The organism is Streptomyces sp. NPDC051207 (genome assembly GCF_040682395.1).
Classification (GTDB): domain Bacteria; phylum Actinomycetota; class Actinomycetes; order Streptomycetales; family Streptomycetaceae; genus Streptomyces.
On sequence record NZ_JBFBAX010000028.1, the window covers coordinates 1 to 57671 of the forward strand.

General features: G+C 71.7%; 47 protein-coding genes, 1 tRNA gene and 1 rRNA gene (1 of these 49 running past the window's edge). 30 read left to right on the forward strand and 19 right to left on the reverse strand.

All coding sequences use genetic code 11. The features are described 5' to 3' along the window. The 3 genes from rrf to AB0M97_RS24105 all read left to right on the forward strand — a co-directional run. A 5S ribosomal RNA gene (gene rrf, locus AB0M97_RS24095) occupies window positions 1–87 on the forward strand; the annotation flags it as partial. A 113-nt stretch (window positions 88–200) separates the two neighbouring features. Continuing rightward, entirely contained in the window at window positions 201–863 is a 663-nt protein-coding gene (locus AB0M97_RS24100) for a DegT/DnrJ/EryC1/StrS family aminotransferase (RefSeq protein ID WP_365963096.1), read from the forward strand. A gap of 83 nt (window positions 864–946) precedes the next feature. After that, window positions 947–1022 (forward strand) — tRNA-Thr (locus AB0M97_RS24105). 56 nt (window positions 1023–1078) lie between these two features. Here AB0M97_RS24105 and AB0M97_RS24110 read toward each other — a convergent pair. Then, on the reverse strand, window positions 1079–3835 hold the full coding sequence (locus AB0M97_RS24110; RefSeq protein ID WP_365963033.1) for a SpoIIE family protein phosphatase: 2757 nt from the start codon (window positions 3833–3835) through the stop codon (window positions 1079–1081). A gap of 402 nt (window positions 3836–4237) precedes the next feature. Between AB0M97_RS24110 and AB0M97_RS24115 the strand changes: the two genes are divergently transcribed. The 10 genes from AB0M97_RS24115 (at window position 4238) to AB0M97_RS24160 (ending at window position 19210) form a co-directional block, all read left to right on the forward strand. Continuing rightward, entirely contained in the window at window positions 4238–9715 is a 5478-nt protein-coding gene (locus tag AB0M97_RS24115; RefSeq protein WP_365963034.1) for a HAMP domain-containing protein, read from the forward strand. Between the two features lie 275 nt (window positions 9716–9990). Beyond that, a complete protein-coding gene (locus AB0M97_RS24120; RefSeq protein WP_365963035.1) occupies window positions 9991–10671 on the forward strand; it encodes a response regulator in 681 nt (226 codons plus the stop codon). 153 nt (window positions 10672–10824) lie between these two features. Further along, a complete protein-coding gene (locus tag AB0M97_RS24125; RefSeq protein WP_365963036.1) occupies window positions 10825–13563 on the forward strand; it encodes a DNA translocase FtsK in 2739 nt (912 codons plus the stop codon). A 270-nt stretch (window positions 13564–13833) separates the two neighbouring features. Further along, a complete protein-coding gene (locus AB0M97_RS24130) occupies window positions 13834–14673 on the forward strand; it encodes a RodZ domain-containing protein (RefSeq protein ID WP_365963037.1) in 840 nt (279 codons plus the stop codon). Between the two features lie 101 nt (window positions 14674–14774). Then, window positions 14775–16235 carry a 30S ribosomal protein S12 methylthiotransferase RimO gene (gene rimO / locus AB0M97_RS24135; protein WP_365963038.1) on the forward strand — a complete coding sequence of 487 codons (1461 nt, stop codon included), beginning with the start codon at window positions 14775–14777 and terminating at the stop codon, window positions 16233–16235. Continuing rightward, entirely contained in the window at window positions 16232–17011 is a 780-nt protein-coding gene (gene pgsA, locus AB0M97_RS24140) for a CDP-diacylglycerol--glycerol-3-phosphate 3-phosphatidyltransferase (RefSeq protein ID WP_365963039.1), read from the forward strand. The genes rimO and pgsA overlap by 4 nt, the downstream gene beginning before the upstream one ends. Continuing rightward, on the forward strand, window positions 17008–17553 hold the full coding sequence (locus AB0M97_RS24145; RefSeq protein WP_365963040.1) for a CinA family protein: 546 nt from the start codon (window positions 17008–17010) through the stop codon (window positions 17551–17553). The genes pgsA and AB0M97_RS24145 overlap by 4 nt, the downstream gene beginning before the upstream one ends. 109 nt (window positions 17554–17662) lie before the next feature. Continuing rightward, window positions 17663–18043 (forward strand): helix-turn-helix transcriptional regulator, encoded by a 381-nt coding sequence (locus AB0M97_RS24150; RefSeq protein ID WP_030616674.1) that lies wholly within the window; start codon window positions 17663–17665, stop codon window positions 18041–18043. Window positions 18044–18256: 213 nt separating this feature from the next. After that, entirely contained in the window at window positions 18257–18727 is a 471-nt protein-coding gene (locus AB0M97_RS24155) for a DNA starvation/stationary phase protection protein (protein WP_365963041.1), read from the forward strand. A gap of 183 nt (window positions 18728–18910) precedes the next feature. Further along, a complete protein-coding gene (locus AB0M97_RS24160) occupies window positions 18911–19210 on the forward strand; it encodes a hypothetical protein (protein ID WP_365963042.1) in 300 nt (99 codons plus the stop codon). A 178-nt stretch (window positions 19211–19388) separates the two neighbouring features. Here the strand turns inward: AB0M97_RS24160 and AB0M97_RS24165 are convergent, their stop codons facing one another. Then, the gene (locus AB0M97_RS24165; protein ID WP_365963043.1) at window positions 19389–20231 is read right to left on the reverse strand and encodes a DNA-formamidopyrimidine glycosylase family protein; all 843 of its coding nucleotides are present in this window, start codon (window positions 20229–20231) and stop codon (window positions 19389–19391) included. Window positions 20232–20314: 83 nt separating this feature from the next. After that, window positions 20315–25375, reverse strand: a complete 5061-nt coding sequence (locus AB0M97_RS24170) for an ATP-dependent helicase (RefSeq protein ID WP_365963044.1) — start codon at window positions 25373–25375, stop codon at window positions 20315–20317. 246 nt (window positions 25376–25621) lie between these two features. Between AB0M97_RS24170 and AB0M97_RS24175 the strand changes: the two genes are divergently transcribed. The 3 genes from AB0M97_RS24175 to AB0M97_RS24185 are packed head-to-tail and all read left to right on the forward strand — an operon-like array spanning window position 25622 to window position 27695. Further along, complete coding sequence (locus AB0M97_RS24175) at window positions 25622–26524, forward strand: AraC family transcriptional regulator (protein ID WP_365963045.1); 903 nt, start codon at window positions 25622–25624, stop codon at window positions 26522–26524. Next, the gene (locus tag AB0M97_RS24180) at window positions 26503–27390 is read left to right on the forward strand and encodes an AzlC family ABC transporter permease (protein ID WP_365963046.1); all 888 of its coding nucleotides are present in this window, start codon (window positions 26503–26505) and stop codon (window positions 27388–27390) included. The genes AB0M97_RS24175 and AB0M97_RS24180 overlap by 22 nt, the downstream gene beginning before the upstream one ends. Further along, entirely contained in the window at window positions 27387–27695 is a 309-nt protein-coding gene (locus tag AB0M97_RS24185; protein ID WP_365963047.1) for an AzlD domain-containing protein, read from the forward strand. The genes AB0M97_RS24180 and AB0M97_RS24185 overlap by 4 nt, the downstream gene beginning before the upstream one ends. A 76-nt stretch (window positions 27696–27771) precedes the next feature. Here the strand turns inward: AB0M97_RS24185 and AB0M97_RS24190 are convergent, their stop codons facing one another. Next, entirely contained in the window at window positions 27772–27966 is a 195-nt protein-coding gene (locus AB0M97_RS24190) for a hypothetical protein (RefSeq protein ID WP_365963100.1), read from the reverse strand. A gap of 78 nt (window positions 27967–28044) precedes the next feature. Here AB0M97_RS24190 and AB0M97_RS24195 point away from each other — a divergent pair, with 78 nt between their 5' ends. Beyond that, the gene (locus AB0M97_RS24195; protein WP_365963048.1) at window positions 28045–28239 is read left to right on the forward strand and encodes a DUF3046 domain-containing protein; all 195 of its coding nucleotides are present in this window, start codon (window positions 28045–28047) and stop codon (window positions 28237–28239) included. Between the two features lie 105 nt (window positions 28240–28344). Continuing rightward, a complete protein-coding gene (locus tag AB0M97_RS24200; protein ID WP_365963049.1) occupies window positions 28345–29634 on the forward strand; it encodes an AI-2E family transporter in 1290 nt (429 codons plus the stop codon). Window positions 29635–29701: 67 nt separating this feature from the next. Here AB0M97_RS24200 and AB0M97_RS24205 read toward each other — a convergent pair whose 3' ends face one another. The 4 genes from AB0M97_RS24205 to AB0M97_RS24220 are packed head-to-tail and all read right to left on the reverse strand — an operon-like array spanning window position 29702 to window position 34240. Next, window positions 29702–30388 (reverse strand): hypothetical protein, encoded by a 687-nt coding sequence (locus tag AB0M97_RS24205; RefSeq protein WP_365963050.1) that lies wholly within the window; start codon window positions 30386–30388, stop codon window positions 29702–29704. After that, complete coding sequence (locus AB0M97_RS24210; RefSeq protein ID WP_365963051.1) at window positions 30385–31440, reverse strand: TniB family NTP-binding protein; 1056 nt, start codon at window positions 31438–31440, stop codon at window positions 30385–30387. Before AB0M97_RS24210 ends, AB0M97_RS24205 begins: the two co-directional genes overlap by 4 nt. Further along, entirely contained in the window at window positions 31425–33488 is a 2064-nt protein-coding gene (locus tag AB0M97_RS24215; protein WP_365963097.1) for a Mu transposase C-terminal domain-containing protein, read from the reverse strand. The genes AB0M97_RS24210 and AB0M97_RS24215 overlap by 16 nt, the downstream gene beginning before the upstream one ends. Then, window positions 33488–34240, reverse strand: coding sequence for a TnsA-like heteromeric transposase endonuclease subunit (locus AB0M97_RS24220; RefSeq protein ID WP_365963098.1), 753 nt, complete (start codon window positions 34238–34240; stop codon window positions 33488–33490). The genes AB0M97_RS24215 and AB0M97_RS24220 overlap by 1 nt, the downstream gene beginning before the upstream one ends. 326 nt (window positions 34241–34566) lie before the next feature. Between AB0M97_RS24220 and recA the strand changes: the two genes are divergently transcribed. Further along, window positions 34567–35691 (forward strand): recombinase RecA, encoded by a 1125-nt coding sequence (recA, locus tag AB0M97_RS24225; protein ID WP_365963053.1) that lies wholly within the window; start codon window positions 34567–34569, stop codon window positions 35689–35691. A 3-nt stretch (window positions 35692–35694) separates the two neighbouring features. Beyond that, window positions 35695–36528: a recombination regulator RecX gene (gene recX / locus AB0M97_RS24230; RefSeq protein ID WP_365963054.1), complete on the forward strand. Its 834-nt coding sequence runs from the start codon at window positions 35695–35697 to the stop codon at window positions 36526–36528. Window positions 36529–36584: 56 nt separating this feature from the next. Here recX and AB0M97_RS24235 read toward each other — a convergent pair whose 3' ends face one another. The 8 genes from AB0M97_RS24235 to AB0M97_RS24270 all read right to left on the reverse strand — a co-directional run bounded on the left by AB0M97_RS24235 (window position 36585) and on the right by AB0M97_RS24270 (window position 42995). Further along, window positions 36585–37019 carry a rhodanese-like domain-containing protein gene (locus AB0M97_RS24235; protein ID WP_365963056.1) on the reverse strand — a complete coding sequence of 145 codons (435 nt, stop codon included), beginning with the start codon at window positions 37017–37019 and terminating at the stop codon, window positions 36585–36587. Between the two features lie 20 nt (window positions 37020–37039). Continuing rightward, on the reverse strand, window positions 37040–37573 hold the full coding sequence (locus tag AB0M97_RS24240) for a cysteine dioxygenase (protein WP_365963057.1): 534 nt from the start codon (window positions 37571–37573) through the stop codon (window positions 37040–37042). Between the two features lie 76 nt (window positions 37574–37649). After that, on the reverse strand, window positions 37650–37811 hold the full coding sequence (locus tag AB0M97_RS24245) for a putative leader peptide (protein ID WP_365963058.1): 162 nt from the start codon (window positions 37809–37811) through the stop codon (window positions 37650–37652). 7 nt (window positions 37812–37818) lie between these two features. Continuing rightward, the gene (locus AB0M97_RS24250) at window positions 37819–39429 is read right to left on the reverse strand and encodes an FAD-dependent monooxygenase (RefSeq protein ID WP_365963059.1); all 1611 of its coding nucleotides are present in this window, start codon (window positions 39427–39429) and stop codon (window positions 37819–37821) included. Between the two features lie 175 nt (window positions 39430–39604). Continuing rightward, the gene (locus AB0M97_RS24255) at window positions 39605–40513 is read right to left on the reverse strand and encodes an amino acid ABC transporter permease (protein WP_365963060.1); all 909 of its coding nucleotides are present in this window, start codon (window positions 40511–40513) and stop codon (window positions 39605–39607) included. Next, window positions 40510–41178, reverse strand: coding sequence for an amino acid ABC transporter permease (locus tag AB0M97_RS24260; RefSeq protein WP_365963061.1), 669 nt, complete (start codon window positions 41176–41178; stop codon window positions 40510–40512). The genes AB0M97_RS24255 and AB0M97_RS24260 overlap by 4 nt, the downstream gene beginning before the upstream one ends. A 133-nt stretch (window positions 41179–41311) precedes the next feature. Beyond that, window positions 41312–42157 (reverse strand): glutamate ABC transporter substrate-binding protein, encoded by an 846-nt coding sequence (locus tag AB0M97_RS24265; protein WP_365963062.1) that lies wholly within the window; start codon window positions 42155–42157, stop codon window positions 41312–41314. Between the two features lie 61 nt (window positions 42158–42218). Beyond that, complete coding sequence (locus AB0M97_RS24270; RefSeq protein ID WP_365963063.1) at window positions 42219–42995, reverse strand: amino acid ABC transporter ATP-binding protein; 777 nt, start codon at window positions 42993–42995, stop codon at window positions 42219–42221. Between the two features lie 290 nt (window positions 42996–43285). Here AB0M97_RS24270 and AB0M97_RS24275 point away from each other — a divergent pair, with 290 nt between their 5' ends. Continuing rightward, on the forward strand, window positions 43286–43972 hold the full coding sequence (locus tag AB0M97_RS24275; RefSeq protein WP_365963064.1) for a response regulator transcription factor: 687 nt from the start codon (window positions 43286–43288) through the stop codon (window positions 43970–43972). 9 nt (window positions 43973–43981) lie between these two features. Then, window positions 43982–45379, forward strand: coding sequence for a HAMP domain-containing sensor histidine kinase (locus AB0M97_RS24280; protein ID WP_365963065.1), 1398 nt, complete (start codon window positions 43982–43984; stop codon window positions 45377–45379). Window positions 45380–45389: 10 nt separating this feature from the next. Here AB0M97_RS24280 and AB0M97_RS24285 read toward each other — a convergent pair whose 3' ends face one another. Then, window positions 45390–46385 carry a TAXI family TRAP transporter solute-binding subunit gene (locus tag AB0M97_RS24285; protein ID WP_365963067.1) on the reverse strand — a complete coding sequence of 332 codons (996 nt, stop codon included), beginning with the start codon at window positions 46383–46385 and terminating at the stop codon, window positions 45390–45392. Between the two features lie 152 nt (window positions 46386–46537). On the opposite strand from AB0M97_RS24285, the gene miaB reads away from it, so the two are divergent. Both miaB and AB0M97_RS24295 read left to right on the forward strand, forming a co-directional pair. Further along, window positions 46538–48058 carry a tRNA (N6-isopentenyl adenosine(37)-C2)-methylthiotransferase MiaB gene (miaB, locus tag AB0M97_RS24290; RefSeq protein ID WP_365963068.1) on the forward strand — a complete coding sequence of 507 codons (1521 nt, stop codon included), beginning with the start codon at window positions 46538–46540 and terminating at the stop codon, window positions 48056–48058. Between the two features lie 81 nt (window positions 48059–48139). Further along, window positions 48140–48856 carry a class III extradiol dioxygenase subunit B-like domain-containing protein gene (locus AB0M97_RS24295; protein ID WP_365963069.1) on the forward strand — a complete coding sequence of 239 codons (717 nt, stop codon included), beginning with the start codon at window positions 48140–48142 and terminating at the stop codon, window positions 48854–48856. 77 nt (window positions 48857–48933) lie between these two features. Here the strand turns inward: AB0M97_RS24295 and AB0M97_RS24300 are convergent, their stop codons facing one another. Continuing rightward, a complete protein-coding gene (locus AB0M97_RS24300) occupies window positions 48934–49233 on the reverse strand; it encodes an antitoxin (RefSeq protein WP_365963070.1) in 300 nt (99 codons plus the stop codon). 138 nt (window positions 49234–49371) lie between these two features. Between AB0M97_RS24300 and miaA the strand changes: the two genes are divergently transcribed. The 6 genes from miaA (at window position 49372) to hflX (ending at window position 57541) form a co-directional block, all read left to right on the forward strand. Continuing rightward, the gene (gene miaA / locus AB0M97_RS24305) at window positions 49372–50310 is read left to right on the forward strand and encodes a tRNA (adenosine(37)-N6)-dimethylallyltransferase MiaA (RefSeq protein ID WP_365963071.1); all 939 of its coding nucleotides are present in this window, start codon (window positions 49372–49374) and stop codon (window positions 50308–50310) included. Window positions 50311–50417: 107 nt separating this feature from the next. Next, window positions 50418–50921 (forward strand): hypothetical protein, encoded by a 504-nt coding sequence (locus AB0M97_RS24310; RefSeq protein WP_365963072.1) that lies wholly within the window; start codon window positions 50418–50420, stop codon window positions 50919–50921. A 68-nt stretch (window positions 50922–50989) separates the two neighbouring features. Continuing rightward, window positions 50990–51868 carry a diaminopimelate epimerase gene (gene dapF / locus AB0M97_RS24315; protein ID WP_365963073.1) on the forward strand — a complete coding sequence of 293 codons (879 nt, stop codon included), beginning with the start codon at window positions 50990–50992 and terminating at the stop codon, window positions 51866–51868. Between the two features lie 240 nt (window positions 51869–52108). Then, window positions 52109–54280, forward strand: coding sequence for an HD domain-containing protein (locus tag AB0M97_RS24320; RefSeq protein ID WP_365963074.1), 2172 nt, complete (start codon window positions 52109–52111; stop codon window positions 54278–54280). Window positions 54281–54395: 115 nt separating this feature from the next. After that, window positions 54396–55874, forward strand: a complete 1479-nt coding sequence (locus tag AB0M97_RS24325) for a M1 family metallopeptidase (protein WP_365963075.1) — start codon at window positions 54396–54398, stop codon at window positions 55872–55874. 173 nt (window positions 55875–56047) lie between these two features. Beyond that, window positions 56048–57541 carry a GTPase HflX gene (gene hflX / locus AB0M97_RS24330; RefSeq protein WP_365963076.1) on the forward strand — a complete coding sequence of 498 codons (1494 nt, stop codon included), beginning with the start codon at window positions 56048–56050 and terminating at the stop codon, window positions 57539–57541. Window positions 57542–57639: 98 nt separating this feature from the next. Here hflX and AB0M97_RS24335 read toward each other — a convergent pair whose 3' ends face one another. After that, window positions 57640–57671: the end of a hypothetical protein gene (locus AB0M97_RS24335; RefSeq protein ID WP_365963078.1), read on the reverse strand. The gene runs 1174 nt beyond the window's last position; 32 of the gene's 1206 nt are visible here — the last part of the coding sequence; its start codon lies beyond the right edge, outside the window; it ends in the stop codon at window positions 57640–57642.

Sequence of the window (57671 nt, forward strand, 5' to 3'; positions counted from 1 at the left end):
GGTTACATTCCGAACCCGGAAGCTAAGCCTTACAGCGCCGATGGTACTGCAGGGGGGACCCTGTGGGAGAGTAGGACACCGCCGAACAATCATTGAAGGGTTGGACCCTGAACTTCGGTTCGGGGTCCAACCCTTTTTTGTTGTGCGTCACGTGGAGTTCACGTTGCACGCCCACCATCCGCTGTATGGGTACTGCTGCAATGCTCAGGGCCGCCGGTGTCGGTGTCGGTGACGAGGTCATCGTGCCGGCGTTCGGGAACGTCGAGGTTGCCGGGGCCGTGGCCCTGGCGGGCGCGCTGCCGGTGTTCGCCGACATAGATCCCGTGACGTATTGCCTGGATCCGGTCGCGGTGGAGGCCGCCGTCACCCCGCGCACGGCAGCTGTCGTCGCCGTGCACCGCTTCGGTCGGCCCGCGGACATGGCCCGGCTGCACGGAGTTGGGCAGCGGCACGGGCTTCTCGTGTTGCAGGAGGGGGAGTCGGAGGCGCCGTACGACGAGATAGCCCAGCGTCGGCAGCGCGCCGCGTTCCTCGATGCGAAGCTGCGGGGTGTGCGGACGCCGGACGGGGGCGACGGGCACACCTACCAGCAGTACGTCGTGCGTGTGCCGGGGAACGGCCGGCCGGACCGGGACGCCTTCGCACGGGCCGTGCGGGGCAAGGGAGTTGACTGCCGGGTGCCGGTGAAGACGCCCGTGCACCGGCTGCCCGAATTCCGGCGCTGCGTGTCCCTGCCGGAGACCGAACGGGCCGCCGACGAGACGCTCGCGCTGCCCGTCGACGCCGCGCTGACCAAGCGGGACATGCAGCGGATCGTGTCCGCGTGCAACGCGCTCGGAGGGCTGCTCCAGCAGGCGTTCTGAATGGCCGGCCGAGGTTGGGAGCAGAGGTCTGTTCGGGGTATGATCTCCTTCGTTGCCGCGAGGAAAACCCTCGAAAGTGACAAGCCCCTATAGCTCAGTCGGTAGAGCGTCTCCATGGTAAGGAGAAGGTCAACGGTTCGATTCCGTTTGGGGGCTCCAGCAGAAAAGGCCCCCCGCCCTTCCGGGCGGGGGGCCTTTTTCGTGTCCGCGCGTGCTCAGTCCTTGTGGTGGCCCGGGACGCGCATCGCCAGGATGGCCATGTCGTCCGACGGAGCGTCCGACGCGAAGCGTTCCACCGCGCGCATGATGCGTGCCGCGACCGCGCCCGCCGTGAGGCCCGTACAGGTCGTCAGAACGTCCGCGAGGCCGTCGTCGCCCAGCATGCGAGAGCCCTCGCGGCGTTCGGTGACGCCGTCCGTGACGCAGAGGAGGACGTCGCCCGGGTCGAGCGTGACCGTCTGCTCGTAGAGTTCCAGGTCATCCATCACGCCGAGGAGCGGCTGCGGTTCGGCGGCCGGCTCGACCGTGCCGTCCTGGCGCAGGCGCAGCGGCAGGGGATGGCCCGCGCAGACCACCTTCAGGACCGCGCTGCCGTCCTCCTGCGGCCACAGCTCCCCGTACAGCAGTGTCAGGAAGCGGCTGCGGGCGCCCTCGTCGAGGATCGCGGAGTTCAGGCGCTCCAGGACCGCCGGGCCGCCGAAGCCCTCGCGGGCCAGCAGTCGCAGCGCGTGCCGGGCGAGGCCGGTCACCGCTGCCGCCTCCGGGCCCGTACCGCACACGTCACCGATGGCGAAGCCGTAGGCGTTGTCGCGGATCGGGAAGACGTCGTAGAAGTCGCCGCCGACCTCGTTGCCCTCGCCGGCCGCGCGGTAGATGACCTCGACCTCGACACCCTCGATCTGGGGGACGTCCGGGGGCAGGAGGCTGCGCTGGAGGGACTGGCTGATGGCCGTGCGCTCCGAGTAGAGGCGGGCGTTGTCCAGGGCCAGGGCGGCACGGCGGGAGAGGTCCTCGGCGAGTTCCAGGATCTCCTGGCGGAAGTGCTCGTCGGTGGGCTTGCCGAGCGTGAGCATGCCGATGACGCGGTTGCGGGCGACCAGCGGCAGGACCACCGTCTCGCCGCCCACGGCCGCGGCCGTGGTGAGGGTCGGGCCGATGCCCGGGGTGACCTGGCGGGTCGTGCCGCCGCTCAGGCCGAGGCTGCGCATGGAGCTGCGCAGGGCCGCCTGGTGGGCGACCTCGGCCGGTGCCGTCCAGACGCGGGCGCCGGGCGTCGGTACCGGGTCCGGCGGCGGGATCTTCGACAGGAGTGACTTGATTCCGTCGATGAGCTCCTCGTCCTCGTGGAGGACGTACGACAGATAGGGCTCCGAGGCCTGGTCGGCGATCGTGTAGACGGCGCACCAGGTGGCCAGGGTCGGCACCGTCATCTGTGCCATGAGGGCCAGCGTCTGGTCGCGGTCCAGGGTGCCGGCCAGCAGGTCGGACGCCTCGACGAGGAAGCTGAGCGAGCCGCGGCGCAGGCGTTCCAGCTCGCCCAGGCGGGCCGACTCGACGGCCAGGGCGATGCGGTCCGCGGCGAACTGCAGGCGCAGCGCCTCCTCGTTGGAGTACCGGCCGGGGGCCTCCGCGGCGACGCCGAGGGAGCCGGTGAGGCGCCCCTCGACCTTCAGCGGGACCGTGACGACCGAGCGCATGCCGGTGCCGTTGAGCAGCGGGACGGCGCCCGGTACGGCGGCGAGGTCGTCGTGGACGGCGGGCATGCGGGCCGAGCCGTAGCGGCCGGGGCCCGCCTCGACGGGGACGCGGGCGAAGCGCTGGCGGGCGGAGGGCAGGCCCGTGGAGGCGCGGACTTCCAGTTCCGTCTCGTCGTCGGTTGCCAGGAGCAGGAAGGCGGAGTCGGCGTCGAGCATGTCGCGGGCGCGTTCCACCGTGCGCTGCAGGAGGCCGTCGAGGTCGTCCGGGGCGGGTGAGCCGATGAACACCTCGAACGGGTCGGTGCTCTGGCCGCCTTCGCCGGAGCTTCCGGAGTCGGACGACGGCATGCGCTGCGGCGTCTGCAGCACGGCCCGTTCGTGGTCGCGGACCAGGAGGCAGACCGTGGAGGGTTCGCCGCTGGTGTCGCGGACGCGCAGGTGGGAGGCGTAGACGGGCGTGACGCGGCCGTTGGCGTCCCTTATGCCGTAGCTGCCCTCCCAGCGGGAGAGCTGGAGGGCCTCCACGATGCCGGTGCCGGTGCCGGGGGTGTGGGGCCAGGCGGCGAGGTCGGTGAGCGGCTTTCCGGTGACCTGTTCGGCCGGGTAGCCGAAGAGTTCCTCGGCGTCCTCGTTCCAGGACGTGATGGCGCCCGTGCGGTCGATCTGGACGACGGCGACGCGGACCCGGCCGTCGGCGAGCGGCAGCAGGGCGGCGGGGAGGGCGGGGCCTGCCGTGCGGGTGCCGACGGCGCGCTCCGGCAGGTCGAGCCGGAACCAGACGTTCTTGTGGGTGGACGTGTACTCGACGCCCCAGCGGGCGGCCAGCGCCGCGCACAGCTGCAGGCCGCGGCCGCCTTCTCGGTCGGGGCTGCCCATGGTGGCGGGGGAGCCCTGGAGGGGGACCTCGCGCTCCGGGTAGCGGTCGGCGACCTCGATGCGTACGCCGTCGTCGCAGCGCAGGCAGAGCACGTCGGCGGCGGTGCCGGCGTGGACGACGGCGTTGGTCACCAGTTCGCTGGTGAGGACGACGGCGTCGTCGACGATGTCGGCGAAGCCCCAGCCCTGGAGGGTGTCGCGGACGAAGGAGCGGGCGCTAGCGACCGATCGCCCTACGGGCTCGAAGCTGGCGGCCGCGCGCGCGGTGATCACAGAACTCCTCGACCGGTCGTCGACGTGCAGGACTCCATGGCCGACCGGCTCGCGCCGCTGCTGCGGCAGGCCGCCCGTCGGCCGCGGGTCCGGGGGCTGGTCCCCCGGGATCAGTCCGGTGGTCATGTGTGCGGCCGCCCTCCGATGCCCGCTCGTACTCGTGCCACCGCCCAGGCCGGTCGGACCGGTGTGGCTGGACAGCCGCATGCAAGGTTACTTACCTTCGCGGTCCATGCGGATGCCGGTCTGCAGTGTTTCCGCCCGGAGGGTGTGCGGACGATGTGCGAAGCTGCCGAACTGTTATGGCCTGGTTCGGCCGGGGTGAAACACTGGGCAAGCTGGTTGTGAACGTCCGGGCAGGCCGGGTGGCACCCGCGCAGTGCGGGCAGCGGCCCTGGGACGGGCCCGGTGTTCCGGGCAGGCATACACACTGGTCGCAAGAGTGCGCGGCAAGAGCGGTAGTACTGGTACGCCGAGCGGCGGTACCCGAGCACAGCAGTAACGGTCGACCCCTGCGGGAGGGACACAGTGGAGTCTGGCGCAGCGACGCGGGGCACGAAGACGCGCGCGAAAGGCGGACAGTCCCTGAGTAACCAGCGCAAACCGCGCAATGGGACCACCGTGGTGGACACCGCCGCGCTGAACCGGCTGCTGGCAGCCCTCGTGTCCATGCGGGACGGGAATTTCCGGAAACGCCTCACGGTGTCCGGCGACGGCGTGATGTCGGAAATCGCGGCGGTCTTCAACGAGGTGGCCGACCGCAATCTGCACCTCACGGGTGAGCTGGCCCGGGTGCGGCGCATGGTGGGCCGTGAGGGAAAACTCACGGAGCGGCTGGAGACGGGCGCCTGCGAGGGTTCCTGGTCGGCGGCGATCGACAACTCCAACGCCCTGGTGGACGACCTCGTGCGGCCCGTCTCCGAGGTCGGCCGGGTGCTGTCCGCGGTCGCCGAGGGTGATCTGTCGCCGCGCATGGAGCTGCGCACGCAGGGGGCGGACGGGCCGGGGCAGCCGCTGCGCGGGGAGTTCCTGAAAGTCGGGCGGACCGTCAACAACCTGGTCGACCAGCTGTCGACGTTCACCGACGAGGTCACGCGCGTGGCCAGTGAGGTCGGCACCGAGGGCAAGCTGGGCGGCCAGGCCCGGGTGCGCGGCATGTCCGGCTCCTGGAAGGACCTCACCGAGTCCGTCAACACGATGGCGTACCGGCTGACGGCGCAGGTGCGGGACATCGCGCTGGTGACGACCGCGGTGGCCAAGGGCGATCTGTCGCGCAAGGTCACGGTGCACGTGGCCGGCGAGATGCTGGAGCTGAAGAACACCGTCAACACGATGGTGGACCAGCTCTCGGCGTTCTCCTCCGAGGTGACCCGGGTCGCGCGGGAGGTGGGCACGGAGGGAGCCCTGGGCGGGCAGGCGCAGGTGCCCGGGGTGGCCGGCGTGTGGAAGGAGCTCACCGACTCGGTGAACACCATGGCCGGGAACCTGACGGCCCAGGTGCGCGGGATCTCCGAGGTGACGACGGCGGTCGCCAACGGTGATCTGTCGCGGAAGGTGACGGTCCCGGCGCGCGGTGAGGTCGCGCAGCTCGCCGAGACGATCAACCAGATGACCGAGACGCTGCGGATCTTCGCCAACGAGGTCACGCGCGTGGCGAACGAGGTCGGTGCGGAGGGCCGGCTGGGCGGTCAGGCGAACGTGCCGGGCGCGGCCGGCACCTGGAAGGACCTGACGGACTCCGTCAACACGGTCTTCAGGAACCTCACGACTCAGGTGCGGGACATCGCGGCCGTGACGACGGCCGTGGCCAACGGTGACCTGTCGCAGAAGGTGACCGTCGACGTCGCGGGCGAGATGCTGGAGCTGAAGAACACCGTGAACACCATGGTCGACCAGCTCTCCGCCTTCGGCGCCGAGGTCACGCGCGTGGCCAACGAGGTCGGCGCGGAGGGCCGGCTGGGCGGTCAGGCGAACGTGCCGGGCGCCGCCGGTGCCTGGAAGGACCTGACGGACTCCGTCAACACGGCGTTCCGCAACCTCACCGGGCAGGTGAGGAACATCGCCGAGGTGACGACCGCGGTGGCCAACGGCGACCTCACGCAGAAGGTCACGGTCGACGTCGCGGGCGAGATGCTGGAGCTGAAGAACACCATCAACACGATGGTGGACCAGCTGTCGTCGTTCGCCGATCAGGTGACGCGGGTGGCCCGTGAGGTGGGCACCGAGGGGCGGCTGGGCGGTCAGGCGCGGGTGGACGGCGTGTCGGGCACCTGGAAGGAGCTGACCGACTCCGTCAACTTCATGGCGGGCAACCTGACCTCGCAGGTGCGGCAGATCGCCCAGGTCACCACGGCGGTCGCGCGGGGTGACCTGTCGCAGAAGGTCACCCTCGACGCGCGCGGGGAGATCCTGGAGCTGAAGAACACGCTGAACACGATGGTGGACCAGCTGTCGTCGTTCGCGGACCAGGTGACGCGGGTGGCCCGTGAGGTGGGCACCGAGGGCCGGCTGGGCGGTCAGGCCCGCGTGGACGGCGTGTCGGGCACCTGGAAGGAGCTGACGGACTCCGTCAACTTCATGGCCGGGAACCTGACGGCTCAGGTGCGCAACATCGCACAGGTCGCCACCGCCGTGGCCCGCGGTGACCTCTCCCAGAAGATCACCGTGGACGCGCGCGGGGAGATCCTGGAGCTGAAGAACACGCTGAACACGATGGTGGACCAGCTGTCGTCGTTCGCCGAGGAGGTCACGCGCGTGGCCCGCGAGGTCGGCACCGAGGGCATCCTCGGCGGCCAGGCCGAGGTGCAGGGGGTCTCGGGCACCTGGAAGGACCTCACGCAGTCCGTGAACGGCATGGCGAACAACCTGACCAGCCAGGTCCGCAACATCGCCGAGGTCACCACCGCGGTCGCCAAGGGCGATCTGTCGAAGAAGATCACCGTCAACGCCAAGGGCGAGATCCTGGAGCTGGTCACGACCGTCAACACCATGGTCGACCAGCTCTCCAGCTTCGCCGAGCAGGTCACCCGGGTGGCGCGTGAGGTGGGCACCGAGGGCATCCTGGGCGGCCAGGCGCACGTGCCGGGCGTCACCGGCATCTGGAAGGACCTCAGCGACAACGTCAACCTGATGGCCAACAACCTGACCGTCCAGGTGCGCAACATCTCGCAGGTCGCCGCGGCCGTCGCCAACGGCGACCTGACGCGGACGGTGACGATCGAGGCGCGCGGCGAGGTCGCGCAGCTCGCCGACACGTTCAACACGATGGTGCGGACGCTGAGCTCGTTCGCCGACCAGGTCACCAAGGTGGCCCGCGAGGTGGGCACGGACGGCATCCTCGGCGGGCAGGCGCACGTGCCGGGTGTGGCGGGCACCTGGAAGGACCTCACCGAGTCCGTGAACCAGATGGCGTCCAACCTGACCGGTCAGGTGCGCAACATCGCCATGGTCACCACGGCCATCGCCAAGGGCGACCTGACGAAGAAGATCGACATCGACGCGCGCGGCGAGATCCTGGAGCTGAAGACGACCATCAACACGATGGTCGACCAGCTGTCCTCGTTCGCCGAGGAGGTCACCCGCGTCGCCCGCGAGGTGGGCACCGAGGGCCAGCTCGGCGGCCAGGCACGCGTGCGTGACGTGGACGGCACCTGGCGGGACCTCACCGAGTCGGTGAACGAGATGGCCGGGAACCTGACCCGGCAGGTGCGTGCCATCGCGCGCGTGGCGACCGCGGTGACCCGCGGCGACCTGAACCTGAAGATCGACGTGGACGCCTCCGGTGAGATCCAGGAGCTACAGGACTACATCAACAAGATGATCGCCAACCTGCGCGACACCACGATCGCCAACAAGGAGCAGGACTGGCTCAAGGGCAACCTGGCGCGCATCTCCGCGCTGATGCAGGGCCGCCGCGACCTGGAGGACGTGGCCTCGCTGATCATGAGCGAGCTGACGCCGGTGGTCTCCGCGCAGCACGGCGCGTTCTTCCTGGCGATGCCGCTGCTCGACGGCAAGGACCTGAGCGCGGAGAACGACGACGACTACGAGCTGCGGATGCTGGGCTCGTACGGCTACTCGATGGGCTCGATGCCGACGTCGTTCCGGCCCGGTGAGGGGCTGATCGGGACGGCCGCCGACGAGAAGCGCACGATCCTCGTGGAGAACGCGCCCAGCGGCTATCTGAAGATCTCCTCCGGGCTCGGCGAGGCACCGCCCGCGCAGGTGATCGTGCTGCCGGTGCTGTTCGAGGGCAAGGTGCTCGGCGTGATCGAGCTGGCGTCGTTCACGCCGTTCACGCAGATCCAGAAGGACTTCCTGAACCAGATCGCGGAGATGATCGCCACCAGCGTCAACACCATCTCCGTCAACACCAAGACCGAGCAGCTGCTGAAGCAGTCGCAGGAGCTGACCGAGCAACTGCGGGAGCGGTCGGCGGAGTTGGAGCAGCGGCAGAAGGCGCTGCAGGCGTCGAACGCCGAACTGGAGGAGAAGGCCGAGCTGCTGGCCCAGCAGAACCGCGACATCGAGGTGAAGAACACCGAGATCGAAGAGGCCCGGCAGGTCCTGGAGGAGCGCGCCGAGCAGCTCGCGGTCTCCATGCGCTACAAGAGCGAGTTCCTCGCCAACATGTCGCACGAGCTGCGTACGCCGCTCAACTCGCTGCTGATCCTGGCCAAGCTGCTCGCCGACAACGCGGACGGCAACCTCACGCCGAAGCAGGTCGAGTTCGCCGAGACCATCCACGGCGCCGGATCCGACCTGCTCCAGCTCATCAACGACATCCTGGACCTGTCGAAGGTCGAGGCGGGCAAGATGGACGTCTCCCCGACGCGCATCGCGCTCGTCCAGCTCGTCGACTACGTGGAGGCCACCTTCCGCCCGCTGACCGCGGAGAAGGGCCTCGACCTGTCGGTGCGGGTGTCGCCGGAGCTGCCCGCCACGCTGCACACCGACGAGCAGCGGCTCCTCCAGGTGCTGCGCAACCTGCTGTCCAACGCGGTGAAGTTCACCGACTCCGGATCGGTCGAGCTGGTCATCAGGCCCGCGCGGGACGACGTGCCGCCGAAGATCCGGGAGCAGCTGCTGGAGACCGGCTCGCTGACGGCCCCGGACGCGGACCTGATCGCGTTCTCGGTGACCGACACGGGCATCGGCATCGCGGCGAGCAAGATGCGGGTGATCTTCGAGGCGTTCAAGCAGGCCGACGGCACGACCAGCCGCAAGTACGGCGGCACCGGGCTCGGGCTGTCCATCTCGCGGGAGATCGCCCAGCTGCTCGGCGGTGAGATCCACGCGCAGAGCGAACCGGGGCGCGGCTCGACGTTCACGCTGTATCTGCCGCTGTACCCGAGCGAGCTGCCGCCGCAGGGCTACCAGCAGTTGCCCTCGCTGGCCGCCGGGGAGCTGGTGGCGTCGGCGTCCGAGCCGTCCTCGGAGCTGTCCGACGTGGAGATCGAGACGCCGGCCGAGGTGAAGTCGTACCACGAGACGCAGAACGGGCCCGCCGCGCTGTTCCGGCGCCGGCGCCGGGCCGTGACCGCCCGGACCGAGCAGCAGGTCGGCCGACCGGAGCAGTGGCCGGCCGCTGAGCAGAGCCCGGCGCCGCAGTCGCACCGGGGCATCCGGTTCGGCGGGCACAAGGTCCTGATCGTCGACGACGACATCCGCAACGTGTTCGCGCTGACCAGCGTCCTGGAGCAGCACGGCCTGTCGGTGCTGTACGCCGAGAACGGCCGGGAGGGCATCGAGGTCCTGGAGCAGCACGACGACGTCGCGGTCGTCCTGATGGACATCATGATGCCCGAGATGGACGGCTACGCGACGACGACGGCGATCCGCCGGATGCCGCAGTTCGCGGGGCTGCCGATCATCGCTCTCACCGCGAAGGCGATGAAGGGAGACCGGGAGAAGGCGATCGAGTCGGGCGCCTCCGACTACGTCACCAAGCCGGTCGACCCCGACCACCTGCTGACGGTGATGGAGCAGTGGATGCGGGAAGAATGAGGGTGCCGTTCGGGGTTCAGTCGAGCACCTCGGTAACCTAGGGTGTTCAAACGGAACTGCCGATTCTGCATGCGTCGACGCGGTGTAGCGGCACGGGTTTCGGGGAACCTTCCGGACCCGTGCCGCGTTCCCGCTGTGTGCACAGTGACATCACGGTGACAGGGTGTGGCGACAGGCGGGGTGCGGCTACGATGACCGGCACGAGGGCGGGCGGCGCAAGGGAGCCGTCCCCCGGGGCGGAGCCCGGTGGACTGCCGGGGCGAGGAGGGCGGGCCATGGTGCAGAAGGCCAAGATCCTCCTGGTCGATGACCGGCCGGAGAATCTGCTGGCGCTGGAGGCGATCCTCTCTGCGCTCGATCAGACGCTGGTGCGGGCATCGTCCGGGGAGGAAGCGCTCAAAGCACTGCTCACGGACGATTTCGCGGTCATTCTGCTCGACGTCCAGATGCCGGGCATGGACGGTTTCGAGACGGCGGCGCACATCAAGCGGCGGGAGCGGACCCGGGACATCCCGATCATCTTCCTCACCGCGATCAACCACGGCCCGCACCACACCTTCCGCGGGTACGCGGCCGGTGCGGTGGACTACATCTCCAAGCCGTTCGACCCGTGGGTGCTGCGCGCGAAGGTCTCCGTCTTCGTCGAGCTCTACATGAAGAACTGCCAGCTGCGTGAGCAGGCCGCGCTGCTGCGGCTGCAGTTGGAGGGCAGCGGCGGCAAGGCGGCCGGCGACGAGGCGAAGGACTCGGCGGGGCTGCTCGCCGAGCTGTCGGCACGGCTCGCGGCCGTCGAGGAGCAGGCCGAGGCGCTGTCCAAGCAGCTCAGCGACGAGTCCACGGACGCCGGAGCGGTGGCCACGGCGGCCCATCTCGAACGCAAACTCACCGGCCTCAGGCGGGCCCTGGACGCCTTGGAGCCGGGCACGGGCAGCGCGTCGTCGGTGCCGCAGAACTGACCGCGCCGGACCCCCACGTCCGTGAACGGCGGGCCCGGCCGCGGGCCTTGGGCGTAAACACGCGTCAGTTTCCGGCCCGGGCAAGGACGACACGAACGGGTGAAGCAGGAGTCACACGTGTCGGTGGTCGTCTCCACCGGTAACCTCACACCCATGGCCTCACGTCCCTCCGCAGCCAGGAAGCCGCCCGCGAAGAAGGTGGCCGCTTCAGCGAAGGCTCCGGCGAAGAAGGCCGCTGCCAAGAAAGCCCCCGCCCGAAGGCCCGCGGCGAAGAAGGCCCCGCCGAGGTCGGCGCCCAGCCCCACCGGAGGCATCTACCGCCTGGTGCGCGCCCTGTGGCTCGGCGTCGCGCACGCCGTCGGCGCCGTGTTCCGCGGCATGGGGCAGGGCGCCCGGAACCTCGACCCCGCGCACCGCAAGGACGGCGTGGCGCTGCTGCTGCTCGGCATCGCGCTGATCGTCGCCGCGGGCACCTGGGCCGACCTGAAGGGCCCCGTCGGCGAGCTGGTCGAGATCCTGGTGACCGGTGCCTTCGGCCGGCTCGACCTGCTCGTGCCGATCCTGCTCGCCGTCGTCGCCGTGCGCCTCATCCGCCACCCCGAGAAGCCCGAGGCCAACGGCCGTATCGTGATCGGACTGTCCGCGCTCGCCGTCGGCGTGCTCGGGCAGGTGCACATCGCGTGCGGCTCACCGGCCCGCGGCGCCGGCATGCAGCCCATACGGGACGCCGGAGGCCTGATCGGCTGGGCGGCGGCGACCCCGCTGACGTACACCATGACCGAGGTGCTCGCCGTACCGCTGCTCGCGCTGCTGACGGTGTTCGGGCTGCTGGTCGTTACGGCCACCCCGGTCAACGCCATTCCGCAGCGGCTGCGGCTGCTCGGCGTGCGGCTCGGCCTGGTGGCCGAACCCGTGGTGGACGCCCGCACCGAGGACGACGAGCGCTACGACGACCAGTGGCGCGAGGAGCTTCCCGCGCGCCCCCGCGGGCGCAGGACCGCCCCCGAGGCGTACGACCCCGAAGGCGCCGAGCAGCAGGCCCTCACCCGGCGTCGCGGCCGGCCCCGGCGCTCCGCCGTACCGCAGCCCGACATGGACCGGCAGCCGGACGCCGTGGACGTCGCCGCGGCAGCCGCCGCCGCACTCGACGGGGCCGTGCTGCACGGGATGCCGCCGTCGCCGGTCGTCGCCGACCTCACCCAGGGCGTCGGCGTCGGCGACCGCGAGCCCACCACCCCGACGCCCGTGCCGGCCGCCCGGCCCAAGCAGGAGCGGCTGCCCGGCAACAGCGACAAGGGCAACAAGGGCGCGAAGGCCGGCGCGGAGGACACGGGCGACGTCCCGGACCTCACCAAGGCGCCGCCGTCCGAGCCGCGCGACCTGCCGTCGCGCGCCGAGCAGCTCCAGCTGTCCGGCGACATCACCTACGCCCTGCCGTCACTCGACCTGCTCACCCGCGGCGGGCCCGGCAAGTCCCGCAGCGCCGCCAACGACGCCGTGGTCGCCTCGCTCACCAACGTCTTCACCGAGTTCAAGGTCGACGCCGCCGTCACCGGCTTCACGCGCGGTCCGACGGTCACCCGGTACGAGGTCGAGCTGGGCCCCGCCGTGAAGGTCGAGCGGATCACGGCGCTCACGAAGAACATCGCGTACGCGGTCGCCAGCCCGGACGTGCGGATCATCAGCCCGATCCCCGGCAAGTCCGCGGTCGGGATCGAGATCCCGAACACCGACCGCGAGATGGTCAACCTCGGTGACGTGCTGCGGCTCGCGGCGGCGGCCGAGGACGACCATCCGATGCTGGTCGCGCTCGGCAAGGACGTCGAGGGCGGCTACGTCATGGCGAACATGGCGAAGATGCCGCACATCCTCGTCGCCGGCGCCACCGGATCCGGCAAGTCGTCCTGCATCAACTGTCTGATCACCTCGATCATGATGCGGGCGACCCCGGAGGACGTCCGCATGGTCCTGGTCGACCCCAAGCGGGTCGAGCTGACCGCGTACGAGGGCATCCCGCACCTGATCACGCCGATCATCACCAACCCGAAGCGGGCGGCCGAGGCGCTGCAGTGGGTGGTCCGCGAGATGGACCTCAGATACGACGACCTCGCGGCGTACGGGTTCCGGCACATCGACGACTTCAACGCGGCCGTCCGCAGCGGCAAGGTCAAGCCGAAGGAGGGCAGCGAGCGCGAGCTGCAGCCCTACCCGTACCTGCTGGTCATCGTGGACGAGCTCGCCGACCTGATGATGGTCGCGCCGCGTGACGTGGAGGACGCGATCGTGCGCATCACGCAGCTCGCGCGCGCCGCCGGCATCCACCTGGTGCTCGCCACACAGCGCCCGTCCGTCGACGTCGTCACCGGCCTGATCAAGGCGAACGTGCCGTCCCGGCTGGCGTTCGCCACCTCCTCGCTCGCCGACTCCCGCGTCATCCTCGACCAGCCCGGCGCCGAGAAGCTGATCGGCAAGGGCGACGGCCTGTTCCTGCCGATGGGAGCGAACAAGCCGGTCCGCATGCAGGGCGCCTTCGTGACCGAGGAGGAGGTCGCGGCCGTCGTCCAGCACTGCAAGGACCAGATGGCGCCCGTCTTCCGCGAGGACGTCGTCGTCGGCACCAAGCAGAAGAAGGAGATCGACGAGGACATCGGCGACGACCTCGACCTGCTGTGCCAGGCCGCCGAGCTGGTCGTCTCCACCCAGTTCGGCTCGACGTCGATGCTCCAGCGCAAGCTGCGCGTCGGCTTCGCCAAGGCCGGGCGGCTGATGGACCTCATGGAGTCGCGGAACATCGTCGGACCGAGCGAGGGCTCGAAGGCTCGTGACGTTCTTGTGAAGCCTGACGACCTGGATGGCGTGCTCGCCCGGATTCGTGGGGAAGCTGAAGAGTAGGGGAGCGGTCCACCGTGGTCACGGCGTCGCCGTGCGGACTGTGCGGCAATCGGGTGTTCGATCGTGACGCATCCGTAAGGGATCATTGAGCAACCGTTTCCCTTTGACGTACGTCAAGTTGAGGGAAGCGAAATCCACCTGTCCCACCATCGGGATGCCGGGCCCATTCCGATGGCGTACAAAGTCCGACCGCCCGGTTGCCCCACCCTTTTGCACCCCCCCTAGACTGAACCTCCAGCACAGGCGGCTACACGCTCGAAAGGCGCCCCCGTGTCCAACGGCAACTCCCCTGAAGACGAGCGTCCCTTCGAAGACGTTTCCGAGGAAGCCCGCCCCTCCGTCGGCCGTGCCCTGCAGCAGGCGCGCATCGCGGCCGGGCTGACCGTCGACGACGTCAGTACCGCCACCCGCGTCCGCCTCCCCATCGTCCACGCCATCGAGGCGGACGACTTCGCGCCCTGCGGCGGCGACGTCTACGCCCGCGGCCACATCCGGACCCTGGCCAAGGCCGTCCACCTGGACCCGGCGCCGCTGATCGAGCAGTACGACGCCGACCACGGCGGCCGGCCCGCCCCGACCCCGGCCGCGCCCCTGTTCGAGGCGGAGCGCATCCGTCCCGAGCGGCGCGGGCCGAACTGGACCGCGGCCATGGTCGCCGCCATCGTCGTCGTCATCGGCTTCGTCGGGTTCACGCTCGTCAGCGGCGGCGACGGCGACGGCTCCACCGCCCAGGTCGCCGAGGGCGCCACCCCGGCCACCGGGAAGACCGGCTCGCCCACGCCCGGCGGCACCAAGCCCACCGACCCCAAGCCGGACCCCTCCGACAGCGCCATCGCCGCCGCCCCCCAGGACAAGGTGACCGTCCAGGTCAGGGCCACCGACGGCCGCAGCTGGATCTCCGCCAAGGACCACAACGGCCGGCTGCTGTTCGACGGACTCCTCAAGCAGGGCGAGTCCAAGACCTTCCAGGACAGCTCCAAGATCAACCTGGTGCTCGGTGACGCCGGCGCGATCGAGCTGTACGTGAACGGCAAGAAGATCAACGACGACTTCCGCCCGGGCGCCGTCGAGCGGCTCACCTACACGAAGGGCGACCCCGAGGTCGGCTAGGGCCTGTCGGTTCAGCAAGGGGAAGCGCCTCGACGGGGCGGGCCGTGATCGGTCCGCCCCGTCGACATGGGGTGTCGGCGGGACGAAGTAGTCTTGAGCCCATGCCTGAACGCCGTACCGTCGCACTTGTCACCCTTGGCTGCGCCCGTAACGAGGTGGACTCGGAGGAGCTCGCAGGCCGTTTGGAGGCGGACGGCTGGCAGCTCGTCGAGGACGCCGAGGAAGCGGACGTCGCCGTCGTCAACACCTGCGGATTCGTCGAGGCCGCCAAGAAGGACTCCGTCGACGCCCTCCTGGAGGCCAACGACCTCAAGGGCCACGGCAGGACCCGGGCCGTCGTCGCCGTGGGCTGCATGGCCGAGCGGTACGGCAAGGAACTCGCCGAGGCCCTCCCCGAGGCCGACGGCGTCCTCGGCTTCGACGACTACGCGGACATCTCCGACCGTCTGCAGACCATCCTGAGCGGCGGCATCCACGCCGCGCACACCCCGCGCGACCGGCGCAGGCTGCTGCCGATCTCCCCCGCCGAGCGGCAGTCGGCGGCCGACGTGGCGCTGCCGGGGCACGGCGCGCCCGCGGACCTGCCCGAGGGCCTGGCCCCGCAGTCCGGCCCCCGCGCGCCCCTGCGCCGCCGGCTCGACGGCTCCCCGGTCGCCTCCGTGAAGCTCGCCTCCGGCTGCGACCGGCGCTGCACCTTCTGCGCCATCCCGTCCTTCCGCGGCTCCTTCATCTCCCGCCGCCCGAGCGACGTACTGAACGAGACGCGGTGGCTGGCCGAGCAGGGCGTCAAGGAGATCATGCTGGTCTCCGAGAACAACACCTCCTACGGCAAGGACCTCGGCGACATCCGCCTGCTGGAGTCGCTGCTGCCCGAGCTCGCCGGGGTCGACGGCATCGAGCGGGTGCGCGTCAGCTACCTCCAGCCCGCCGAGATGCGGCCCGGCCTCATCGACGTCCTCACCTCGACGCCGAAGGTCGCCCCCTACTTCGACCTGTCGTTCCAGCACTCCGCGCCCGACGTGCTGCGCGCGATGCGCCGCTTCGGCGACACCGACCGCTTCCTGGAGCTGCTCGACACCATCCGGAGCAAGGCGCCCGAGGCCGGTGTGCGGTCCAACTTCATCGTGGGCTTCCCCGGTGAGTCCGAGGCCGACCTCGCCGAGCTGGAGCGGTTCCTGAACCACGCGCGCCTGGACGCCATCGGCGTCTTCGGCTACTCCGACGAGGAGGGCACCGAGGCCGCGACGTACGACAACAAGCTCGACGAGGAGGTCGTCGCCGAGCGCCTCGCGCGGGTCTCCCGGCTCGCGGAGGAGCTGGTCTCGCAGCGCGCCGAGGAACGGCTGGGGGAGACCGTGCACGTGCTGGTCGAGTCGGTGGACGAGACGGAGGGCGTGTACGGCCGCGGGGCGCACCAGGCGCCCGAGACGGACGGCCAGGTGCTGCTGACGGGCGGCGCGGGTCTGAGCGTGGGCCGTATGGTCGAGGCGAAGGTGGTCGCCACGGAGGGCGTCGACCTGGTGGCCGAGCCGTTCGCGTGTGGTGAGGAGGCGGGCACATGACCGGAGTACCGGCGTCCGCGGCGGGAGGCTCCTCCAGTGCGCGGAGGGCCACGGGGAACACGTCCGCGCGTGAAGGGGCCGGTACCGCCGGGGGGCGTGCCGCCGCCGAAAGCGCTGGTGCCGTTGGAGCTGGTGGGGTCGGCGCGCAGCCGGCGCGGGGCGGGAAGCTGGCGGCGGCGGCCGTCAACCAGGCCAGCGTCTGGAACATCGCCAACCTGCTCACGATGCTCCGGCTGATCCTCGTGCCGGGTTTCGTCGCGCTGATGCTCGCCGACGGCGGATACGACCCGGCGTGGCGCTCGCTCGCCTGGGCCGCGTTCGCCATCGCCATGATCACCGACCTGTTCGACGGTCACCTGGCGCGTACGTACAACCTCGTGACGGACTTCGGGAAGATCGCCGACCCGATCGCCGACAAGGCGATCATGGGTGCGGCGCTGATCTGCCTGTCGGCGCTCGGCGATCTGCCCTGGTGGGTGACGGGCGTCATCCTCGGCCGGGAACTCGGCATCACGCTGCTGCGTTTTCTCGTCATTCGCTACGGCGTCATCCCGGCGAGCCGCGGCGGCAAACTGAAGACCCTCACCCAGGGGGTCGCCGTCGGGATGTATGTGCTGGCACTGACCGGGTGGCTCGCCACCCTGAGATTCTGGGTGATGGCGGCGGCGGTCGTGCTGACCGTCGTGACCGGGCTGGACTATGTGAGACAGGCCATTGTGCTGCGGCGACAGGGAATCGCCGAGCGCAAGGCGGCGTTGGAGGAGAAGGAAGCGTGAGTTCCCCGGCCGCCCAGGCGGTGCGACTACTGACCGTGAGGGGTGAGACGCTCGCCGTCGCCGAGTCGCTGACGGGCGGGCTGGTCGCGGCGGAGATCACCTCGGTGCCCGGGGCGTCCAAGGTCTTCCGCGGTTCGGTGACCGCCTACGCCACTGAACTGAAGCAGGAGCTGCTCGGCGTCGACCCCGCCCTGCTGGCCTCGTACGGAGCGGTGGACGCGCAGGTGGCGGCCCAGATGGCGGCCGGAGTGCGCAGGATGCTCGGCACCGACTGGGGCATCGCGACCACCGGCGTCGCAGGCCCGGACGCCCAGGACGGCAAGCCCGTCGGCACGGTGTTCGTGGCGGTCGACGGCCCCTTCGGCGCCGGTTCGGACACCACCGGCGGCAGGAAAGTGACCTCGCTGCGGTTGAACGGCGATCGCGCGGAAATTCGTATGGAGAGTGTACGGAGCGTGCTCGCACTCCTCGTTGGGGAGCTTGCGAGCGAACAGACTGGGAATGAGCGGGCACAGGATACGGAACGGAACGGGGGGTTTTGATGTTTGCAGCCCTGAGTGAACACGACATCGCTCCCCGCACGGCCGCGGCGCGAGGCGGTACGGTGGGGCGAGAAGGATGCGGCTACGCGGTCCGAGGAGGGAGCCACCGATGATTCTGCTCCGTCGCCTGCTGGGTGACGTGCTGCGTCGGCAGCGCCAGCGCCAGGGCCGTACTCTGCGCGAAGTCTCCTCGTCCGCCCGAGTCTCACTCGGCTATCTCTCCGAGGTGGAGCGGGGGCAGAAGGAGGCTTCCTCCGAGCTGCTCTCCGCCATCTGCGACGCGCTGGACGTACGGATGTCCGAGCTCATGCGGGAAGTGAGCGACGAACTCGCCCTCGCCGAGCTGGCCCAGTCTGCTGCGGCCACCCCGAGCGAGCCCGTGCCCACGCCGGTGCGTCCGATGCTGGGCTCCGTGTCGGTGACCGGTGTGCCACCGGAACGGGTGACCATCAAGGCGCCCAGCGAAGCCGTGGACGTCGTCGCCGCGTGAACCGTGCCCGCGTGTAGCGGTGCGCGGGTGAGACGCGAGGCGTCGTCTGCCGGCACAGACGTCCGAGGCCCCGGCCGAGTCCCCTGGGATGCGGTCGGGGTTTTCGTATGCCCGGATTTCTGAGTGATCGGTCGGTATTCCCCATTTGCCGGTGTGCGGTGTGGCGGTCATCGTGGAGAGGACATCACGGGGGTTGAACCGACGGAGGTGCGGATGTACGTCGTGAAGAGCCCGTTGTCCGACGCGGACCTGAAGACCGTGTCCGAGGCGCTGCAGGGCGGCCTCGTGGACCTGGTGGACCTCGGCCTGGTGGCCAAGCAGATCCACTGGAACGTGGTCGGGCCGCGCTTCCGTTCCGTGCATCTGCAACTGGACGAGGTCGTGGACCTCGCCCGGACGCACTCCGACACCGTCGCCGAGCGCGCCGCCGCCCTGGGCGTACCGCCGGACGGGCGGGCCGCCACCGTGGCCGTCGGCAGCGGCATCGGCGTCACGCCGGAGGGATGGGTCGACGACACGGCCGCCGTGCGGGCGCTCGTGGACGCGCTGACAGCGGTGATCGAGCGGATGCGGGCGCGGATCGACGCGACCGCCGAGCCGGACCCTGTCAGCCAGGACATCTTCATCGGGATCACGGCCGATCTCGAGAAGCAGAGGTGGATGTTCCAGGCCGAGAACGGGTGACTCCTGTGGCGGTGGCCGGGCGCGCGATGGCTTCTGTGGCTGCGGTGGTCCCGGTGGCTGCCGTGGCCCGGGTGGTCTCGGCGGTCTCGGTGCGTCCGGGGCGTACGGTGCGCTCCTGTGCCCTCGGTGCGCCCTTTCGGCGGGCTGTGGCCGCCCTTTAGCGTCGGGCCGGAGGTGGCTGCCATGGCGGGGCGGACGGTGTGCTGGGGGGTCGCGCTCGGCGCCGGGGCGCTGTGGTGGTGGGGCGCGCTGCGGCTCGCGCTGGCGCCCGACGCGGGGGTGCTGGAGGGTGCGGTCGCGGCGGGCGGCTGGGGGCTGAGCCTGTTGCCGGTGCACTGTGTGCCGAAGGCGCGGGCTCCGGGAGCGCTGGGCGGGGGGCGGTGGCGTGCGGCTTGGGGTGGGGGTGCAGGACCGGTGGGGGATGCCGGGGGTGAGGGGCGTGGGACGACTGGTGGGGAGGAAAGTGCCAAGGGTGGGGATTGAGCCTTTGCGGGACCTGAGGGGTACGGTCCCAGCGCGGGGCCGGCGGGGCTCCCGGGTGGGGCCGGTGGGGGTTTTGGCTCCCCGGGCGGGGGCCGGTGGGGGTACTGGCTCCTCGGGCGGGGGCGGCCGGTGTAGGCGGGGCTCTGGGGAGGGCCTGGCGTGACCTAGGGGGCTTGCTTCAGCGGGGTGGGTGTGGGCGGGTGCGGAGTGCCGACGGGGCCAGGGGGCGGGGCGTGGGGCCGCTCTGGCAGGTGGGGCACCAGTAGGTGGGGCGTTCGCGCGAGCCGTCGCCCTGGTCGGCCACCCGGATGGACGTCCGGCAGCGCAGACAGGGTCGGGGCGCGCGCCCGTACACGAACAGGTCCGGGCCGCGGCGGCCCGTCGTCGCACGGATCGGACGGTCACGGTTCACCTCCAGGAGCCGCTTCGCGAGCCGAGGGAGCTGTGCCGCCCGCTCGGCGGGCAGCTCGCCGACGGGGAGCCACGGGGTGACGCCGAGCAGGAAGCACAGCTCGCACTTGTAGACGTTGCCGATGCCGGCCAGATTGCGCTGGTCGAGCAGGGCCTCGCCGAGGGGGCGAGCCGGGTCCCGCATGAGGTTGGCCAGAGCCAGCTCGGCGTCCCAGTCGGGGCCCAGCAGGTCCGGGCCGAGATGGCCGACGGCGCGGTGCTCGTCGGTGGTGCGGAGCAGTTCGAGGACGGGGAGGCGGTAGCCGACGGCCGTCCGGTCGGCGGTGCCGAGGATCGCGCGGATCTGGTGCGAGGGGCCGCCGCTCCAGCGCTCGCCGGGGGCGTACACCTTCCAGGAGCCGTCCATCCTCAGGTGCGAGTGCAGGGTGAGACCGCCTTCGACGCGGGTCAGGAGGTGCTTGCCGCGCGGGGTGACGTCCAGGACGGCACGGCCCGTGAGGTCGGCCGTGGCGTACTTGGGCACGCGCAGGTCGCTGCGGGTCAGCATCTTCCCCGCGAGGGCGACGTGCAGCCGCCTCGCCGCCTGCCAGACCGTGTCACCTTCGGGCATGGGTCAAGGGTGGCATGGCGGGGTGCGGGGCGGGGCGTGGTGGGGTGCGGTCGGCCTGGGGCGGGCTTGCTGGGGGAACGCCGTCATGCCCGTAGCCGCAGGCCGCGCGGGGTGGCGATGAAGCCCGCCGCTTCCAGCAGGGTGCCGAGCGGGGACGTCAGGGCCGAGGCGCCGTTGACCCGCTCCACCGTGACCGTGCCGAGGGAGCCCGCGCGGGCCGCGGCGGCCAGGGCCTCCGCCGCCGCGTGCAGCCGGGGGTCGTCGGTGGCGTCGCCGTCGGCGTGGCTGGGCCAGGCCAGCAGGGTCTTGCCACCCCGCTCCATGTAGAGCGTCAGCTCACCGTCGACCACCACCACCAGCGCACCCGCCTTGCGCCCCGGCTTGTGTCCGGCGCCGGTCGGCGGCTCGGGCCAGGGCAGCGCGGCGCCGTACGCATTCGCCGGGTCGGCGGCGGCGAGGACGACGGCGCGGGTGGCGGCGCCGCCGCGGGTACGGCGGTCGCCGAAGCCGGAGCCGTGAGGGCTGCCGCCTGAGCCGTACGGTCCGGCGCCGGTGCCTGAGCCGTACGGTCCGGCGCTTGAGCTTGAGCCGTACGGTCTGCCTGGGCCGCCCCGGGGGCCGCCGGCGCCCGGGGTGTCGAAGTTCCGGGGGGAAACGTATGTGCCGGGGGCCGGGGGGAAGTCCGGGACGTCGAAGGTGCTGGACGGGCCGGCGGGGGCGAAGAGGTCGAAGGGGTCGAAGGGGTCGGCGGGAGGGAAGCCGTCGGGGGAGTCGGACGCCGTGGGGTCGACGGCGCCGGGCGGGAAACCGGCCCCTGGGCTGTGGCTGCTGTGGCTGCTGTGACCGGTGCGGCCGGTCCGGCCGTCGGGGGGCGTGAACGGTGCTGTCGGGCCCGTCTCGCCGCGTTCGCGGGCGTTCGCCACCGCGCGCAGGCGGTCCACGGCGCCGTCCGTCGCGAACTGCGCGGCGCCGAGGCCCTCCACCACGTAGCCGCGGCGGGCCTGGCCGCTGTCCTCGAAGGCGGACAGGATGCGGTACGTCGCCGAGAAGCCGCCCTCGACGCCCTCCGCCGCCACGGCGCCCCGCGTCACCACGCCGTGCCGGTCGAGGAGCGTGCGGGCGAGCGCGTGGGCGCGCACGGTGGGGTCGGGCTCGCGGTCCGGCAGCAGCGACCAGCGGCCGGCGACGGTCGGTGGGCCGCTGCGGGAAGCGGGCCGGGCACCGGCCGTCAGGGAGCCGTAACGGCCGCGCGGTGCGGCCCGTTTGGCGCGGTGGGCCGTGGAACCGGCGGTGCGGCCCGAGCCCAGCAGGGCGCGCAGCGGTGCGAGCGTGTCGTTCGTGAGCCGTCCCGACCAGGCCAGGTCCCAGATCGCGTCGGCCAGTTGGGGGTCGGTGACGTCGGGGTGGGTGGTGGCGCGGACCTGGTCGGTGATCTGACGGAAGAACAGGCCGTAGCCGCCGGACAGCGCGTCCAGGACGGACTGGTGCAGGGCCGTCAGCTCCAGCGGGTGCGGGGGAGGCAGCAGGAGCGGTGCCGCGTCCGCCAGGTACAGGGAGATCCAGCCGTCCTTGCCGGGCAGCGCGCCCGCCCCGGCCCACACCAGCTCCCCGGCCGCGGTGAGTTCGTCGAGCATCGCCGGGGTGTAGTTCGCCACGCGGGACGGCAGGACCAGCTTCTCCAGGGCCGACGCCGGTACGGACGCGCCCTGCAACTGTTCGACGGCGCGCACCAGCCCGTCGACGCCCCGCAGGGTGTGGCCCTTGCCGATGTGCTGCCACTGGGGGAGGAACTGGGCGAGCGCGGGCGGCGGCACCGGCTCCAGCTCGTGGCGCAGGGCGGCCAGCGAGCGGCGGCGCAGCCGGCGCAGCACCGCCGCGTCGCACCACTCCTGCCCGATGCCGGCCGGGTGGAACTCGCCCTGGACGACTCTGCCCGCCGCCGACAGCCGGTGCAGCGCGCCGTCGGTGACGGCCACGCCCAGCCCGAAACGGGCCGCCGCCGTGGCCGACGTGAACGGGCCGTGGGTGCGGGCGAAGCGCGCGAGGAGGTCGCCGAGCGGGTCCTTGACCGGCTCCGTGAACGCCTCCGGCACGCCCACCGGCAAGGCCGTGCCGAGCGCGTCGCGCAGCCGTCCCGCGTCCTCGATCGCCGCCCAGTGGTCGGCGCCCCCGACGCGCACGCGGATGGCGCGGCGGGCGGACGCCAGCTCCCGGGCCCACTGGAGGTCGGCGCCCCGCGCGGCGAGTTCGGCGTCGGTGAGCGGGCCCAGCATCCGCAGCAGGTCGGCGACGCCCTCGACGTCCTTCACCCGGCGGTCCTCGGTGAGCCACTGCAGCTCACGCTCCAGCTCGGTGAGGACCTCGGCGTCGAGCAGTTCGCGCAGCTCCGCCTGGCCCAGCAGCTCGGCCAGCAGCCGTGAGTCCAGCGACAGGGCGGCGGCGCGGCGCTCGGCGAGCGGTGAGTCGCCCTCGTACAGGAACTGGGCGACGTAGCCGAACAGGAGGGAGCGGGCGAACGGGGACGGCTCGGGGGTGGTGACCTCGACGAGGCGCACCTTGCGGGCCTCCAGGTCGCCCATCAGCTCCACGAGCCCGGGGACGTCGAAGACGTCCTGGAGGCATTCGCGGACGGCCTCCAGGACGATCGGGAAGGAGCCGAACTCGCTGGCCACTTCGAGCAGCTGGGAGGCGCGCTGGCGCTGCTGCCACAGCGGCGTGCGCTTGCCCGGGTTGCGGCGCGGCAGCAGCAGCGCGCGGGCCGCGCACTCGCGGAAGCGGGCCGCGAACAGGGCCGAGCTGCCCACCTGGTCGGTGACGACCTGGTCGACCTCGCCCTTGTCGAAGACGACGTCCGCCGCGCCGAGCGGGGCCTGGTCGGCGTCGTACTCCGTGCCGGCCCTACGGGGCTCCTGGTCGAGCAGGTCCAGGCCCATCAGGTCCGCGTCGGGCAGGCGCAGCACGATGCCGTCGTCGGCGTGCATGACCTGCGCGTCCATGCCGTACCGCTCGGAGAGCCTGGCGCCGAGGGCGAGCGCCCACGGGGCGTGCACCTGGGCGCCGAACGGTGAGTGCACGACGACCCGCCAGTCGCCCAGTTCGTCGCGGAACCGTTCGACGACGATCGTGCGGTCGTCCGGGACGTGGCCACAGGCCTCGCGCTGTTCCTCCAGGTACGCGAGGACGTTGTCGGCAGCCCAGGCGTCCAGCCCGGCGGCCAGCAGGCGCGGACGGACGTCCTCCTTGGGCTGGGAGCCCACCTCGCGCAGGAAGGCACCCAGCGCGCGGCCGAGTTCCAGCGGGCGGCCCAGCTGGTCCCCCTTCCAGAACGGCAGCCGGCCCGGCACGCCCGGGGCCGGGGAGACCAGCACGCGGTCGCGCGTGATGTCCTCGATGCGCCACGAGCTGGTGCCGAGCGTGAACACGTCCCCGACCCGGGACTCGTACACCATCTCCTCGTCCAGCTCGCCGACCCGGCCGCCGCCCTTCTTCGGGTCGGCGCCCGCCAGGAACACCCCGAACAGGCCGCGGTCGGGGATCGTGCCCCCGGAGGTGACGGCGAGGCGCTGCGCGCCCGGGCGTCCGGTGACCGTGCCGGCCACGCGGTCCCACACCACGCGCGGGCGCAGCTCCGCGAAGGCGTCGGACGGGTACCGGCCGGCGAGCATGTCCAGGACGGCCGTGAACGCCGACTCCGGGAGCGAGGCGAAGGGGGCGGCGCGGCGGACCGTGGCGAGCAGGTCGTCGACCTGCCAGGTGTCCAGCGCGGTCATGGCGACGAGCTGCTGGGCGAGCACGTCCAGCGGGTTGGCCGGGACCTTCAGGGACTCGATGGCGCCGCTGCGCATCCGCTCGGTGACGACCGCCGCCTGCACGAGGTCGCCGCGGTACTTCGGGAAGACGACGCCCGTGGAGACCGCGCCGACCTGGTGTCCCGCGCGTCCGACCCGCTGCAGGCCCGAGGCGACGGACGGCGGCGACTCGACCTGGACGACCAGGTCGACCGCGCCCATGTCGATGCCCAGCTCCAGGCTGGAGGTGGCGACCACCGCCGGAAGCCGGCCCGCCTTGAGGTCCTCCTCCACGAGGGCGCGCTGCTCCTTGGAGACCGAGCCGTGGTGCGCGCGCGCGATGACCGGCGGGGCGCCCTGGGCGGCCCCGGAGCCGCCCATCAGCTCAGCGGGCGCGTGGTGCTCCTCCAGGGTCTCGCCGGTGGCACGCTCGTACGCGATCTCGTTGAGCCTGTTGCACAGGCGCTCCGCGAGGCGGCGGGAGTTGGCGAACACGATCGTCGAGCGGTGCGACTGGACGAGGTCGGCGATGCGCTCCTCGACGTGCGGCCAGATCGACGGGCGCTCCTGCCCCTCCGCGCCGTCGGCGACCGGGGAGCCGCCCAGCTCGCCCAGGTCCTCCACCGGGACGACGACGGACAGGGCGAACTCCTTGCCCGACTCCGGCTGGACGATCTCCACCTTGCGGCGCGGGGACAGGAAGCGGGCCACCTCGTCCACGGGACGAACCGTCGCGGACAGGCCGATGCGGCGGGCCGGCTTCGCCAGCAGCTCGTCCAGGCGCTCCAGGGACAGCGCGAGGTGCGCGCCGCGCTTGGTGCCCGCGACCGCGTGCACCTCGTCCAGGATCACCGTCTCGACGCCGGTCAGCGCCTCGCGCGTGGCGGACGTGAGCATCAGGAACAGCGACTCCGGGGTCGTGATCAGGATGTCCGGCGGGCGTGTGGACAGGGCGCGGCGCTCGGCTGCCGGGGTGTCGCCCGAGCGGATGCCGACCTTCACCTCGGGCTCGGGCAGGCCCAGGCGCACCGACTCCTGGCGGATGCCGGTGAGCGGGCTGCGGAGGTTGCGCTCGACGTCGACGGCCAGGGCCTTGAGCGGCGAGATGTACAGGACGCGGCAGCGCTTCTTCGGGTCGGCGGGCGGCGGGGTGGACGCGAGGTCGTCCAGGGCGGCGAGGAACGCGGCCAACGTCTTGCCGGAGCCGGTCGGGGCGACGACCAGCACGTCCGAGCCCTCGCGGAGGGCCTGCCACGCACCCGCCTGGGCCGCGGTGGGCGCGGAGAAGGCCCCCGAGAACCAGCCGCGGGTCGCGGGGGAGAAGCCGTCCAGGGCTCGGTGTGCGGAGCTGACCATGCGTCCATCGTGCACCCGGCCACTGACAATGGGCGTGAGCTGGGCGAACGGGTGCGGGAACGGCTGCTCGGGCGCCGGTGGGCCCCGCTGGGCCGTGGTGGCTCCCCAGGACCGGGTGAGCGTGGCCGTCGGGCTGCCTTCGGCCCTGGTCGGCGCCATTGGTCGGGCCCGGACCGGTCGCCATGGTGCCTGCGTCAGGCGGACCGGGCCGCCGCGGTGGCTCCGGCCGGACCGTGGCGTACCCGCATGGCCGAGAATGAGGGCATGGCGGTATCCGGCGAGCAGGCGCGGCACTGGCACTACGCCGACCTGCCCGGCGTCGACCTGCTGCGGGCCCGCTACATCCGCAAGACCTTCGTGCGCCACACCCACGAGCACTTCGTGATCGCCGCCATCGCCGACGGCGTCGAGGTGTTCCACCACGGCGGTGGCGACCAGTACGCCGGGGCCGGGGCGCTCGCACTGGTCAACCCGGACACGCCGCACACCGGCCGGGCCGGGGTGCCCGAGGGCTGGCGGTACGGCGCGGTCTACCCGTCGCCCGACGTGGTGGCCGCGATAGCCGCCGAGGCGACCACACTGCGGGGGACGCCCGGATTCGTGCGGCCGGTGCTGGACGATCCGTACGCGGTGGCGCTGGTGCACCGGGTGCTGCGGGCCACCGACGAGGGCAACGCGCTGGCCGCCGACACCCTGCTGCGGGTCGCCGTGACACAACTGCTGAGGCTGAACGGCGGTCCGCTGCCGCAGCGGGCGGTGCGGACGGCCGGAGCCCGCATCGCGGCACGCGCGCGTGCCGTGCTGGAGGACCGGATGGCCGCGCCGCCCACCCTGGAACAGCTCGCCACGGATCTCGGCACCAGCCCGTTCGCGCTGCTGCGGGCCTTCCGGGACGCCTACGGAATGCCGCCCCACACCTGGCTGACCGACGCCCGGGTCCGTCACGCGCGGCGGCTGCTCGACGCCGGAACGACACCCGCGCAGGCCGCCGTCGCCGTCGGCTTCACCGACCAGCCGCACCTGAACCGGCACTTCACCCGCATCGTCGGAGTCCCCCCGGGCGCCTACCGGCGTGAGCGCAAGAACGTACAAGACACGCGGCGGCGGCTCCTCGTACCGTCCGACGCGTGGCAGAACAAACAGCAGTAGCAGACATATGTGACGAAGGCGGGGACAAGCCGGACAGGGCCGTCGTGCGGGACGCCCTCGGTGTGGGGATCGCGGTCGGACTGTCCGGGTTCGCCTTCGGGGTGACCTCGGCAGGCGGCGGGCTGTCGCTCTGGCAGACCTGCGCGCTCAGCCTGCTCGTGTTCACCGGCGCCTCGCAGTTCGCGCTGGTCGGGGCGCTCGCGGCCGGAGGCAGCCCGTTCACGGCGGCGGCCGGGGCCTTCTTCCTGGGCGTGCGCAACGCCTTCTACGGGCTGCGGCTGTCGCAGCTGCTCGCCCTCCCGCGCGCGGTGCGGCCGTTCGCCGCCCAGTGGGTCATCGACGAGACCACCGCCGTCTCGCTCGCCCAGCCGACCCGGCGCAGCGCCCGGATCGGCTTCGCCGTGACGGGGCTCAGCCTGTACCTGCTGTGGAACCTCACCACCCTGCTCGGCGCGCTGGGCGCCGAGGCCATCGGCGACACGGACGCGTGGGGCCTGGACGCCGCCGGACCCGCTGTCTTCCTGGCGCTGCTCGCGCCGATGCTCCACAGCGGGGTCGAGCGGGCCGTCGCCGGACTCGCTGTCCTGCTGGGGCTCGGCCTGCTGCCGCTGCTGCCCGCGGGGGTGCCCGTCCTGGTGGCCGCGCTCGCCGCCCCGGCCGTCCTGTGGGCGCACGGGCGCCGCCGCGCACACGACGACCTGCCCGAGGCGCCCCACGCCGGGCCCGAAGCCCCCGACCGCGCGTCCGACGGCCACGACGCCCCGTCTGATGACCACGGCGCCCCGTCCAGTGACCACGATGCCCCGTCCGGCGACCGTCACGCCCCGTCCAGTGACCACGACGACCCGTCCGAGGAAGACCGTTGAACATCTGGATCGCGATCGGCCTGACCGCCCTCGGCTGCTACGCCGTCAAGCTCGCCGGCCTGCTGGTGCCCGCGGGCGTCCTGGAACGACCGCTCGTGCGGCGGCTCGCCGCGCTGCTGCCGGTCGCGTTGCTCGCCGCTCTCACCGCCCAGCAGACCTTCGCCGACGGGCAGACGCTGGTGCTGGACGCGCGTGCCGCGGGGGTCGCCGCCGCCGCGGTGGCACTGGTGCTGCGCGCACCGTTCCTGGCCGTCGTCGCGGCGGCCGTGCTCGTGACGGCGGGGGTGCGGGCGCTGGGCGGGTGACAAGGGCCCAGGCGGGGTGGCTGCCGTCAGCCGATGTCGCGGCCGTACGCCCGCAGCGTGCGCAGGGCCTCCGGCGTCACCAGGGGGCGCGCTCCCGCGGGGACCGCCGCCCACGGGCGCCGGCGGATCGGCCGGCCGCGCCCTCCCGGAAGTGGTACGCGAAGAGGTGCCGCTCCAGCACGCGCGCGGTGAGCCAGAGGAAGCGTTCGGCGCGCGCGAGCGGGGAGTGCGCCGGGGGCGTCCGGGGGGGGGAAGCTCCGGTTTCGCCCATGGGTCGACCGTAGGCGGAAAGCGGCACCGGCGAGCGGTCCCGCCGCAGGCCCACACCCGGTGGCGGGATACTGAGGGCATGCGGTTGACGGTCTTCTGGGAGCGGATGGCGGATCACTTCGGTCCGGGCTACGCCGAAATGTTCGCGCGCGACCACGTGATGTCCCAGCTCGGCGGGCGCACGGTGCACGAGGCGCTGGCCGCCGGCTGGGAGGCCAAGGACGTGTGGCGGGTGGTCTGCGCGGTGATGGACGTGCCGCAGGACAAGCGCTGAGCCGCGCAGTCCGCGCCCGGCCGGCGAGGGCACGGGCGGCGCCGGAGCGCGAGGTTTCCGAGGCCGGGGCGGCGGGTTGTCGGCGGCGTGGGCGAGACTTGCACCGTGGCACCCACTGACGAGACCGGGCAGGCGACCCGGCAAGCGCCCCCGTCCGGTCCGACGCCACCCGGCCCGCCGCCTGAGGGCGGTGCCCGCATGCCGCGCTGGCTGCCGCGCGCGATGGTCCTCGCGCTCGCCCTCGTCGCCGTGTTCCAGCTCGGCAGCTGGGCCTTCCACCAGCTCACCGGCCTGCTGATCAACATCCTCATCGCGTTCTTCCTGGCCCTCGCCGTCGAACCCGCGGTCAGCTGGATGGCCTCACGCGGGCTGCGCAGAGGGCTGGCCACGGCTCTGGTCTTCCTCGCCGTGATCGTCGTCGCCGCGGGCTTCGTCACCATGCTCGGCTCCATGCTCGCGGGCCAGCTGATCAAGATGGTCGAGGGCTTCCCCGGCTACATCGACTCCGTCATCCACTGGATCAACACGCACTTCCACACCGAGCTCAGACGCGTGGACGTCCAGGAGGGCCTGCTGCGCTCCGACTGGCTGCGCAACTACGTGCAGAACAGCGCCACCGGCGTCCTCGACGTGTCCGCCCAGGTCCTCGGCGGCCTCTTCCAGCTGCTGACGATCACCCTGTTCTCGTTCTACTTCGCCGCCGACGGCCCCCGGCTGCGCCGCGCCCTGTGCTCCGTGCTGCCGCCCGCGCGGCAGGCCGAGGTGCTGCGCGCGTGGGAGATCGCCGTGAACAAGACCGGCGGCTACCTGTACTCGCGCGGCCTGATGGCCCTCATCTCGGGTATCGGGCACTACGTTCTGCTCGAGTTCCTGGGCGTGCCCTACGCGCCCGTGCTCGCCGTGTGGGTGGGCCTGGTGTCGCAGTTCATCCCCACCATCGGCACCTACCTCGCGGGCGCCCTGCCCATGCTGATCGCCTTCACGGTCGATCCCTGGTACGCGCTCTGGGTGCTGTTGTTCGTCGTGTTCTACCAGCAGTTCGAGAACTACGTGCTCCAGCCCAAGCTGACCGCGAAGACCGTCGACATCCACCCGGCGGTCGCCTTCGGGTCGGTCGTCGCCGGTACGGCCCTCCTCGGCGCGGTCGGCGCCCTGGTCGCCATCCCCGCGGTCGCCACGCTTCAGGCGTTCCTGGGCGCGTACGTGAAGCGGTACACCGTCACGGACGACCCGCGCGTCCACGGCCACCGGCGCGGCTCCGCCGGGCCCCGGGCGCTCACCCGCGTGCGGCGCGCGTGGAGGCGGCGACCGGGGGCGGGGCGACCCGGGGCGGAGAGGCCGACGGAGGGCTCCGGAGACGGGCCCGGGGAAGATCCCGGGAGCGGAACCACCTGACGCCGGCCCTCGCCGAGAGGGCCCGCACGGCCCCTGCTGTCCTGTGCCATCGAACCTTGAGCGAGTGTCATTGAAGTTTGAGTGGTGTAGGTCTCCTTCGCCATGAGGGGATGACGTTCCCTCGCTCTTGGTCGAATGCGCGGAACTGCCGCAGGACGACGGCGCTAGTGATCCAGGTGTCGTGGTTGTCGACGAGGTCACGCCATGCTTGGCCGGGAGTCACGCCCTGGCGATAGAGGGCGGCGATCAAGGAGTAGTGCTCGTCGGAGAGGTGGGTTGTCCGGCCGATGATGATCGAGTTCATGTCGGGGAACGCCGGACTGAGGATCTTCTTGATGAGCCAGTGCGGCAGTCCCCACGCGTCGGCAATCTGATGCAGGCTGCCCTTGTTCCTGAGGGCGTCGTGCTTGATCTGGCCGATGATGTTGGAGCTTCGTCGGCTGGATCTCCTGGCGGCGAGCCGGGCCAGTCGGATGTCGGGCAGGGTGTTGACCGGCAGTAGCGGCGGACCGATGTCCGCGAGGGTGATCTTCAGTGTGGTCGTGGAGCGTGCGCTGAGGGCGGCCAGTTTGTCGATGTCCACGGCCGCGGCAGACCTTGCTGCGAGCGGGCCGTTGAGGATGTTGAGGAGGTGGGTCGGTTTGAGGTGGTTGGCGTGGGCGAGGCGCTGGACGTAGTGAACGGTGCTTTCGCCGAGCCGGGGCCGGACGTTGACGGGTAGGGGCAACAGCGTTTTCGGCAGGGTGCCGGTCACCGGCGAGTGCGGGTGGTGGTGCGTGACTGGGACTGGGTGAGGTGGTCCAGGGGGATCGCAGCGATGGACTTCTCGGTGATGGCCTCGGTGCCAGTGAGGATGGCGTCGATCGCGGCTCCGCGGATCGCGTGAGAGAGCGCGCCGATCATGCCGCCGGTCCGGTCGTGCAGGTAGCGGTCCAGGCAGGAGAGGCTGCCGGGCTGATGGCGATGAAGCAGGAGCGTGTCCTCCAGCGTGCTGATGAGGCCCTTCCACTCCTGGTTGTAGGGGAACGGGGCGGTGGGGATGAGCGTGAACCGGCCGGCGATCTGCTGGCCGCGAGTGCCGGAAAGCAGGTTGGAGTGCTCGATGTCGATGCCGGCATAGATGAACGTGGCCGGGATGCGTTCGGAGAAGTACTTCAGGGTGTCGGCGACCTCTGCGCCCGCCCGGCTGGTGAGCGAGATGTTGTGGAGTTCGTCGACCAATACGAGGCCGGTGCGGGTGTCCGTGCAGACGCCGACGACGGCTTCCACGATGTCGGTGATGTTGGAACTGCGTCGGAACGGAAGGCCGAGGAACCGGGCGAACTCCGCCGCGATCATGCGTGCGGTCGCGGCGGGTGGGACGGTGATGTAGAGGACGGGGATGCGGCCGGTGGCGTGCGGGTTTCTGGACCTGTCCAGGAGTTCGTGTGCCCGCCCCAGTTGGGTTATGGCAATGGTCTTTCCGGTGCCGGCAGGCCCGGAGACGATCAGCCCTCGGCGAGCGCTGATCGCGTGTCTGTTGAGCAGGATCAGGCGACGGCCGCAGGTGACGGTGTGCCGGACCGTGGAGGTCGCGACGACCTGTAGCCGGGCGTGGTGGTCGAGACGTTCCTCGTCGTAGCGCAGCCGTTGCGTCGGCGGCAGCAGCTCGTACTCGTCCTCGCTCAGCAGCACAGGCGGAGGCGGCGGTTCGGCGGTGAAGCCGCGCCATCCCTGCAGTGTCGTGAGCTGGTAACCGGCCTGGTCATCGTCCGTGTTCGCGACGGTGTCGGCTATGTGACCAGGCGGGATCATGTGCGTCTCCATGGGTCTTCGAGCGGGTTGAAAAGGCCCAGCGGAATTACGTCGGCCAGCGCCTCGGTGTCCTCCTCGGCCGTCTGTGGGCTAGCGGCCGGTTCGGTCGGGGCAGCAGGGGCTGGGGAGTTGGGGTGGGCGACGTGGGTGCGAGCGGCAACGCGTTTGTCCCGAGCGGTCCGTTTCGGCTTCTTCGGCTGGGCAGGGCCTGCGTGGGCCTTGTCCAGCAGGGCGGCGACCGCGTCAGCGATCTCTGTCTCGGTGGCCTCGGGCAGGCTCTGGGCGGCGTGGTCCCAGGCCAGTTCACCGAAGGGGACCGGAACGCGGTGCAGGTGTTTCCAGGTGGCTTCGATCCAGCCGTGGCCCGCATGGTGGTCGCGTACCCAGATCCGGGAGATGTCGTAGGGGTCGTGGTGGACCTCCCAGAGTCCCTTCTTCTCCTTGACGCCGGAGGACTGGCGGCGCAGGTGGGCCAGGACGGGACTGTCGTAGGTGCGGCGCTTGATCGTGATGCCGTAGTCGTTGATCGCGCGCCAGAGCGTCGGCAGCAGTTCGACGTAGTCGTCGCCGGTGAGCGCGACCGGGACGTAGCCGCAGGCTTCGACGAGCGCGGCGTACTTCTCGTTCGGCGTGAACGAGCGGCCCGGGGCGGCAGGGTCGCGCAGTCCGTCGTGCGGACGGTTCTGCCACTTGGCGACGATCCACTCGTCCAGCAGTTCCTGCAGTTCCAGCAGTGACCACAACGGCTGTTTGTCCAGGTGCCGGCCGCGGCGATCGGTCGTGTTGCCGGTGAATCCGGGCAGGAACTGTGTGAACAGGGAGCCCACGGAGGCGAGCATCTTCTCGATGTGCCCCTTTTCGAAGGGCGAGCCCTTGTGCGCGGGCTGGAGATCGATCTGGAGGAAGCGGCAGGAGGCGAGGAAGTTCCGCGACATGAACGCCTTCCCGTGATCGCAGACGATCATCTCGGGGACGATCACCGGGCGGGCGGCGGCGCGCTCCAGACGCTCGTCAATGTTCAGCAGCCGCCGGTGCGGCAGCACCGAGCGGGACATCTTCAGGGCATCGACCCAGCCCGGCCGCATCAGCTCAGGGGTGACCGTGCGGGCCAGCAGCACGCTGGCATCCACCGCTTTCGTCGTCGGCCGCAGCACCGCCGCGGTGACCGTCCTGGTCGCGACGTCGATCATGCCGGTCAGCTCGACCTTGCCCACCACGCCGTCGTCCAGGCGGACCAGCACGTCCAGCGGGGTGGAGTCGATCTGCATCACCTCGCCCGGTGCGAACGCGGGCAGTTCACTGAACGGCGCTTTCGCTCCATGGGCTCGTGACCTGCGGGTTGTTGCCGAGCCGGTGGCGTGGGTGCCGGTGGTGAGCTTGTCGAGCAGCCGATAGAGGGTGCGGCGCGACGGCAACAACACCTCTCCATCGTCCTGGCCGGCCTTGAGGATCTGTTCGGTCCGCCAGAGCAGGAAGGTGCCGGTGCGGGTGGAGGCGTCGGTGGCCTCGTCGATCGCCTGGCGCATCGCGGTGACGACCGCGTCGTCGATCGTGCCGTATTTCGGTGTTCTGCGGACCGGCCGGTGATCAGCGAGCCCCAGAACACCGGACGTTTCGTAGCGTCGACGGTAGTTGCCGACCGTACTCGCACTCACCTTGTGCCCAGCCGCGGTCAGCTCTGTCGCCTTCGCGCGTTCCCGGGCGGTCAGCGAACGCGACGGCACGTACTGAGGTTTCGGTTCGGTGGCCGCAGCAGCGTCCGGCGGCAGCCCGTTGAGGACCTCCAAGATGTGGCCTTCCCACCACAGAGCCTTCTCCAGCGTCGCCTGCGGCAGCGTCTCCAGCAGCGACACCGGCGGCAGCGGCATGCGGCCCGAGCTGTCCACCACCTCGAAGTCGTCGTCGGCGAACAGCAAGGCGGGCGGAACGGCCCGCGGTGTGCCGGCCATGTCCGACAGCGTGACCGAGCGGCCCGAGACAGCCAGGACCAGGCGGACCTGCCCGTCGAACCGGACCCGTTCCCCGACCGCCAGGCTGTCCGGCCGAACCAGTCGCCCCATCACAGCTCTCCCGTCGCGTGCACCATCGAATCCGACCCCAGAAGTTGCGAGTTCACGTCCGACTTCAGGACGCCGGACCACAGCAGGTGGAACAGCACCGGCAGCACCAACAACGGATCACCCACCTGCGCTGCCCCCTCTCGCAGCGGTCCCGGCTCTTCGAAGACCTTCAGCAGGCGGTCAGCGACGTTCCGGCGCAGACATCGGCGTCGGCGGTAGCGCGAGAGCCACCGCATGTTCGCCATCAGCACCAGGTCGGGGACACCGGTGTGCAGGAACTCCCAGCCAGCCGCCTGGCAGGCGCGTTCCGTCGCGGCGAACGCCTCGGCCGTCGCATCGTCGACACGATCAGCGGCCCTGACATCGACAACCCGGGCCCGCCCGTCCGCGAGGCGTACGAAGTAGTCAGGGGCGTGACGGCGTCCGCGTTCACCGTCGTGCCAGTGCAGCCAGAACGGCTGCGAAGCGATCCCCACGACGTGTGGATCGGCGTCAAGAAGGATCAGCCGGTCCCGCTCCAGCCACGACTCGTAGCCGATGTGGTCACCGGTCGTCGCGCAGAAGTACCAGCCCGCGAAGCTCTTCCCGCCCTTGGGCCAGTGGAACGGCCTCACCGGCATGACCCGCTCGAAGCGGATGTCCCAGCAGGAGGCCAACGACCGCTGCACCTGTACGCCATCCTCCACAAATCCCAGGTCAAACGCCCCCAGATCCGGATCCGCGTACGCCCCCGCAAGCTCCCCCACTGCCACCCCTGCCGACCAGCACTTCATGCCACTCAAACTTCGATGGCACAAACCTAATGATCATCAAGGTTCGAAGGCAATGATCAAGGTTCGCTGGCACAGGACACCTGCCGACGGCCCCGCGGACACCCGCGTGGCGCGCTTGACACGAAAATCGAACATCCATTCTTATGGAGGCTCCGGCAAGGCTCTGGACGGGCACTTCGCCCCGTTTCCGACGGGGATGCACCCGGGTTATCCACAGGCCGGACGTGCGTCGGGGCGCATTGTCAGTGGCAGGCGTTAGCGTCTTTGACGTGAAGCGATCGACTCAAGCAAATCGGGTGGAACCCATGGCAGGAACCGACCGCGAGAAGGCTCTCGATGCCGCGCTCGCACAGATTGAACGGCAATTCGGCAAGGGCGCGGTCATGCGCATGGGTGACCGTACGAAGGAGCCCATCGAGGTCATCCCGACCGGGTCGACCGCGCTCGACGTGGCCCTCGGCGTCGGCGGCCTGCCGCGCGGCCGCGTCGTGGAGATCTACGGACCGGAGTCCTCCGGCAAGACCACGCTGACGCTGCACGCCGTGGCCAACGCGCAGAAGGCCGGCGGCCAGGTCGCGTTCGTGGACGCGGAGCACGCCCTCGACCCCGAGTACGCGAAGAAGCTCGGCGTCGACATCGACAACCTCATCCTCTCCCAGCCCGACAACGGCGAGCAGGCCCTGGAGATCGTGGACATGCTGGTCCGCTCCGGTGCCCTCGACCTCATCGTCATCGACTCGGTCGCCGCGCTCGTCCCGCGCGCGGAGATCGAGGGCGAGATGGGCGACAGCCACGTCGGCCTGCAGGCCCGTCTGATGAGCCAGGCCCTGCGGAAGATCACCAGCGCGCTCAACCAGTCCAAGACCACCGCCATCTTCATCAACCAGCTCCGCGAGAAGATCGGCGTGATGTTCGGCTCCCCGGAGACCACGACCGGCGGCCGTGCGCTGAAGTTCTACGCCTCGGTGCGCATCGACATCCGCCGCATCGAGACCCTGAAGGACGGCACGGAGGCGGTCGGCAACCGCACCCGCTGCAAGGTCGTCAAGAACAAGGTCGCGCCCCCCTTCAAGCAGGCCGAGTTCGACATCCTCTACGGCCACGGCATCAGCCGTGAGGGCGGCCTGATCGACATGGGCGTGGAGCACGGCTTCGTCCGCAAGGCCGGCGCCTGGTACACGTACGAGGGCGACCAGCTCGGCCAGGGCAAGGAGAACGCGCGCAACTTCCTGAAGGACAACCCCGACCTGGCCAACGAGATCGAAAGGAAGATCAAGGAGAAGCTGGGCGTCGGTGTGCGTCCCGCGGAGCCGGCCGCCGAGCCGGGCGCGGACGCCGTGGCCCCGGCCGTCCCGGCCGACGCCGCCACGGCGGTGCCCGCCCCCGCGGTCAAGGCCACCAAGTCCAAGGCCGCGGCAGCCAAGAGCTGACCGGTGACACGACGAACCGACTGGGCCGAGTACGGGGGCTTTGCCGGGCCGGGCGGCGACGCGCACGGGGGACACGGGGAAGACGCCGCCGGCGGCACGAACGGGGGGCACGACGGCACGGTGCCGTACGGCAGGGGGGAGCCGTACGGTGACGGGCCGGGACGTGAGGACTGGCCGGACGGTGCGGGCGCCTCGGGCGGAAGACGCCGGGGCGGCGCACGGGGTACCCGAGGCGCGGACGGCTCACGGGGGAGCCGCAGGCGGGGCCGCGGGGAGCCGTCCGGTGAGGACGGGGGTGCCTCTTCCTCGTCGAGGGCCGAGAAGGGGACGCCTCCGGGGGACCCGGTGGAGCAGGCACGGGCGATCTGCCTGCGCCTGCTCACCGGGACCCCGCGCACGCGCAGACAGCTCGCGGACGCCCTGCGCAAGCGGGAGATCCCGGACGAGGCCGCGGAGGAGGTGCTGTCGCGGTTCGAGGAGGTCGGGCTGATCAACGACAGCGCGTTCGCCGACGCGTGGGTCGAGTCCCGGCACCACGGCCGGGGCCTGGCCCGCCGGGCGCTCGCCCGGGAGCTGCGCACGAAGGGCGTCGACTCCACGCTGATCGACGCGGCCGTCTCCCAGCTCGACTCCGAGCAGGAGGAGGCGACGGCGCGCGAACTCGTGGACCGCAAGCTGCGCGCCACCCGCGGCCTCGACCGCGACAAGCGCCTGCGCCGCCTCGCGGGCATGCTCGCACGCAAGGGCTACCCCGAGGGCATGGCCCTGAGAGTGGTCCGCCAGGCGCTGGAGGAGGAGGGGGAGGACACGGAGTTCCTGCCGGAGGACGGTTACTGACGGCACGTGGGCCGAGACATGGCCCACCGGCCCTCCTCGCTGCACCACCCGCACCCCTACCCCGTCACCACCGGCAATCCCGCCCCCCGCCACGCCTGGAAGCCGCCCACCAGGTCGGTCGCCCGGTGCAGTCCCAGCCGGTGCAGGGACTCCGCGGCCAGGCTGGAGGCGTACCCCTCGTTGCAGACGACGACGATCCGCAGATCGTGGCCGGTCGCCTCGGGGGCGCGGTGGCTGCCGCGGGGGTCGAGGCGCCACTCCAGCTCGTTGCGCTCGACCACGAGGGCGCCCGGGATCAGCCCGTCCCGCTCGCGCAGGGCCGCGTACCGGATGTCCACGAGCAGCGCGTCCCCGGCACGCGCGGCCTCGTAGGCCTCTCGAGGCCCGACACGCTCATAGCCGCCCCGTACGCGCTCCAGCAACGCGTCGATGCCGAGCGGCGATTGACCTGTACCGCTCGTCACCGGCAGCTCCACTCCCTCACTGTTCACCGTTCCCTCGCCGTTCACCGTCACTGCCAGTCCTCCGGCCGTTCCACCTGTTCCAGCCGCAGGACCTGGCCGGTGCGGCTGTAGCGGCGGATGCGCGGCAGGGGCGGGTAGTAGGCGTGGACGGAGATGGCGTGGCGGTCGGGGGAGTCGTTGAGGACCTCGTGCACGTGGTGGCGGCCGAAGGCGCGGCCCTGCCCGGCCGTCAGCCGCCGCTCGCGGTCAACGCCGTCGGTGAGCTCAAGGGTCTTCCAGCCGTCGGTGGGCAGCCGGGCGGCGAGCGAGTACTCCCGCAGCTCGCCGGACGCGGTGAAGAAGGCGCCGACCGAGTCGGCGTGGTCGTGCCAGCCGGTGCCCGTGCCGGGCGGCCAGCCGATCAGCCAGGCCTCGCTGCCGCTGGGCCCGTCCAGCCGCAGCCACGTTCGGCCCTCGGGGTCGAGCGGAAGGGAGGCGATCAATTCGGCGTCGGCGGCGGTCCGCCGTACGAAATCGAGCAGGTCCGCCTGCGTGGGAGCGGAGCCGGAGGTGGTCGGCGCGGAGGCCGGGGAGACAGACATGGGACCGTCCTGGAGAGGGTTCGCGGAGACGCGCGCGGCCGAGGGACGGCGCTGCGCGCGAGAAGAAAAGGCGAATTCAGCAGGACGGACGACACACGCAGCCCGCGTAGCGGACGAGGTCCATGTGGACCCTCCGCCACAGGCGCGTAGAGGTGTCGGTCACGGTCCGGAGTACACCATGGCCGTCCGGACCGGTCAACCCGCCGTCACCCCGCTGACGCACGGTGACGGCGGGCACGTGCGGGTCAGTGCGAGCCGGCCGGTGCCCCGGCCTCGGCCTGTGCGTCGGCCGCGCCGCCCAGCGCGGCCTCGGCCGCCGCGTACAGGTCGGCGGGGCGCACCCCGCTCAGAGCGGTGACCAGGTGACCGTCGGGACGGACCAGCAGCACCGTGTGGGCGCCCGCGCCCGGGTAGTTCTCGGCGACGAGGAGCTCGGCGGTGTGCGGCAGCGCGCTCACCGCGGCCGCCAGCCGGGGCATGATGCCGGCGGTCGCCCAGTGCTTGCGCTCCCACACGCCCGTGCCCGGCGCGACGAGCACCACGAGCAGCGCGCCGCGCCCGAGCCGGTCCCGCAGCCGTACGAACGTGCCGTCCTCGGCCGTGACCAGGACATCGGTGACCTGCGCTCCGGGTGGCGTGTCGACGGGCACCTCACCTTCCAGGGGCCCGGGTGCGAGAGGCGAGTCGGCATAGGTGCCGGGCGAGCCCAGCACCCCGCGGCCGAGGTGACCGTCCGTGAGCAGCGCGTCGTGGCCGCGGGCCGCGCCGGGCACGTAGGAGCGCAGGCCTCCCGGGCCGCCGCGCAGTACGGGCAGGGCCTGGTCGGCGGCGCGCAGCCGGGCGGCGACGGCGCCGCGCCGCTCCTCCTGGTAGCTGTCGAGGAGGGCCTCGTGGGGGCCGTGGTGCCAGGCCAGGGCCAGTTTCCAGGCGAGGTTGTCGGCGTCCCTGAGGCCCTCGTCGAGGCCGTGCGTGCCGAGCGCGCCGAGCAGGTGCGCCGCGTCCCCGGCGAGGAAGACGCGGCCGGCCCGCCAGCGGCGGGCCAGCCGGTGGTGGACGGTGTGCACCCCCGTGTCGAGCAGCTCGTACGCCGGTGTGGAGCCGCCGGTCCAGCCGGCCAGGGTCTCCCGGACGCGGTTCACCAGCAGCTCGGGCGTGACGAGGTCCTTGCCCGGCGGGAGCAGCCAGTCCAGCCGCCACACCCCGTCGGGCAGCGGGCGGGCGGTGATCTCACCGGCAAACGGGCCGGACGTGCGCCACGGCGGCAGGCGGTGCAGCAGGGCCTCGCCGGGGCGGGGCAGGTCGGCGCGCAGTGCGGCGACGGCGTGCCGTTCCACCGCCGTACGGCCGGGGAAGCGGATGTCCTGGAGCTTGCGGACCGTCGAGCGGGGGCCGTCGCAGCCGACCAGGTAACTGCCGCGCCACCACGTGCCCTTCGGGCCGCGGGTGTGGGCCGTGACGCCCGAGGCCTCCTGCTCCACGCCGTCGACCCGGCTGTCCACGGCGATCCTCACCCATGACTCGCGTACCAGGGCGGCGCGCAGGGCGCCGGTGATCACGTGCTGCGGGAGGTGCAGGGGGGCGGGTTCGGAGTCGTCGAAAAAGACCTCGCGCATCACCTGCTTGCGCCGCATCGACCGCCATCCGGCCCAGTGGGTGCCGGCCTGCGCGAGGGGTACACCGGTCAGCCGTTCCAGCAGGGCGGCGGTGTCCTCGCGCAGGACGACGGTGCGCGCGGGGCGCGGTTCGTCCTTGCCCGGGCCCTCGTCCAGGACGACGCAGGGCACGTCCTGACGCGCCAGTCCCAGGGCGAGCGTGAGCCCGACGGGCCCCGCCCCCACGACGATCACCGGGTCCACGGCGCGGCGCCCCCTGCCCGCAGCGGTGACCTGAGAGACGTAGGTGAACAGGACGGTGGAGCAGGGTGCACGATCACAGAACGTATGCAACCCATTGCCGCTGCTTGCGTCAAGCGACGGAGGCAGTGGCGATCATGCCACTGCCTCCGTGCGGGCCGTACGGGGTGAGGGGGCGTCAGACAGTTCCCCCGGCACCGGTTCCGTGGGTGCCGCCGACCTCGGCCGCGTTCAGCTCCTCGACCTCGTCGGCGCCGACGACCGCGCCCGTGCTCCGCTTGCTCTTGCGCAGCTTGCCCTCCAGCCAGGAGGCGAAGGAGGTGAGGAGGAAGTTGAGGACGATGTAGACGACGGCCACCACGATGAAGCTCGGGATGACGTTGGCGTAGTTGGCGGCCAGGGTGCTGCGGGCGTTCAGCAGCTCGGTGAAGTTGAGCAGCACGCCGCCCAGCGCGGTGTCCTTCACGATGACGACGAGCTGGCTGACGATGGCGGGCAGCATGGCGGTGACGGCCTGCGGCAGCAGGATGCTCTGCATCGTCTGGCCCTTGCGCAGGCCGATGGCGTAGGCCGCCTCGGACTGTCCCTTGGGCAGGGAGAGGATGCCGGCCCGGACGACCTCGGCGAGTACCGAGGCGTTGTAGAGCACCAGGCCGGTGACGACCGCGTACAGGGGCCGGTCCTCGCTGGAGACGCCCGTGTACTCGACGTACACCTCGTTCGCGAACAGCATCAGCAGCAGCACCGGGATGGCCCGGAAGAACTCGACCACGACTCCGGCGGGGCCCCGGACCCAGCGGTGGTCGGAGAGGCGCGCGATGCCGAGCACCGCGCCCAGCGGAAGGGCGATGACCATGGCGAGCGCTGCGGCCTTGAGGGTGTTGCCGAGCCCTGGCAGCAGATACGTCGTCCAGGCCGCGGAGGTCGTGAACGGCTCCCACAGGGCCCAGCTCAGCTGGTTCTCGCTGTCCATGGTCCGCCAGATCCACCACAGGAACAGGGCGAGCAGGACGAAGAAGACGACGGAGAGGAGCACGTTGCGCCGTTTGGCGCGGGGGCCCGGAGTGTCGTAGAGGACGGAACTCATCGCTTCACCGCCAGTCGCTTGCTGAGCCAGCCGAAGAACAGGCCCGTCGGAAGGGTCAGCACCACGAACCCGAGGGCGAAGATCGCGCCGATGGCCAGCACCTGGGCCTCGTTCTCGATCATTTCCTTCATCAGGACCGCGGCCTCGGCGACGCCGATGGCGGCGGCCACGGTGGTGTTCTTGGTCAGTGCGATCAGGACGTTGGCCAGCGGGCCGATGACCGAGCGGAACGCCTGCGGAAGCACGATCAGGCTCAGGGTCTGGCTGAAGCTCAGGCCGATCGCGCGGGCCGCCTCGGCCTGGCCGAGGGGCACGGTGTTGATGCCGGAGCGGATCGCCTCGCACACGAAGGCCGCGGTGTAGAGGGCCAGGCTGAACACGGCGAGCCGGAAGCCCAGGGCGTCGAAGTCGTCCGGCACACCCATCGTCATGCCGAAGATGTCGGCCAGGCCGAGGGAGGAGAAGACGATGATGACCGTCAGCGGGATGTTCCGGACGATGTTGACGTAGGCGGTGCCGAACCCGCGCATCAGCGGGACCGGGCTGACCCGCATGGCGGCCAGCGCCGTGCCCAGGACCAGGGAGCCGATCGCGGAGAGGACGGTGAGCTTCACCGTCATCCAGAACGCCCCTAGGACGTCGTAGCCTTCAAGAAAGTCGAACACGATCTCCCGCGCTTCCGGGTGTGTGGCGTACGTGGAGGGCGTGGAGCGCCGCCGCCCGGGGAGGCGGTGGGCGGCGGCGCACCTGCGGAACCCTGCGTTACCTGCCGGATTCCTGCGTCAGTGGAGGACGCGTCTACTTGACGATCTGGCCGATCTTCGGCGCGGGCTCGTTCTTGTAGTTGGCCGGGCCGAAGTTCTCCTTGACGGCCTTCTCCCAGGAGCCGTCGGAGACCATCTTCTCCAGCGCCTTGTTGATCTTGTCGACGGTCGCGGAGTCGCCCTTCTTGACACCGATGCCGTAGTTCTCGTTGCTGAGCTTGAGCCCGGCGAGCTTGAACTGGCCCTTGTACTTGTCCTGGGCGGCGAAGCCCGCGAGGATCGAGTCGTCCGTGGTCAGCGCGTCCACGGCACCGCTCTGGAGGCCGGCGAGGCACTCCGAGTAGCCGCCGTACTCACGCAGCTGGGCCTTCGGGGCGATCGTGTCCTTGACGTTCTGCGCCGAGGTGGAGCCGGTCACCGAGCACAGCTTCTTGCCGTTGAGGTCGGTGCCCTTGCTGATGTCCGAGTCCGCCTTGACCAGCAGGTCCTGGTGGGCCAGCAGGTACGGGCCGGCGAAGTCGACCTTCTGCTTGCGCTCGTCGGTGATCGAGTACGTGGCCGCGATGAACTTCACGTCGCCGCGGGCCAGCGCGTTCTCACGGTCGGCGCTCTTGGTCTCGACCCACTCGATCTGGTCTTCCTTGTAGCCGAGCTCCTTGGCGACGTACGTGGCGACGTCGACGTCGAAGCCGGAGAAGGAACCGTCGGGCTCCTTCAGGCCCAGACCGGGCTGGTCGTACTTGATGCCGATCTTGATCTTGTCGCCGCCGCCCGAGCCGCTGCCCGAGTCGCTGTCCTTGTCGTCGCCGCCGCACGCGGTGGCGGTCAGGGCGAGCGTGAGCGCCACGGCCGAAGCGGCGGTGATCCTACGGAGTTTCATGGTGAACATCCTTAAGGGTGAGTAACGGATGCGGGCCGTCCGTGACGGTACGGTGCGTGGATCAGTGGTGCAGGATCTTCGACAGGAAATCCTTCGCGCGATCGCTGCGAGGGTTGCTGAAGAATTGGTCGGGCGCAGCCTCCTCGACAATCCGGCCGTCCGCCATGAACACCACGCGGTTGGCAGCCGATCGTGCGAAACCCATCTCGTGGGTGACGACGATCATCGTCATGCCGTCGCGGGCGAGCTGCTGCATGACCTCGAGGACCTCGTTGATCATCTCCGGGTCGAGGGCCGAGGTCGGCTCGTCGAACAGCATCACCTTCGGGTCCATGGCCAGCGCCCGCGCGATGGCGACGCGCTGCTGCTGGCCGCCGGAGAGCTGCGCAGGGTACTTGTCCGCCTGGGTGGCCACCCCGACCCGGTCGAGCAGCTGACGGGCCTGCTCCTCGGCCTTCTTCCGGTCGGCCTTGCGGACCTTGATCTGGCCCAGCATCACGTTCTCAAGCACCGTCTTGTGCGCGAAGAGGTTGAAGGACTGGAAGACCATGCCGACGTCGGCGCGCAGCCGGGCCAGTTCCTTGCCCTCCTGCGGCAGCGGCTTGCCGTCGATCCAGATCGCGCCGGAGTCGATGGTCTCCAGGCGGTTGATGGTGCGGCACAGCGTGGACTTGCCGGACCCGGAGGGCCCGATGACCACGACGACCTCGCCGCGGGCGATTGTCAGATCGATGTCCTGGAGTACGTGCAACGCGCCGAAGTGCTTGTTGACGCTCTTCAGGACGACCAGTTCGCCGGTTGCGGCCACGTCTTCCTTGGCCACCGATACTTCGGTCATCGCTCTCAGGCTCCGTCCTCCTCGGTTTCGGGGGACAGTAGTAACCCTCCACGACCAGCGTCATCACATCTGAGGGGAATCTGAGGATCACGATCCGATAGCAATCGGACACGTGTCGTGGCACTTGTGAGCAGGGCACATATCGGCCCCGTAACGGTAAGGGCCCGCAACCGGAACCCCCTTGACGCCGTCCTCGTCCATCGGCGTGACTTCACACGACGCACGCGCGCGTGGGCACGCGCCGTCCTACACATCAAAATGGTACGGCCGATGAACCGAAAGGGGCCCGGATGAGGCTGCTGCTCGTCGAGGACGACAACCACGTCGCCGCAGCTCTGTCCGCGATCCTGGCCCGGCACGGCTTCGACGTCACGCACGCGCGCAGCGGCGAGGAGGCCCTCCAGGCGCTCGTCCCCGAGGGCGACGGCTTCGGCGTCGTCCTCCTCGACCTCGGCCTGCCCGACCAGGACGGCTACGAGGTGTGCAGCAAGATCCGCAAGCGCACCGCCACGCCCGTCATCATGGTGACCGCGCGCTCCGACGTCCGCTCCCGCATCCACGGCCTGAACCTCGGCGCCGACGACTACGTCGTGAAGCCCTACGACACCGGGGAACTCCTCGCCCGCATCCACGCCGTCAGCCGCCGCACCGCCCACGAGGACACCTCCAGCGGCATCGAGACGGCCGTGCGTCTCGGTCCGGTGCGCATCGAGCTGCCGACCCGGCAGGTCAGCGTGGACGGCACGGTCGTGCAGCTCACCCGCAAGGAGTTCGACCTGCTCGCCCTGCTCGCCCAGCGGCCCGGCGTCGTCTTCCGCCGCGAGCAGATCATCAGCGAGGTGTGGCGGACCAGCTGGGAGGGGACCGGCCGCACCCTGGAGGTGCACGTGGCGTCCCTGCGCGCCAAGCTGCGCATGCCGGCACTCATCGAGACCGTACGCGGCGTGGGCTACCGGCTCGTCGCCCCGGGTTCGTAGCGGGCCGGGGTGCGCACCCGACTCCTGCCGCTGCTGATCGTCCTGATGGCGGCCGTACTGCTGGCCCTCGGCGTCCCGCTCGCCGTCAGCGTCGCCGCGGCCCAGCAGCAGAACGTCGTCGTCGACCGCATCGACGACACCGCGCGCTTCGCGGCCCTCGCCCAGTTCGTCGCCGACGACCCCACCGTCAGGGACGAGCGCCTGGAGACCCTCAGCCGCGAACTGCGCAGCTTCCACCGGGTCTACGGCATCCGGGCCGGCGTCTTCTACCGCGCCGACACGCCCATGGCGCACGCCCCCGGCACATGGTTCCTGCCCCGCTCCGGGGAGGTGCGCGACGCCTTCGAGGAGGCGCTGCTCAGCCGCCGCAGCCACGACCCGGAGCAGGTCTGGCCCTGGGACCGGCACAGCCTCGTCGTCGCCTCGCCCGTCATCCGGGACGGCGACGTCGTCGCGGTCGTCGTCCTCGACTCGCCCACCGGTCCCATGCGCTCGCGCATCCTGCACGGCTGGCTGATCATCGGCGCGGGCGAGATCACCGCGATGCTGCTGGCGGTCGGCGCGGCCCTGCGGCTGACCGGCTGGGTGCTCAGGCCCGTCCGCATCCTCGACGCCACCACCCACGACATCGCCACCGGACGCCTGAAGTCCCGGGTCGCGGCCACCGGAGGGCCGCCGGAACTGCAGCGCCTTGCCCGGTCGTTCAACGAGATGGCGGACAACGTCGAGAACGTGCTGGAGCAGCAGCGTGCCTTCGTCGCCGACGCCTCCCACCAACTGCGCAACCCCCTCTCGGCGCTGCTGCTGCGCATCGAACTGCTCGCGCTGGAACTGCCCGAGGGCAACGAGGAGATCGCCTCGGTGCAGGCCGAGGGCAAGCGCCTGGCGCGCGTCCTGGACGACCTGCTCGACCTCGCGCTCGCCGAGCACTCCAAGGTCGAGCTGAAGATCACCGACATCGGCGCGCTGACCGCCGAGCGCGTCGCCGCCTGGACGCCGACCGCCGAGGCCAAGGGCGTGCGGCTGGTCGGCGACTGCCCGCCCACCACCGCCTGGGCCGACCCGGTCACCCTGTCCAGCGCCCTGGACGCGGTCATCGACAACGCGGTGAAGTTCACGCCGGGCGGCGAGAGCGTGCAGGTCACCGTCTCCTCCGCCGCCGAGAGCTCCATGATCGTCGTCGCCGACCACGGGCCCGGCCTGACCGACGACGAACTGGCCCGCGTCGGCGACCGCTTCTGGCGCAGCGGCCGGCACCAGAACGTCAAGGGCTCCGGCCTCGGGCTGTCCATCTCGCGCGCCCTGCTCGCGGCGGGCGGCGGCACCATCACCTACGACCACCACGAGCCGCACGGCCTGGAGGTGACGGTGACGGTGCCGCGTACGGCGCCGACGCCGCTGTCGTGACGGACGGCCGCTACGGCTTGACCGAGCGGTAGTAACGGCGGGCGCCCTCGTGCAGGGCCAGCGGGTCGGTGTAGATCGCGGTGCGCAGGTCCACGAGCTGTGCGGAGTGCACGTGCCGGCCGATGCCGTCCCTGCTCTGGAGCACGGTCCGGGTCACCCACTCGACGAGCCGGGGGTCCAGGTCCGCGCGCGTGATCAGCACGTTGGACACGGCCATCGTCGGCACGGAGGTGCCGTTCTGGATGACCGGATACGCCGACTCCGGCATGTTCCGCGCGCGGTAGTAACGGGTGGCGCCGCCCTGCCGGTGCAGCTTGGTGACGAGCTCGTCCTCGATCGGCACGAACCGCAGCGCGGACCGCTCGGCCAGCGTGTTCAGGCCGTCCGTCGGCAGCCCGCCCGACCAGAAGAACGCGTCGAGGTCCTTCCCGAGCCGCTCCGGGCCGGTGTCGATGCCGTCCGCCTGGGGCGAGATGTCCTTCTCCGGGTCGATGCCCGCCGCGCGCAGCACGCGGTCGGCGATCAGGCGCACACCCGAGTTGGGCGGTCCTATCGCCACGCGCTTGCCCCGCAGGTCCGCGACCGAGCGGACGTCGGAGCCCGGCACCACCACGAGCTGCACGTAGTCGTCGTACAGCCGGGCCACCCCGCGCAGCGACTCGGCGCCCGGCAGGCCGAGCAGCCGGTACGTCTCCACCGCGTCGGCCGCCGCGATCGCGAAGTCGGCCTGACCGGTCGCCACCCGCTTCACGTTCTGCTGCGAACCGGCGCTGGTCAGCAGCCGCACCTTCAGATCCGGCATGTCCTCGTCCAGCTCGGCCCGCAGCAGCGCGCCGTACTTCTGGTACACCCCGGCGCGCGTGCCGGTGCTCAGTGTCATCGTCCCGCTGGGCGGGGCGTCGCCCAGCGGCAGCAGCCACCACAGCAGCAGCCCGAGCGCGACGGCACCGGCCGCGGCGGCCCGCAGGGCCCGGCGGCCGGCGAGACGGGACACGACGTTGGACATGCGCGCGATCCTGCCAGCCGGGACGCGGTACTGACCAGCGCGGGCGCGGTCCGAGGGCCCGCGCCGCGGCGTTTCCGGCGGGCCGGGAGCGGCTGTCCGGGGTTGTCCACAGGCGGCCGGACCACTTCTGCGGACCGCCTACTCTTGTGTGCATGAGCAGCATCGACCGGAGCCAGTCCGTGGGCGGCACACGCACGTACGAGGTACGCACCTACGGGTGCCAGATGAACGTCCACGACTCCGAGCGCTTGGCCGGTCTGCTGGAGGACGCGGGCTATGTGCGCGCCCCCCAGGGCTCCGACGGCGAGGCCGACGTCGTCGTCTTCAACACCTGCGCGGTGCGGGAGAACGCCGACAACAAGCTGTACGGCAACCTCGGCCACCTCGCCCCGAAGAAGGCGCGCCGCCCCGGCATGCAGATCGCGGTCGGCGGCTGCCTCGCGCAGAAGGACCGCGACACCATCGTCAAGCGGGCCCCCTGGGTGGACGTCGTCTTCGGCACGCACAACATCGGCAAGCTGCCGGTCCTGCTGGAGCGCGCCCGCGTCCAGGAGGAGGCCCAGGTCGAGATCGCCGAGTCCCTGGAGGCGTTCCCCTCCACGCTGCCCACCCGCCGCGAGAGCGCCTACGCGGCGTGGGTCTCCATCTCCGTCGGCTGCAACAACACCTGCACGTTCTGCATCGTCCCGGCGCTGCGCGGCAAGGAGAAGGACCGCCGGCCCGGTGACATCCTCGCCGAGGTCGAGGCCCTGGTCGCCGAGGGAGTCAGCGAGATCACCCTCCTCGGGCAGAACGTGAACGCGTACGGCTCGGACATCGGCGACCGCGAGGCCTTCAGCAAGCTGCTGCGCGCCTGCGGGAGGATCGACGGACTGGAGCGCGTCCGCTTCACCTCCCCGCACCCGCGCGACTTCACGGACGACGTCATCGCCGCCATGGCCGAGACACCGAACGTGATGCCGCAGCTGCACATGCCGCTGCAGTCCGGCTCGGACACGGTCCTGAAGGCGATGCGCCGCTCCTACCGCCAGGAGCGCTACCTCGGGATCATCGAGAAGGTCCGGGCCGCCATCCCGCACGCGGCGATCACCACCGACATCATCGTGGGCTTCCCTGGCGAGACCGAGGAGGACTTCGAGCAGACCCTGCACGTCGTGCGGGAGGCCCGCTTCGCGCAGGCGTTCACCTTCCAGTACTCCAAGCGGCCGGGCACCCCGGCCGCCGAGATGGACGGCCAGATCCCCAAGAAGGTCGTCCAGGAGCGGTACGAGCGGCTGGTCGCCCTCCAGGAGGAGATCTCCTGGGAGGAGAACAAGAAGCAGGTCGGCCGCACCCTGGAGCTGATGGTCGCCGAGGGCGAGGGCCGCAAGGACGACACCACCCACCGCCTGTCCGGCCGCGCCCCCGACAACCGCCTCGTGCACTTCACCAAGCCCGGGCAGGACGTCCGCCCCGGCGACGTGGTCACCGTCGAGATCACCTACGCCGCCCCGCACCACCTGCTCGCCGAGGGCCCCGTCCTCGACGTGCGCCGCACGCGCGCGGGCGACGCCTGGGCGAAGCGGAACGCCGCGGAGCCGGCCAAGCCGCAGGGCGTCCTGCTGGGCCTGCCGAAGGTGGGCGCACCGGCCCCGCTGCCCGTCGCCACGGGCAGCGGCTGCGGCTGCGACTGAGCCGGCGCCGCCCGCGCCGGGCGGATGCGTAGGGGTGCCCGCACCACGCGCGCCGGCACCGCCGGGGCTACGCTGCCGATCATGCTTGTCGCCGCCGCAGTCTGCCCCTGCCCGCCGCTGCTCGTGCCCCAGGTCGCCGCGGGTGCCGCCCCCGAACTGGACGCCGCGCGTGCCGCGTGCGCGGACGCGATCGGGGTGCTCGCCGCCGCCCGGCCCGACCGGCTCGTGGTCGTCGGCTCCACCGGCAGCGCCGGGACCGAGAGCTACCCGGAGGGGACGCCCGGCTCGTTCCGGGGCTTCGGCGTGGATCTCGCCGTACGGCTGGGGCGGGGCGACGGGCCGGACGACGGGCGGGAGTTGCCCGCGTCGCTCGCCGTGGCGGCCTGGCTGCTGGAGCGGTCGTCGGGGTGGCCGGACGTACCCGTCGAGGGCATCGGCGTGGGCGACGCCCTCGGGACCGAGCGGTGCCTGGACACGGGACGGGACGTCGCCGCCGGTGCCGGGCGGGTCGCCGCGCTCGTCATGGGCGACGGCAGCGCGTGCCGCACGCTCAAGGCCCCGGGGTACCTCGACGAGCGGGCGGCGCCCTTCGACGCGCAGATCGCGCGGGCGCTCGGCGCCGCGGACGTCACCGCCCTGGCCGCGCTGGACCCCGTGCTCGCCCGTGAACTCCAGGCCGGGGGCCGGGCGCCCTGGCAGGTTCTGGCCGGCGCGGCCGAAGGTGCGCGACTCGGCGGAGCCCTGCTGTATGAGGACGCGCCGTACGGGGTGGGGTACTTCGTGGCGGCCTGGTCCTAGGCAGGCCTCCGCGGCCCTGGTCCTCGGCCGGCTTCCGCAGGTCTCCGGCCGGCCGCGCAGCCCCGGTTCCCGGCCGGTCAGGAAGTCGGCGGGGGACCGGTCGGCGGGGTCGTGCCACTCGTGCCGCCACCCGGCTCGCCGGGGCCGCCCGTGCCGCCCTGAGGGCCCTCCTTGTGGGCGAGGCGGTTCATGGCCTCCTTGGCCTTGCCGGAACCCGACTGGATCCCCTTGCTGTACTTGCCCTTGGTCCGCTCGTCCACGGCCCTCGCGGCCTTGTCGATGCCGTGCTGGATCTTGTCGCCGTGCTGCTGCGCGAGCCCGGAGACCTTGCCCTTGGCCGGGCCCAGCTTGCCCTTGAGGTTGTCGAGGAGACCCATGGTTCACCTTTCACGGGGGCAGGCGGGGGCAGTCGTGGGCACAAAGCCCACTTCACTGGCAACGCTACCTCTGTCCGGAAGATGCCGCGTCGCCCAACTCGTTCGAAAGTGGGTGCGCGCATTTGCGAGACTGGGGTCGTGAGCAGCTCAGCCCCCGCCCCCCGCGTCATCGCCGTCGTCGGACCGACCGCGGCCGGCAAGTCCGATCTGGGAGTGTTCCTGGCCCAGCGGCTCGGCGGCGAGGTCATCAACGCCGACTCCATGCAGCTCTACCGGGGCATGGACATCGGCACCGCCAAGCTGACGCCGGAGGAGCGCGGCGGCGTACCGCACCACCTGCTGGACATCTGGGACGTGACGGTGACGGCGTCCGTCGCCGAGTACCAGCGGCTCGCGCGGCAGCGGATCGACGCCCTGCTCGCCGAGGGCCGCTGGCCCGTCCTGGTCGGCGGCTCCGGGCTGTACGTCCGCGGCGCCGTCGACAACCTGGAGTTCCCCGGCACCGACCCCGAGGTCCGGGCCCGGCTGGAGGCGGAGCTCGTCCTGCGCGGTTCCGGGGCGCTGCACGCCCGGCTGGCCGCCGCCGACCCCGAGGCGGCGCGCGCGATCCTGCCCAGCAACGGCCGGCGCGTCGTCCGCGCCCTCGAAGTGATCGAGATCACCGGCCGGCCCTTCACCGCCAACCTGCCCGGCCACGACGCCGTCTACGACACCCTCCAGATCGGCGTCGACGTGACCCGCCCCGAGCTGGACGAGCGCATCGCCCGCCGGGTCGACGGGATGTGGGAGGCGGGCCTGGTGGACGAGGTGCGCGCACTGGAGGCGCAGGGGTTGCGCGAGGGGCGTACGGCGTCCCGCGCCCTCGGCTACCAGCAGGTCCTCGCGGCGTTCGCCGGGGAGTGCACCCTGGAGGAGGCGCGGGCCGAGACCGTCCGCGCCACCAAGCGCTTCGCGCGCCGTCAGGATTCCTGGTTCAGGCGCGACCCGCGGGTGCACTGGCTGAGCGGGGCGGCCGCGGACGCCACGGAACTTCCCCGCCTCGCCCTGTCGTTGGTCGAACGACCGGTTACAGCCTGATCACGTCATGGCATCGGGACGCCCAGGCCGTCTTCCCGGCCTCCGGGACCGTGCCATCATCGAGCTTCGATCGACCAAGTGGAGCCGAGTTGGGAGGGCGCGTGGCGATGGAGGCCGGCCCTCGCGACACCGCACAGGACACCGAGCACCTCACCGCTGACCAGGGTGAACGGGACCCGGACGGGGTGCGTCTGAGCCCCGACGGACCCGACGACGCCCCGGGCGGTGTGACCGACGACGGCCCCGCCGCCGACGAGATGTACGCGGGCGGCGAAGAGGTCGAGGTCGAGCTGCGGCCGCAGCGCCGGCTGCGGATCTGGCAGCTCGCGCCCATCGTGGGTCTGGCCGCGGTCGGCTCGCTGATGTTCGCCTTCCCGCTGGCCTTCGACTTCGGCGACAGCGGCGCCGTGATCGCCATGCTGGGCCTGCTGATCTGCTCCTGCGCGGCCGGCTGGGGCATGATGGCCGCCCGCCGCGTCGGCCACACCTGGCCCGGCCTGCCGCAGCGCGGCTCGGGCCGCCGCCCGGACTGGCGGGTCGTCCTCGCGTACGTGGTGGTCGTCGGCGCGGCGGTCGTGCTCGCCGTGTGGCGCGTGGCCCGGCTGCGCTGACACCGCCCGCACCCGGTCGCCCCGGCCGTGCCGGCGGGGCTGTCGCAGCCACCCCGTACGATCGAGGAATGAGCACGCGGATCGCCTTCCTCAAGGGGCACGGCACCGAGAACGACTTCGTGATCGTCCCGGACCCCGAGAACGCCGTCGACCTGCCGCCCGCCGCCGTAGCCGCCCTGTGCGACCGCCGCGCGGGCATCGGCGGTGACGGCCTGCTGCACGTCGTGCGGTCCGCCGCGCACCCGGAGGCCGCGGAGATGGCGGCCGAGGCCGAGTGGTTCATGGACTACCGCAACGGCGACGGCTCGGTCGCCGAGATGTGCGGCAACGGCGTGCGCGTGTTCGCCCGCTACCTCCAGCGCGCCGGTCACGCGACCGAGGGCGACCTCGCGGTGGCCACCCGCGGCGGAGTGAAGAAGGTGCACCTCTCCAAGGAGGGCGACATCACCGTCGGCATGGGCCGGGCGCTGCTGCCGGAGGGCGACGTGACGGTCGGCGTCGGCGGGCGCAGCTGGCCCGCGCGGAACGTGAACATGGGCAACCCGCACGCGGTCGCCTTCGTGGACGACCTCGCCGACGCGGGGGAGCTGTCCGCGCCGCCCCCGTTCAGCCCGGCCTCCGCCTACCCGGACGGGGTGAACGTGGAGTTCGTCGTGGACCGCGGCCCGCGCCACGTCGCGCTGCGCGTGCACGAGCGGGGCGCCGGTGAGACCCGCTCGTGCGGCACGGGCGCGTGCGCGGTCGCCGTGGCCGCCGCCCGCCGCGACGGCGCCGACCCGGCCCGGACCGGTACCCCCGTGACGTACACCGTCGACGTCCCCGGCGGCACCCTGGTCGTCACCGAACACCCCGACGGCGAGATCGAGATGACCGGACCCGCGGTGATCGTCGCCGAGGGCGAGATCGACACCGAGTGGCTGGCGTCGGCCGCCCGGCGCGGAGCCTGATGCGGACCGGCCGACAGGACGCGGGCCGTTCCGGCATTCCGGGCACGCCGTGGCAAACCGCCGTTCCGGTGACCTTCGCTCGAATGGGTGATCCGTTTCACGCTCGGCGAGAGGCGGTCAGCCGCGCGTGGTGGGCTCGGTAGCATCAAGCACCGGCCCGGACGGGGGACCGACGCCGCCCCCTGTGCCGTGTCCGCCCTGGGGCACCCCGTCCGCCGGTCCACGCAGCCGGAGGTGCCCATGAACGCGGAGGCCGCGAATCCCGCGAGCCCAGGCCCGGTGATGCCGACCGCCGTCGGCCCCGTCACGCCCACGCGCAGAAAGGCCCGCCCCCGCATCGACCTGCGCCGCCTCGGCCGGGCCGCCCTGCTCGGCTCCGTCACCCGCGACCGGCTGCCCGACGCCATCAGCCACGTCGTGGAGGCGCACCGTGCCCACCACCCCGACGCCGACCTGGAAATCCTGCGCCGCGCCTATGTGCTGGCCGAGTCCTCGCACCGCGGGCAGATGCGCAAGAGCGGCGAGCCGTACATCACCCACCCCCTCGCGGTCACGCTGATCCTCGCCGAACTCGGCGCCGAGACCACGACGTTGACGGCCTCCCTGCTGCACGACACCGTCGAGGACACGGACGTGACGCTGGATCAGGTGGGGGAGCAGTTCGGCGAGGAGGTCCGCTATCTGGTCGACGGCGTCACCAAGCTGGAGAAGGTCGACTACGGCGCCGCCGCCGAGCCCGAGACCTTCCGCAAGATGCTCGTCGCCACCGGCAACGACGTCCGCGTGATGTCGATCAAACTCGCCGACCGGCTGCACAACATGCGCACCCTCGGCGTGATGCGCCCAGAGAAACAGGCCCGCATCGCCAAGGTCACCCGGGACGTCCTCATCCCGCTCGCCGAACGGCTCGGCGTGCAGGCCCTCAAGACCGAACTGGAGGACCTGGTCTTCGCGATCCTGCACCCCGAGGACTACCGGCGCACCCGGGAGCTGATCGTCAACAACGCCTCCCGCACCGACGATCCCCTCGCCGAGGCCGCCGACGAGGTGCGCCGTGTGCTGCGCGAGGCCGACATCGCCGCCGACGTCCTCATCCGCCCCCGGCACTTCGTGTCCGTGCACCGCGTCGCCCGCAAACGCGGCAGGCTGCGCGGCGCGGACTTCGGCCGGCTGCTGGTGCTGGTGAACGAGGACGCCGACTGCTACGGCGTGCTCGGTGAGCTGCACACCTGCCTGACGCCCGTCGTGTCGGAGTTCAAGGACTTCATCGCCGTGCCGAAGTTCAACCTCTACCAGTCGCTGCACACCGCGGTCGCCCTCCCCCGTTCCCGAACGGACTCGAACGGGGAGACGCCCATGGACGGCCAGGTCGTCGAGGTCCTCATCCGCACCCACCAGATGCACCGGGTCGCCGAGGCGGGCGTCGTCGCGCTCGGCAACCCGTACGCCCCGCCGTCGGAGGAGCAGGACGACAACGGCGAGCGCGCCGACCCCACCCGCCCCGGCTGGCTCTCCCGCCTCCTCGACTGGCAGCGGGGCGCGCCCGACCCCGACACCTTCTGGTCCACGCTGCGCGAGGACCTCGCCCAGGACCGCGAGATCACCGTCTTCCGCCCCGACGGCGGCACGCTCGGCCTGCCCGAGGGCGCCACCTGTGTGGACGCGGCCTACGCGCAGTACGGCGAGGACGCGCACGCGTGCATCGGCGCCCGGGTCAACGGCCGCCTGGCGACCCTGAGCACCGTGCTGCGGGACGGCGACACCGTGCAGCTCCTCATGGGCCAGGACCCGGCGTCCGAGCCCTCCCCGGAGTGGCTGGAGCACGCCCACACGCCCGCCGCGCGGATCGCCATCCAGCGCTGGCTCACCGCCCACCCGACGGCCGGCCGCACGGAGGACGAGCCCCGGGGACGGTCCGGCGCCGCCCGGCCCGTCCCCGAGGGGCCCGCCGCCCGGCCCGCGGCCAGCGCCGTCGTGGACCGGCCCGGCGCGACCGTCCGGCTCGCCGGATGCTGTACGCCCGTACCGCCCGACGAGGTCACCGGCTTCGCCGTGCGCGGGGGAGCCGTGACCGTGCACCGCGTCGAGTGCGCCGCCGTCGCGCGCATGAAGGAGGCGGGGCGCGCGGAGGTCGGGGTGCGTTGGGGCGACACCGCGGACTGCCGGGTCACGCTGGTCGCCGAATCATTCGTCCGGCCCCATCTGCTCGCCGACCTCACCGAGGCCATGGCCGTCGAGGGCGCCGAGATCGTCTCCGCGACCGTCGAACCCCCGAGCCAGCAGCGGGTGCGGCACACCTACACCGTCCAGCTTCCCGACGCGGCGCACCTGCCGACCTTGATGCGCGCCATGCGCAACGTCCCCGGCGTCTACGACGTGGTCCGCGCCCAGCCGCGGGCCGGCGTGCGCTGAGCAGGGGGGCCCGCCGGACGCGCGGCACGCCCACCGGACGCACGGGGCGACCCGTTCGAGTGGGGCGGTCGCGCGCCGTCCACGCCACGCGCGCGTGCGCTGATAGCGGTGGGGCATGCTGCTCACCCCCCGCCACCGGACCCCGCGCCCCCGCCGCCGGCGGACCTCCGCGGCGCTGCTCGCCTCCGCCGTCTGCGTCTGCCTCGTCGCCGCGAGCGCGCCCGCCGAACCGCTGGGCGTCGGCGACCGCCTCTTCCCGCACCTGGGCAACCCCGGCTACGACGTGGCCGCGTACGACCTGGCCCTGACGTATTCCGGCGCCAACGACAAGCCGCTGAAGGCCGTCACCACCATCGACGCCCGGACGACGACCGCGCTCAGCCGCGTGAACCTCGACTTCGCGCACGGAAAGGTGGAGTCCGTCGAGGTCGACGGCGAGCCCGCCGCGTTCACCGGCGCGGGCGAGGACCTGGTCGTCACGCCGCACGACCCGCTGCCGCAGGGCAGCTGGACGCGGATCACCGTGCGGCACACCAGCGACCCCGTGTACGGCACGGGACGCCAGGGCGGCTGGATCCGCACCGGGGACGGCCTCGCCATGGCCAACCAGGCCGACGTCGCCCACCTGGTCTTCCCCTGCAACGACCACCCCTCCGACAAGGCGATGTTCACCTTCCGGATCACCGCGCCCGACGGCTACACCGCCGTCGCCAACGGGCTGCCGGCCGGCGCGGACCGCTCGCGCGGGGCGACCACCTGGACGTACCGGACCCGGCACCCCATGGCCACCGAGCTGGCCCAGGTGTCCATCGGGCGCTCCACGGTGCTGCACCGCAAGGGGCCGCACGGGCTGCCCGTCCGGGACGTGGTGCCCACCCGGCACCGCGCGGCGCTGGAGCCGTGGCTGGAGAAGACCCCCGGCCAGATCTCCTGGATGGAGAGCAAGGTCGGGCGTTATCCCTTCGAGACGTACGGCCTGCTCATGGCGGACGCCTCCACCGGCTTCGCGCTCGAGACGCAGACCCTGTCGCTGTTCGAACGGGAGCTGTTCACCGAGCCCGCCTACCCCGCGTGGTACGTCGAGTCGGTCATGGTGCACGAGCTGGCCCACCAGTGGTTCGGCGACAGCGTCAGCCCGCGCACCTGGTCCGACCTGTGGCTCAACGAGGGCCACGCCACCTGGTACGAAGCCCTGTACGCCGAGGAGAAGGCGGACCGGCCCCTCGCCGAGCGGATGAAGGCCGCCTACCGCTCCTCCGACCGCTGGCGCGCCACCGGGGGACCGCCCGCCGCGCCCCAGGTCCCCGACCCCGCCCGGAAGACCAGCATCTTCCGCCCGAACGTCTACGACGGCGCCGCGCTCGTGCTGTACGCGCTGCGCCAGGAGATCGGCCGCCGCGCCTTCGAACACCTGGAGCGGGTCTGGGTCGCCCTGCACAAGGACGGCACCGCGAGCACCGCCGACTTCGTCCGGCTCGCCTCCCACGTCGCCGGACGCGACCTGAACGGCTTCTTCCAGGGCTGGCTGTACGGCGCAAAGACCCCGCCGATGCCCGGCCACCCCGACTGGAAGAGCGCCGCGCCCACCCGGTGACGCGGCGCGCGCGCCGGGCAACGCCCGGCGGATAACACGGTGACGAGACGGGCCGTGCCGTGCGACCATCGTCAGGACGTCGGCGCGGCCGGTACCGCGCCGCGCCGGTTCCGGGAATCTCCCGGCGTGCCCGCGCGTTGTGACGTGCAGATCCCCATCGACGTAAGGACCCAATGACCTCCTCTTCATCCCCTTCCCAGGACAGCAAGCGCCTCGCGTACGACCATCCCGAAGGTCTTCGGGCCGATGCCCTGATGGAAGAGGACGTCGCCTGGAGCCACGAGATCGACGGAGAGCGGGACGGCGACCAGCTCGACCGCTCCGAGCGCGCGGCTCTGCGCCGCGTGGCGGGCCTCTCCACCGAGCTCGAGGACGTCACCGAAGTCGAGTACCGCCAGCTCCGCCTGGAGCGGGTCGTGCTCGTCGGCGTCTGGACCACGGGAACCGCGCGCGACGCCGAGAACTCCCTCGCGGAGCTCGCCGCCCTCGCGGAGACCGCGGGCGCCCTCGTGCTCGACGGCGTGATCCAGCGGCGCAGCGAGCCCGACGCGGCGACCTACATCGGCTCCGGCAAGGCCGTCGAGCTGCGTGACATCGTGCTCGAGACGGGCGCGGACACCGTCATCTGCGACGGTGAGCTGAGCCCCGGCCAGCTGATCCACCTCGAGGACGTCGTCAAGGTCAAGGTCATCGACCGTACGGCCCTGATCCTGGACATCTTCGCCCAGCACGCCAAGTCCCGCGAGGGCAAGGCGCAGGTCGCGCTCGCGCAGATGCAGTACATGCTGCCGAGGCTGCGCGGCTGGGGTCAGTCGCTGTCCCGGCAGATGGGCGGCGGCAAGGGCGGCGGCCTCGCCACCCGCGGCCCCGGTGAGACCAAGATCGAGACGGACCGGCGCCGGATCCGCGAGAAGATGGCGAAGATGCGCCGGGAGATCGCGGACATGAAGACCGGCCGCGACATCAAGCGTCAGGAGCGCCGCCGCAACAAGGTGCCGTCGGTCGCCATCGCTGGCTACACCAACGCCGGCAAGTCCTCGCTGCTCAACCGCCTCACGGGCGCGGGCGTCCTGGTGGAGAACGCGCTGTTCGCCACCCTCGACCCGACCGTGCGCCGGGCCGAGACGCCGAGCGGGCGGCTCTACACGCTGACCGACACGGTCGGTTTCGTCCGCCATCTGCCGCACCACCTGGTCGAGGCGTTCCGCTCCACGATGGAGGAGGTCGGCGACGCCGATCTGATCCTGCACGTGGTGGACGGTTCGCACCCCGACCCGGAGGAGCAGCTGGCCGCCGTGCGTGAGGTGATCAGGGACGTCGGCGCCACCGGCGTGCCCGAGATCGTCGTGATCAACAAGGCCGACGCGGCCGACCCGCTGACGCTCCAGCGGCTGATGCGGATCGAGAAGCGCTCCCTCGCGGTGTCGGCCCGCACCGGCCGGGGCATCGACGAACTGCTCGCCCTGATCGACAACGAGCTGCCGCGCCCGTCGGTCGAGATCGAGGCCCTCGTGCCGTACACGCACGGCAAGCTGGTCGCGCGCGCCCACGACGAGGGCGAGGTGATCTCCGAGGAGCACACCGCGGAGGGCACCCTGCTCAAGGTGCGGGTGCACGAGGAACTGGCCGCGGACCTCACGCCGTACGTCCCGACGCCGCTGGCCTGACCGGCCGTACAGCCGAGCGGAACGGGAAGGCCCGCCCCTGCCGAGCGCGGGGAGCGGGCCTTTCGCGTGCGGTGGTCACGGCCGCCGCGGCCGGGCGGTCACTGGCCGCCGTAGGTCCTGCTCATGTTCT

What these genes read in the sequence shown, in the direction of transcription:
- AB0M97_RS24125 (WP_365963036.1), top strand. Translation starts at nt 10,825, where the DNA reads ATGGCCTCACGTCCCTCCGCAGCCAGGAAGCCGCCCGCGAAGAAGGTG.
- AB0M97_RS24170 (WP_365963044.1), bottom strand. Translation starts at nt 25,375, where the DNA reads ATGGTCAGCTCCGCACACCGAGCCCTGGACGGCTTCTCCCCCGCGACC.
- AB0M97_RS24285 (WP_365963067.1), bottom strand. Translation starts at nt 46,385, where the DNA reads ATGTCCAACGTCGTGTCCCGTCTCGCCGGCCGCCGGGCCCTGCGGGCC.
- AB0M97_RS24270 (WP_365963063.1), bottom strand. Translation starts at nt 42,995, where the DNA reads ATGACCGAAGTATCGGTGGCCAAGGAAGACGTGGCCGCAACCGGCGAA.
- miaB (WP_365963068.1), top strand. Translation starts at nt 46,538, where the DNA reads ATGAGCAGCATCGACCGGAGCCAGTCCGTGGGCGGCACACGCACGTAC.
- AB0M97_RS24325 (WP_365963075.1), top strand. Translation starts at nt 54,396, where the DNA reads ATGCTGCTCACCCCCCGCCACCGGACCCCGCGCCCCCGCCGCCGGCGG.
- dapF (WP_365963073.1), top strand. Translation starts at nt 50,990, where the DNA reads ATGAGCACGCGGATCGCCTTCCTCAAGGGGCACGGCACCGAGAACGAC.
- AB0M97_RS24110 (WP_365963033.1), bottom strand. Translation starts at nt 3,835, where the DNA reads ATGACCACCGGACTGATCCCGGGGGACCAGCCCCCGGACCCGCGGCCG.
- AB0M97_RS24320 (WP_365963074.1), top strand. Translation starts at nt 52,109, where the DNA reads ATGAACGCGGAGGCCGCGAATCCCGCGAGCCCAGGCCCGGTGATGCCG.
- AB0M97_RS24275 (WP_365963064.1), top strand. Translation starts at nt 43,286, where the DNA reads ATGAGGCTGCTGCTCGTCGAGGACGACAACCACGTCGCCGCAGCTCTG.
- AB0M97_RS24310 (WP_365963072.1), top strand. Translation starts at nt 50,418, where the DNA reads ATGGAGGCCGGCCCTCGCGACACCGCACAGGACACCGAGCACCTCACC.
- AB0M97_RS24190 (WP_365963100.1), bottom strand. Translation starts at nt 27,966, where the DNA reads ATGGGCGAAACCGGAGCTTCCCCCCCCCGGACGCCCCCGGCGCACTCC.
- AB0M97_RS24150 (WP_030616674.1), top strand. Translation starts at nt 17,663, where the DNA reads ATGATTCTGCTCCGTCGCCTGCTGGGTGACGTGCTGCGTCGGCAGCGC.
- AB0M97_RS24155 (WP_365963041.1), top strand. Translation starts at nt 18,257, where the DNA reads ATGTACGTCGTGAAGAGCCCGTTGTCCGACGCGGACCTGAAGACCGTG.
- recA (WP_365963053.1), top strand. Translation starts at nt 34,567, where the DNA reads ATGGCAGGAACCGACCGCGAGAAGGCTCTCGATGCCGCGCTCGCACAG.
- AB0M97_RS24300 (WP_365963070.1), bottom strand. Translation starts at nt 49,233, where the DNA reads ATGGGTCTCCTCGACAACCTCAAGGGCAAGCTGGGCCCGGCCAAGGGC.
- AB0M97_RS24240 (WP_365963057.1), bottom strand. Translation starts at nt 37,573, where the DNA reads ATGTCTGTCTCCCCGGCCTCCGCGCCGACCACCTCCGGCTCCGCTCCC.
- AB0M97_RS24215 (WP_365963097.1), bottom strand. Translation starts at nt 33,488, where the DNA reads ATGGGGCGACTGGTTCGGCCGGACAGCCTGGCGGTCGGGGAACGGGTC.
- rimO (WP_365963038.1), top strand. Translation starts at nt 14,775, where the DNA reads ATGCCTGAACGCCGTACCGTCGCACTTGTCACCCTTGGCTGCGCCCGT.
- AB0M97_RS24255 (WP_365963060.1), bottom strand. Translation starts at nt 40,513, where the DNA reads ATGAGTTCCGTCCTCTACGACACTCCGGGCCCCCGCGCCAAACGGCGC.
- AB0M97_RS24210 (WP_365963051.1), bottom strand. Translation starts at nt 31,440, where the DNA reads ATGGAGACGCACATGATCCCGCCTGGTCACATAGCCGACACCGTCGCG.
- AB0M97_RS24120 (WP_365963035.1), top strand. Translation starts at nt 9,991, where the DNA reads ATGGTGCAGAAGGCCAAGATCCTCCTGGTCGATGACCGGCCGGAGAAT.
- AB0M97_RS24195 (WP_365963048.1), top strand. Translation starts at nt 28,045, where the DNA reads ATGCGGTTGACGGTCTTCTGGGAGCGGATGGCGGATCACTTCGGTCCG.
- pgsA (WP_365963039.1), top strand. Translation starts at nt 16,232, where the DNA reads ATGACCGGAGTACCGGCGTCCGCGGCGGGAGGCTCCTCCAGTGCGCGG.
- hflX (WP_365963076.1), top strand. Translation starts at nt 56,048, where the DNA reads ATGACCTCCTCTTCATCCCCTTCCCAGGACAGCAAGCGCCTCGCGTAC.
- AB0M97_RS24175 (WP_365963045.1), top strand. Translation starts at nt 25,622, where the DNA reads ATGGCCGAGAATGAGGGCATGGCGGTATCCGGCGAGCAGGCGCGGCAC.
- AB0M97_RS24265 (WP_365963062.1), bottom strand. Translation starts at nt 42,157, where the DNA reads ATGAAACTCCGTAGGATCACCGCCGCTTCGGCCGTGGCGCTCACGCTC.
- AB0M97_RS24165 (WP_365963043.1), bottom strand. Translation starts at nt 20,231, where the DNA reads ATGCCCGAAGGTGACACGGTCTGGCAGGCGGCGAGGCGGCTGCACGTC.
- AB0M97_RS24160 (WP_365963042.1), top strand. Translation starts at nt 18,911, where the DNA reads ATGGCGGGGCGGACGGTGTGCTGGGGGGTCGCGCTCGGCGCCGGGGCG.
- AB0M97_RS24100 (WP_365963096.1), top strand. Translation starts at nt 201, where the DNA reads ATGCTCAGGGCCGCCGGTGTCGGTGTCGGTGACGAGGTCATCGTGCCG.
- AB0M97_RS24295 (WP_365963069.1), top strand. Translation starts at nt 48,140, where the DNA reads ATGCTTGTCGCCGCCGCAGTCTGCCCCTGCCCGCCGCTGCTCGTGCCC.